General features: G+C 45.7%; 44 protein-coding genes (1 of these 44 cut by a window edge). 23 read left to right on the plus strand and 21 right to left on the minus strand.

Annotation, left to right across the window (positions count from 1 at the left end):
- Positions 1-129, plus strand: partial view of a peptide ABC transporter ATP-binding protein gene (locus L4D74_RS17220; RefSeq protein ID WP_428753529.1) — the final stretch only. 867 nt of this gene lie to the left of the window's left edge; the window shows 129 of its 996 coding nt (coding positions 868-996); the start codon falls outside the window, past its left edge; the stop codon is at positions 127-129.
- Complete coding sequence (locus L4D74_RS17225; protein WP_265675564.1) at positions 126-911, plus strand: peptide ABC transporter ATP-binding protein; 786 nt, start codon at positions 126-128, stop codon at positions 909-911. The genes L4D74_RS17220 and L4D74_RS17225 overlap by 4 nt, the downstream gene beginning before the upstream one ends.
- 172 nt (positions 912-1,083) lie before the next feature.
- Here L4D74_RS17225 and rluB read toward each other — a convergent pair whose 3' ends face one another.
- The 3 genes from rluB to rnm form a co-directional block, all read right to left on the minus strand.
- Complete coding sequence (gene rluB, locus L4D74_RS17230) at positions 1,084-2,025, minus strand: 23S rRNA pseudouridine(2605) synthase RluB (protein ID WP_428753530.1); 942 nt, start codon at positions 2,023-2,025, stop codon at positions 1,084-1,086.
- A 142-nt stretch (positions 2,026-2,167) separates the two neighbouring features.
- Positions 2,168-2,788, minus strand: a complete 621-nt coding sequence (locus L4D74_RS17235; protein WP_428753531.1) for an L-threonylcarbamoyladenylate synthase — start codon at positions 2,786-2,788, stop codon at positions 2,168-2,170.
- Positions 2,789-2,858: 70 nt separating this feature from the next.
- A complete protein-coding gene (gene rnm / locus L4D74_RS17240) occupies positions 2,859-3,731 on the minus strand; it encodes an RNase RNM (RefSeq protein WP_428753533.1) in 873 nt (290 codons plus the stop codon).
- Positions 3,732-4,108: 377 nt separating this feature from the next.
- Between rnm and L4D74_RS17245 the strand changes: the two genes are divergently transcribed.
- From L4D74_RS17245 to L4D74_RS17275, 7 genes are all read left to right on the plus strand, one after another.
- Complete coding sequence (locus L4D74_RS17245) at positions 4,109-5,674, plus strand: anthranilate synthase component 1 (RefSeq protein ID WP_428753535.1); 1,566 nt, start codon at positions 4,109-4,111, stop codon at positions 5,672-5,674.
- Between the two features lie 6 nt (positions 5,675-5,680).
- Positions 5,681-6,322: an aminodeoxychorismate/anthranilate synthase component II gene (locus L4D74_RS17250; protein WP_428753537.1), complete on the plus strand. Its 642-nt coding sequence runs from the start codon at positions 5,681-5,683 to the stop codon at positions 6,320-6,322.
- A gap of 34 nt (positions 6,323-6,356) precedes the next feature.
- Positions 6,357-7,355: an anthranilate phosphoribosyltransferase gene (gene trpD, locus L4D74_RS17255; RefSeq protein WP_428753538.1), complete on the plus strand. Its 999-nt coding sequence runs from the start codon at positions 6,357-6,359 to the stop codon at positions 7,353-7,355.
- Positions 7,356-7,370: 15 nt separating this feature from the next.
- Positions 7,371-8,735, plus strand: a complete 1,365-nt coding sequence (gene trpCF / locus L4D74_RS17260; protein WP_428753539.1) for a bifunctional indole-3-glycerol-phosphate synthase TrpC/phosphoribosylanthranilate isomerase TrpF — start codon at positions 7,371-7,373, stop codon at positions 8,733-8,735.
- Between the two features lie 46 nt (positions 8,736-8,781).
- The gene (trpB, locus tag L4D74_RS17265) at positions 8,782-9,972 is read left to right on the plus strand and encodes a tryptophan synthase subunit beta (RefSeq protein WP_428753541.1); all 1,191 of its coding nucleotides are present in this window, start codon (positions 8,782-8,784) and stop codon (positions 9,970-9,972) included.
- Positions 9,972-10,784, plus strand: coding sequence for a tryptophan synthase subunit alpha (gene trpA, locus L4D74_RS17270; RefSeq protein WP_428753542.1), 813 nt, complete (start codon positions 9,972-9,974; stop codon positions 10,782-10,784). Before trpB ends, trpA begins: the two co-directional genes overlap by 1 nt.
- A 258-nt stretch (positions 10,785-11,042) precedes the next feature.
- Positions 11,043-12,344, plus strand: a complete 1,302-nt coding sequence (locus L4D74_RS17275; protein ID WP_428753543.1) for a dicarboxylate/amino acid:cation symporter — start codon at positions 11,043-11,045, stop codon at positions 12,342-12,344.
- 154 nt (positions 12,345-12,498) lie between these two features.
- On the opposite strand, the gene L4D74_RS17280 is transcribed toward L4D74_RS17275, so the two are convergent.
- Positions 12,499-13,704, minus strand: a complete 1,206-nt coding sequence (locus L4D74_RS17280) for a methyl-accepting chemotaxis protein (RefSeq protein ID WP_428753545.1) — start codon at positions 13,702-13,704, stop codon at positions 12,499-12,501.
- Between the two features lie 424 nt (positions 13,705-14,128).
- Between L4D74_RS17280 and L4D74_RS17285 the strand changes: the two genes are divergently transcribed.
- From L4D74_RS17285 to L4D74_RS17305, 5 genes are all read left to right on the plus strand, one after another.
- A complete protein-coding gene (locus L4D74_RS17285; protein ID WP_428753547.1) occupies positions 14,129-14,797 on the plus strand; it encodes a hypothetical protein in 669 nt (222 codons plus the stop codon).
- 362 nt (positions 14,798-15,159) lie between these two features.
- Positions 15,160-15,732, plus strand: coding sequence for a septation protein A (locus tag L4D74_RS17290; RefSeq protein ID WP_265675577.1), 573 nt, complete (start codon positions 15,160-15,162; stop codon positions 15,730-15,732).
- Positions 15,733-15,820: 88 nt separating this feature from the next.
- The gene (gene yciA, locus L4D74_RS17295) at positions 15,821-16,222 is read left to right on the plus strand and encodes an acyl-CoA thioester hydrolase YciA (RefSeq protein ID WP_250618213.1); all 402 of its coding nucleotides are present in this window, start codon (positions 15,821-15,823) and stop codon (positions 16,220-16,222) included.
- Positions 16,223-16,409: 187 nt separating this feature from the next.
- Complete coding sequence (locus tag L4D74_RS17300) at positions 16,410-16,706, plus strand: YciI family protein (protein ID WP_428753549.1); 297 nt, start codon at positions 16,410-16,412, stop codon at positions 16,704-16,706.
- A 4-nt stretch (positions 16,707-16,710) separates the two neighbouring features.
- Entirely contained in the window at positions 16,711-17,151 is a 441-nt protein-coding gene (locus L4D74_RS17305; protein ID WP_428753550.1) for a GspS/AspS pilotin family protein, read from the plus strand.
- Positions 17,152-17,254: 103 nt separating this feature from the next.
- On the opposite strand, the gene metE is transcribed toward L4D74_RS17305, so the two are convergent.
- On the minus strand, positions 17,255-19,534 hold the full coding sequence (gene metE, locus L4D74_RS17310) for a 5-methyltetrahydropteroyltriglutamate--homocysteine S-methyltransferase (RefSeq protein ID WP_428753552.1): 2,280 nt from the start codon (positions 19,532-19,534) through the stop codon (positions 17,255-17,257).
- Positions 19,535-19,727: 193 nt separating this feature from the next.
- Between metE and metR the strand changes: the two genes are divergently transcribed.
- Entirely contained in the window at positions 19,728-20,639 is a 912-nt protein-coding gene (metR, locus tag L4D74_RS17315) for an HTH-type transcriptional regulator MetR (RefSeq protein WP_265675581.1), read from the plus strand.
- A gap of 175 nt (positions 20,640-20,814) precedes the next feature.
- Here metR and L4D74_RS17320 read toward each other — a convergent pair whose 3' ends face one another.
- The 4 genes from L4D74_RS17320 to L4D74_RS17335 all read right to left on the minus strand — a co-directional run bounded on the left by L4D74_RS17320 (position 20,815) and on the right by L4D74_RS17335 (position 25,518).
- Positions 20,815-22,308, minus strand: coding sequence for an ArnT family glycosyltransferase (locus tag L4D74_RS17320; protein ID WP_428753553.1), 1,494 nt, complete (start codon positions 22,306-22,308; stop codon positions 20,815-20,817).
- Positions 22,309-22,559: 251 nt separating this feature from the next.
- Positions 22,560-23,516, minus strand: coding sequence for a hypothetical protein (locus tag L4D74_RS17325; protein ID WP_428753555.1), 957 nt, complete (start codon positions 23,514-23,516; stop codon positions 22,560-22,562).
- Between the two features lie 242 nt (positions 23,517-23,758).
- The gene (locus L4D74_RS17330; RefSeq protein ID WP_428753557.1) at positions 23,759-24,328 is read right to left on the minus strand and encodes an aldolase/citrate lyase/malate synthase family protein; all 570 of its coding nucleotides are present in this window, start codon (positions 24,326-24,328) and stop codon (positions 23,759-23,761) included.
- Positions 24,329-24,633: 305 nt separating this feature from the next.
- Positions 24,634-25,518 carry a radical SAM protein gene (locus L4D74_RS17335; protein WP_428753559.1) on the minus strand — a complete coding sequence of 295 codons (885 nt, stop codon included), beginning with the start codon at positions 25,516-25,518 and terminating at the stop codon, positions 24,634-24,636.
- A 227-nt stretch (positions 25,519-25,745) separates the two neighbouring features.
- Here L4D74_RS17335 and L4D74_RS17340 point away from each other — a divergent pair, with 227 nt between their 5' ends.
- On the plus strand, positions 25,746-26,672 hold the full coding sequence (locus tag L4D74_RS17340; protein WP_428753561.1) for an SMP-30/gluconolactonase/LRE family protein: 927 nt from the start codon (positions 25,746-25,748) through the stop codon (positions 26,670-26,672).
- Positions 26,673-26,780: 108 nt separating this feature from the next.
- Positions 26,781-27,569, plus strand: coding sequence for an IclR family transcriptional regulator (locus tag L4D74_RS17345; protein WP_428753563.1), 789 nt, complete (start codon positions 26,781-26,783; stop codon positions 27,567-27,569).
- Between the two features lie 493 nt (positions 27,570-28,062).
- Here the strand turns inward: L4D74_RS17345 and L4D74_RS17350 are convergent, their stop codons facing one another.
- From L4D74_RS17350 to L4D74_RS17395, 10 genes are all read right to left on the minus strand, one after another.
- Positions 28,063-29,022, minus strand: coding sequence for a transposase (locus L4D74_RS17350; RefSeq protein ID WP_428753564.1), 960 nt, complete (start codon positions 29,020-29,022; stop codon positions 28,063-28,065).
- A 199-nt stretch (positions 29,023-29,221) separates the two neighbouring features.
- Entirely contained in the window at positions 29,222-30,082 is an 861-nt protein-coding gene (locus L4D74_RS17355) for an IclR family transcriptional regulator (protein ID WP_428753565.1), read from the minus strand.
- Between the two features lie 151 nt (positions 30,083-30,233).
- Positions 30,234-35,300 carry an NPCBM/NEW2 domain-containing protein gene (locus tag L4D74_RS17360; protein WP_428753567.1) on the minus strand — a complete coding sequence of 1,689 codons (5,067 nt, stop codon included), beginning with the start codon at positions 35,298-35,300 and terminating at the stop codon, positions 30,234-30,236.
- Positions 35,301-35,486: 186 nt separating this feature from the next.
- The gene (locus tag L4D74_RS17365; RefSeq protein ID WP_428753568.1) at positions 35,487-37,010 is read right to left on the minus strand and encodes a CoA-acylating methylmalonate-semialdehyde dehydrogenase; all 1,524 of its coding nucleotides are present in this window, start codon (positions 37,008-37,010) and stop codon (positions 35,487-35,489) included.
- A gap of 116 nt (positions 37,011-37,126) precedes the next feature.
- Complete coding sequence (locus L4D74_RS17370; protein WP_428753569.1) at positions 37,127-38,284, minus strand: iron-containing alcohol dehydrogenase; 1,158 nt, start codon at positions 38,282-38,284, stop codon at positions 37,127-37,129.
- Between the two features lie 128 nt (positions 38,285-38,412).
- The gene (locus L4D74_RS17375; protein ID WP_428753571.1) at positions 38,413-39,903 is read right to left on the minus strand and encodes an FGGY-family carbohydrate kinase; all 1,491 of its coding nucleotides are present in this window, start codon (positions 39,901-39,903) and stop codon (positions 38,413-38,415) included.
- A gap of 21 nt (positions 39,904-39,924) precedes the next feature.
- On the minus strand, positions 39,925-40,770 hold the full coding sequence (locus tag L4D74_RS17380; protein WP_428753572.1) for a class I fructose-bisphosphate aldolase: 846 nt from the start codon (positions 40,768-40,770) through the stop codon (positions 39,925-39,927).
- Positions 40,754-42,526, minus strand: a complete 1,773-nt coding sequence (locus L4D74_RS17385) for a glycerol-3-phosphate dehydrogenase/oxidase (protein ID WP_428753573.1) — start codon at positions 42,524-42,526, stop codon at positions 40,754-40,756. Before L4D74_RS17385 ends, L4D74_RS17380 begins: the two co-directional genes overlap by 17 nt.
- Before the next feature lie 85 nt (positions 42,527-42,611).
- A complete protein-coding gene (locus tag L4D74_RS17390; protein WP_428753575.1) occupies positions 42,612-43,598 on the minus strand; it encodes an aldo/keto reductase in 987 nt (328 codons plus the stop codon).
- 9 nt (positions 43,599-43,607) lie between these two features.
- A complete protein-coding gene (locus L4D74_RS17395; protein WP_428753576.1) occupies positions 43,608-44,567 on the minus strand; it encodes a sugar-binding transcriptional regulator in 960 nt (319 codons plus the stop codon).
- A gap of 453 nt (positions 44,568-45,020) precedes the next feature.
- Here L4D74_RS17395 and L4D74_RS17400 point away from each other — a divergent pair, with 453 nt between their 5' ends.
- The 4 genes from L4D74_RS17400 to L4D74_RS17415 all read left to right on the plus strand — a co-directional run bounded on the left by L4D74_RS17400 (position 45,021) and on the right by L4D74_RS17415 (position 49,784).
- Positions 45,021-46,046: a sugar ABC transporter substrate-binding protein gene (locus L4D74_RS17400; protein WP_428753578.1), complete on the plus strand. Its 1,026-nt coding sequence runs from the start codon at positions 45,021-45,023 to the stop codon at positions 46,044-46,046.
- Between the two features lie 146 nt (positions 46,047-46,192).
- A complete protein-coding gene (locus L4D74_RS17405; RefSeq protein ID WP_428753579.1) occupies positions 46,193-47,701 on the plus strand; it encodes a sugar ABC transporter ATP-binding protein in 1,509 nt (502 codons plus the stop codon).
- Positions 47,701-48,726 (plus strand): ABC transporter permease, encoded by a 1,026-nt coding sequence (locus L4D74_RS17410; RefSeq protein WP_428753580.1) that lies wholly within the window; start codon positions 47,701-47,703, stop codon positions 48,724-48,726. Before L4D74_RS17405 ends, L4D74_RS17410 begins: the two co-directional genes overlap by 1 nt.
- A 14-nt stretch (positions 48,727-48,740) precedes the next feature.
- Positions 48,741-49,784, plus strand: coding sequence for an ABC transporter permease (locus L4D74_RS17415; RefSeq protein ID WP_428753581.1), 1,044 nt, complete (start codon positions 48,741-48,743; stop codon positions 49,782-49,784).
- Between the two features lie 224 nt (positions 49,785-50,008).
- Here the strand turns inward: L4D74_RS17415 and L4D74_RS17420 are convergent, their stop codons facing one another.
- Positions 50,009-51,019: a hypothetical protein gene (locus tag L4D74_RS17420; protein WP_428753583.1), complete on the minus strand. Its 1,011-nt coding sequence runs from the start codon at positions 51,017-51,019 to the stop codon at positions 50,009-50,011.
- Positions 51,020-51,206: 187 nt separating this feature from the next.
- Positions 51,207-52,583, minus strand: a complete 1,377-nt coding sequence (locus tag L4D74_RS17425; RefSeq protein ID WP_428753584.1) for an aldehyde dehydrogenase — start codon at positions 52,581-52,583, stop codon at positions 51,207-51,209.
- A 585-nt stretch (positions 52,584-53,168) separates the two neighbouring features.
- On the opposite strand from L4D74_RS17425, the gene L4D74_RS17430 reads away from it, so the two are divergent.
- Together L4D74_RS17430 and L4D74_RS17435 are read left to right on the plus strand one after the other, a co-directional pair.
- Positions 53,169-54,791, plus strand: a complete 1,623-nt coding sequence (locus tag L4D74_RS17430; RefSeq protein ID WP_428753585.1) for a diaminopimelate decarboxylase family protein — start codon at positions 53,169-53,171, stop codon at positions 54,789-54,791.
- A 207-nt stretch (positions 54,792-54,998) separates the two neighbouring features.
- Positions 54,999-55,176 (plus strand): helix-turn-helix domain-containing protein (locus tag L4D74_RS17435; protein ID WP_428753602.1); only part of this gene is annotated, 178 nt, incomplete at its 3' end.

The following is a 55,176-nucleotide window of genomic DNA, read 5'->3' on the forward strand; positions in this document are numbered from 1 at the left end:
ATTGGCTGCCGACTCGGCCCTCGCTGTCCTTACGCGCAGAGGCAGTGTGTTGAAATTCCACCCGTCAAACGAGTGAAGAACCATAAATACAGCTGTCACTTCCCGCTGAATACGGAGAAAAAAGAATGAGTGCATTGTTAGAAGTCACGGGACTTAAAAAGGACTTTGTGACTCGTTCAAAGCTTTTTCAAAAGAAAATTCAGCATGCAGTTAAGCCCGTCAGTTTTAGTCTAGAAGCGGGTCAAACTATTGGCTTTATTGGTAAGAATGGCTCGGGGAAATCCACGCTTGCTCGAATGTTAGCAGGCGTTGTCGAACCAACAGCAGGTGAAATACGCGTCAATGGTGATTTATTAGAACATAAAGATTACTCAACGCGCTGTAAGCTTATTCGCATGATCTTCCAAGATCCCAATACCTCTTTGAATCCAAGGATACAAATTGGTCGAATTCTTGAAGGACCACTAAAGCGAAATACCAACATGCCACCGGAAGCGAGAATGCGACGTGTAAAAGACACGCTAGTACGAGTTGGCTTGCTACCAGAGCACGCTTACTTTTATCCGCAGATGCTCGCTACAGGTCAAAAGCAACGTATTTGTTTGGCGCGAGCACTCATCTTGCAGCCTTCTATCATCGTCGCTGACGAGGCACTCAATGGCTTAGATATGGCAATGCGCTCACAAATTATTAATCTATTTTTGGAGCTGCAAGAAGAAATGGGCGTGGCTTTTGTCTATGTATCACAACACTTAGGAATCGTTAAACACATCACGGATAAAGTGATGGTGATGCATGAAGGTGACGTGGTTGAATACGGTGACACGCAAGACATCCTCACTAAACCTCAACATATTGTGACGCAGCGAATGGTCGAAAGCCATTTTAATAAGAAGCCTGTTTATCGCTAATGCTGATGGAGGCGTATTTTTAGGTCATGGCTTAAAATACGCGTGTCCAAGTAAGTAGACCTAAGGTAAACACCATCAAGATATCGACAAAAAAGGCCCGTTAGTTTCACTAACGGGCCTTTTATAATTTGTTTCACTCTCTTAACTACTTAAGATGTGATAGCGTTAGCAATTAGCGACGTCCGGTTTTCGCACGAGAACCCGCTTCGCCTGCACTCTTTTTGTTGCGACGTTGTTGGTTACTGCGACCTTTTGACGGTGTACTAACACGCTCTTCGTGACGGCGTACCGCACGACGAATTTTTTGACTGCGAGAGCGTTCACGCTGACGAGAAGTGTTCGCGCTGTTCTGATCAAGAAGCGTTTCTTTCTCAGGCTTTAGCTCAACCAATTCACGCAAGTAGTTCACGTCTTTTAGCGTTAGTTCTGTCCAACCACCACGAGGCAGCTTTTTGTCTAAGTAGATATCACCGTAACGAACACGCTTCAGGCGGCTCACTGTTGTCTCTTGTGATTCCCACAAACGACGTACTTCACGGTTTCTACCTTCGTTAATCGCAACGTAGAAGGTATGGTTCATACCTTCACCACCTGCGTACACAACATCTTCAAAACGTGCCATGCCGTCTTCAAGTTTTACGCCGTGAACCAAGTTGCGAATTTTACTTTCAGTCACATCACCAAACACACGAACGAGGTATTCACGTTCAACTTGGCGACTAGGGTGCATTAGGCGGTTTGCCAGTTCACCATCGGTAGTAAACAACAAAAGACCAGATGTGTTTGCATCAAGACGACCAACTGAAATCCAGCGTGAACCGCGGATTTTTGGCAGGCGATCAAATACCGTACGACGACCTTCTGGATCGTGACGCGTACAAAGCTCACCTTCAGGTTTGTAATACGCCAATACACGACAAACCACTTCTTCTTGTGCTTTAGCCGATACAGTATGTCCGTCAATACGAATAATCGCACTGTCGTCTTCAAGGCGCTCACCCAACTTTGCAACCTGACCGTTGACACTCACTCGTCCTGACTTGATCAATGTTTCAAGTTCACGACGTGAGCCGTGGCCTGCGCGGGCAAGCACTTTTTGTAATTTTTCGCTCATCTACCTACCTATAATGTCGTCTTCACAGACGTCGAAACCAGATATTGCGATCGTCAAAATCGCGGTCGCGTATTATCGCAGAGAAACCGGCTAGAATCACCAAGTTTCTCAGGTTATTTCATCACACCATCTGGCTCGATGTTTATTCAAATGGTGCAGGATCGCCGGCACCGACACGAAGTACTTTCGGTTCCTCATCACTAAAATCAACAACCGTAGTTGGTTGCTCACCCAAGTAACCGCCGTTCAAAATAACGTCAACAGCATGTTCGAGTTTGTCACGAATGTCTTCTGGATCGGATTCGGTAATGTCATTACCCGGGAGAATCAATGACGTAGACATTAATGGCTCGCCCAAAGCTTCAAGTAGATCAAGCGCAATTCGATTATCCGGCACTCGGATACCAATCGTCTTTCGCTTAGGGTTCATCAAGCGACGCGGGACTTCTTTTGTACCTTTGAAGATAAAAGTAAATGGCCCTGGCGTATTGTTTTTTAGCAAACGAAACGCCGTGTTGTCAACGCGAGCATAAAGTGAAATTTCCGACAAATCACGGCACAAAAGTGTGAAATTATGTTTGTCATCAAGACGACGAATCTGACAAATTCGCTCAAGTGCTTGTTTATTTTCAAGCTGGCAACCCAGTGCATACCCGGAGTCGGTTGGGTAAATGATCACTCCCCCATTACGAACAATCGCAACGGCTTGACTAATCAAACGCGCTTGAGGGTTGTCTGGGTGTACGTAAAAAAATTGGCTCATTGTTATTCCTTCAGCTAAATACTCTCGGCACAACGTTCCTTGTTGTTTCACATCAAGAGCTTAAATAATACTATTTTTCGGCACTCTGGCTGTCGAGCGTTGTTGCCGTTTGTAATGATAGGCGATCCCATACAGGCTCTACGCCCGATGGCAGCCATAAGTTTCTACCAAGTTCCGTCCAAGGCGATTGATAATGAAAATCGGAACCTTGAGAAGCTAATAGATTGTATTGTATCGCATAATCTGCAAGGTTGCGTCTTTCTTGCATACTTTGTTGTGGTAACGCCACTTCCATTGCGTCTCCACCCGCTTCTGAAAATGCAGCAAGTAAGCGTTTTAACCACTTGGCCGTAAGCTGGTAGCGACCTGGATGCGCAAGGACTGCCACACCACCTGCTGCGTGGATGGCGTCGACGGCTTCACTCATTGTGCACCAATTAGGCGGCACATAACCGGTATTGTTTCGCGTGAGGTATTTCTTAAATACCTGCTGCATATTTTTTGCGTAACCGTTTTCGACAATCCACTTAGCAAAGTGAGAACGAGTGATTGGTGCACCATCAGCAATCACCTGAACTTCTTCCAGCACTCCTGGACGCGTCGCTTTTTCCAACCGTTGCGCCATCAACTCAGCTCGCTCTGCACGTCGCGCTTTCTGCGCCGCAATAAGCGACAAAAGTGACTCACTATCTAGCGCCACACCAAGGCCAACAATGTGAATGTCTTTATTTTGCCAAACGGTTGAAACTTCAATGCCATTCACCAGCTCAATCGGCCATTCACGCTCCTCAATTAAACGCTTAGCTTCTGGCAATGCATCCAACGTATCGTGATCGGTAATGGCGATAATTTTCACACTAAATTCAATCGCTCGCTCTAAAAGCTCTTCAACAGAGAGACGACCATCTGATGCCGTTGTGTGACTGTGTAGATCTATCTTCATTTTATTTTTAATATCGGTTGACTTTCACACCTCGAACTAGTTAACTAGTACGCAGGTACAGAATTAGAGTAATGCACGTATGGTACAAGAAATTGACCCAATCCAAAAACCCCAAATCGCAGTTAAACACTCTGCGGGAAATTGGTGGCGCACATGGAATGATTCCAAGTGGGCTTTTTTACGTGCGTAAAAGATAAGTAGATTTAATACTAGCCCACTCAAATGAGTGGGCTTTTTTATTTTTTAGTTTAACTGATTAACTATGCGGCAATTTGGGCAGATTCAACGTTGGGCAAACGTTTTAATTGTGCGAGTATGGAACACATAGTTTTCAGGGTAGATACTGCTAAAGCAGATTGATGAAGAGAGGAGGTTTTGTGAACAAAGCCATTACTATTCAAAAACAAGGTCGTTTAGAGGTACTTTCACTACAAGTCCCTTATTCAAAAGACCCGACAGCACTTTTTCACACGCTTTGTGAAAACAAAACCGACAGCCTACTGCTTGAGTCCGCCGAAATTGACTCAAAACAAGATCTACAAAGTTTATTGATCGTCGACTCCGCCGTTCGTATTATTTGTGAAGAACACATTGTCCGTTATGAAGCCTTAACGACAAATGGTGAAAATTTACTGGTCATTTTAGCTGGTAACTTATCCTCTGGTATTCATTACACACTGAGCAAAACAACGCTGACCGTGCATTTTGAGATGCCCGATGACCAACTTGATGAAGACTCCCGACTGCGTGAAGCGTCTTCATTCGATGCATTGAGATTAGTTCAACACAGCTTTAACGTTAGCGGATTAAACAAAAATGCGATTTTCATGGGTGGTTTATTCGCGTACGACCTCGTGGCTCAGTTTGAACCTTTAGGTGACGCCAAACAGTCCAATCGCTGCCCTGACTACGTTTTTTACGTTGCAGAGAGCCTACTTGTTGTCGATCACCAAAAAGAATCATGTGACTTACAAACCACACTCTTCAACCATGATGACAACGAGCTTGCTCGTATTCGTGAACGCATTCAAGACATCAGCCAACAATGCAACAATCTTAAAGCACTGCCTACCGCGCAAGTGGTCAAAGACAATCAAGAAGTCGCCAGTGTCTCGGATTCCGATTTTTGCCAGACAGTACGTGATCTAAAGGAATACGTCGTCCGCGGCGATATTTTCCAAGTTGTGCCTTCTAGACGCTTCACACTACCTTGCCCCTCGCCTCTTGTAGCGTATAAAGAGCTGAAACGAAGCAACCCAAGTCCTTACATGTTTTACATGCAAGATGAACTATTTACCCTGTTCGGCGCGTCACCAGAAAGTGCGTTAAAGTATTGCTCACAAAGCAATCAGATCGAGATCTACCCAATCGCAGGGACCCGTCGTCGCGGCAAAAACCCAGACGGCTCGATTAACCAAGATCTCGATAGCCGTATGGAGTTAGAACTCCGTTGCGATATGAAAGAAAACGCCGAACACATGATGCTCGTTGATTTGGCAAGAAACGACGTAGCTCGTATTTCAGAGCCGGGCACTCGCCACGTTGCAAGCTTGCTACAAACCGACCGTTATAGCCATGTGATGCATTTAGTCTCTCGTGTTGTTGGCCAGCTACGCCTCGATCTCGACGCACTTCATGGCTACCAAGCTTGCATGAACATGGGCACATTAACGGGCGCGCCAAAAATTCGTGCGATGCAACTCATTCGTCAAGTAGAAGGCCAAACCCGAGGCAGTTATGGCGGCGCTGTCGGCTACATGAATGGCATTGGTGATATGGACACCTGTATCGTTATTCGTGCTGCCTACGTTGAAGATGGCGTTGCACAAGTTCAGGCTGGGGCTGGTGTTGTATTTGACTCAGACCCGCAAGCTGAAGCTGACGAAACCCGTGGTAAAGCACAAGCCGTTATTTCCGCTATCAAAACTGCGCATCAGGGGTAGACACGTATGAGCAACCAATCTAACACTTCAAATCTGACCAATGTTTGCTCTACAGATAAAGCAAACATCGTCTTTGTCGATAACTTCGATTCGTTCACATACAACCTAGTGGATCAATTTCGCAGTTTAGGACACAAGGTTACCATTTATCGTAACCACATCGCGGCGCAAACTATTGCCGATGCAGTATTAAAGTTAACAGACGCAGTTGTCGTATTATCGCCTGGACCTGGCGCACCATCAGAAGCTGGCTGTATGCCCGCTTTAATTCAACAACTCAAAGGCAAAGTGCCAATGATCGGCATTTGCCTAGGACATCAGGCGTTGGTAGAGGCTTACGGTGGCACCGTGGCAGGCGCGGGTGAAATCATTCACGGTAAAACCTCAATGATGGCGCATGATAACCACGCTATTTACAGCGGACTGCCCTCTCCTCTCGCCATCGCACGCTATCACTCGCTCGTGGCGACTCACGTGCCTGATAGCCTTGCTATTACCGCAGAAGTGGATGGACTAGTGATGTCGATTGCCAACGAGCAAGATCGAGTTTGTGGTTTTCAATTTCACCCTGAGTCCATCATGACCACACATGGAGCGGCATTACTGGCCAGTGCTATCGATTGGGCAAGATCCGGTTCACTTCGCTAATTCAAATAACTCACAAAATTAAGGAATCGTAATTATGGAAAATATCATCAACAAACTTTACGACCAGCTCTCGCTTAGCCAGCAAGAGAGCCAAGAGTTGTTTGACACCATTATCAAAGGTGAGCTTGACCCTATTCTTATGGCGGCGGCATTAACAGCGCTCAAAATCAAAGGCGAAACACCAGACGAAATTGCTGGTGCGGCTAAAGCGTTACTTGCCAATGCCAAGTCGTTTCCTCGACCAGACTACGACTTTGCCGATATTGTCGGCACGGGCGGAGACGGCTCTAATACGATTAATATCTCCACAACCGCAGCATTTGTTGCTGCAGCATGTGGCTTAAAGGTAGCGAAACACGGTAACCGTGGCGTCTCAAGCAAGTCTGGGTCCTCTGATCTACTTGATTCGTTTGGCATTAATCTTGCCATGAGCCCAGAAGACACGCGTCAAGCCGTGGACGATTTAGGCGTGGCATTCCTATTTGCGCCGCAATATCACGGGGGCGTGAAACACGCGATGCCTGTTCGCCAAACCATGAAAACGCGCACACTGTTTAATATTTTGGGTCCACTCATCAACCCTGCCCGTCCCAACATCGAACTGATGGGGGTCTATGACGCGAAACTGGTTCGCCCTATCGCGGAGACCATGCTACAAATGGGAATGAAACGTGCTGCAGTTGTGCATGGCAGCGGCCTTGACGAGGTCGCGATTCATGGCGACACACTAGTGGCAGAAATAAAAGATGGCGTTATCACCGAGTACACATTAACGCCTGAAGATTTTGGCGTGAACCGACACCCACTCGAAGCAATCAAAGGTGGTGAGCCAGAAGAAAATCGCGCCATTATTACCAATATGCTGACAGGAAAAGGAACCGAGGCTCAACTAGGCGCGGTTGCCGTTAACGTGGCATTACTTATGAAGCTGTTTGGCTTCGAAGATTTAAAAGCAAACGCACAACAAGCCATCAACGCCATGAACTCTGGTCAGGCTTACGAGCTTGTTAAACAACTCGCAGCGCGCGGTTAAGAATAGGAACTAGCAATGGAAACGGTACTAGCAAGAATCGTCGACGACAAACGAGTTTGGGTAGAAGCCCGCAAACAGTCGCAGCCGCTTGAGAGCTTTAAGGCACAATTAACGCCTTCTGATCGGTCTTTTTATGACGCCCTTTCAACGGGAAAAACCGCGTTCATTCTAGAATGTAAAAAAGCGTCGCCTTCAAAAGGGCTGATTAGGGACGATTTTGATTTAGACTATATCGCCTCGGTTTATAACAATCACGCTAGCGCGATCTCTGTGCTAACCGACGAAAAATATTTCCAAGGCAACTTTGACTTCTTGCCACAAGTTCGTGGTCAAGTTAAGCAGCCAGTCATCTGCAAAGATTTTATGGTGGATACGTACCAAGTCTATCTTGCTCGCCATTATCAAGCCGATGCTATTCTGTTAATGCTATCGGTGCTCAATGATGACGAGTATCGTGAATTAGCCGCGGTTGCCGACTCACTCGATCTAGGTATTCTTACCGAAGTGAGTAATGAACAAGAACTCGAGCGTGCCATCAAGTTGCAAGCCAAAGTGGTTGGCATTAACAATCGCAACTTACGTGATTTATCGGTTAATTTAGATAGAACCAAAGAGCTCGCTCCCAAGCTACCCGCTGGAACCATCATTATCTCTGAATCAGGCATCTATAATAACCAGCAAGTTCGTGACCTTTCACACTACGCTACAGGCTTTTTAATTGGCAGTTCGTTAATGGCCGCAGACAACCTTGAGTTGGCTGTACGCAAAGTACTGCTTGGTGAGAATAAAGTCTGCGGGTTAACCCACGCCGATGATGCAGCAAAAGCGTATCAAGCTGGAGCGGTTAAAGGTGGCTTGATTTTTGTCGAAAAGTCACCTCGCTACGTGGATTTTGAAGCGGCTCGAATGGTCATGAGTGGCGCGCCACTAGAATATGTGGGCGTGTTCCAAAATCATGGCGTCGACAGCGTAGCTCGCACGGCTAATGATTTGGGTCTATCTGCAGTTCAGTTGCATGGTGATGAAGACCAAGCTTACATTGATGCGCTAAAACCTCAGCTGCAAGCCGGCATTGCGATTTGGAAAGCGCATGGCGTCAAAGATGTACTGCCTGATCTAACCACAATCCATGCAGACAGACACTTACTTGATGCTCAAGTCGGAGAGCAAACCGGTGGAACGGGGCAGCGTTTCGATTGGCAACTCCTTAATAATACCAACGACATTATGCTTGCCGGTGGCTTGTCTCCAGACAACATCAAGCAAGCCAGTAAATTAGGCTGTATCGGACTGGATCTAAACTCAGGCGTGGAATCCGCTCCGGGTAAAAAAGATGCCGATAAACTGAATCAAGCCTTTGCACTTTTAAGAGATTACTAATACTTGCTCACCAGCGAGTCACCAGAATTAAAGAGAGGAAACAACCATGGCGAAATTGGATGCCTATTTTGGCGAATATGGTGGGCAATTCGTACCACAAATTCTTGTACCTGCGCTTGATCAACTTGAACAAGCCTTCATTGATGCGCAAGACGATGACGAATTCCGCGCGGAATTCATGGGACTGCTGCAAGAATACGCTGGACGCCCAACGGCGTTAACGCTCACTCGTAACCTCACTAAGGGTACCAAAACAAAGCTGTACCTAAAGCGTGAAGATCTACTACACGGCGGGGCGCACAAGACCAACCAAGTACTTGGTCAAGCACTGCTTGCCAAACGCATGGGTAAAAAAGAGATCATTGCAGAAACTGGCGCAGGTCAACACGGCGTTGCAACCGCGCTTGCTTGTGCGCTACTTGGGCTAAAATGTCGTGTCTATATGGGTGCAAAAGACGTTGAACGTCAAAACCCGAATGTTTTCCGTATGCGCTTAATGGGCGCAGAAGTAATTCCTGTACACTCAGGTTCTGCAACACTGAAAGACGCTTGTAACGAAGCTCTACGTGATTGGTCCGCAAGCTACGAAGAGGCTCACTACTTACTGGGTACGGCAGCAGGCCCGCACCCTTTCCCAACCATTGTACGTGAATTCCAACGTATGATTGGGGAAGAAACCAAACATCAAATTCTAGCACGTGAAGGTCGCTTGCCAGATGCGGTGATTGCTTGTGTCGGTGGCGGTTCAAATGCTATCGGTATGTTTGCTGATTTCATCGAAGAAGAATCGGTTCGTCTTATCGGTGTCGAGCCTGCGGGTTTAGGTATTGATACCGACCAGCACGGTGCGCCACTTAAACATGGTACAACAGGTATCTTCTTCGGTATGAAAGCCCCACTAATGCAAGACCCGCATGGCCAAATTGAAGAATCTTACTCCGTCTCGGCAGGACTCGATTTTCCATCAGTGGGTCCGCAACACGCCCACCTCAACGCCATTGGTCGTGCTGAGTATGACGCGATTACTGATGACGAAGCACTAGAAGCGTTCCAAATTCTTGCTCGCCAAGAAGGCATCATCCCCGCTTTAGAATCTTCTCACGCGCTCGCACACGCGTTGAAAATGGCGCACAACGAACCAGAAAAAGAGCAACTGCTTGTGGTTAACCTTTCTGGTCGTGGAGACAAAGACATCTTTACTGTGCATGATATTTTGAAAGAAAAAGGAGCGCTATAATGGATCGTTATCAAGATATGTTTCGTCGCCTAGCCGAAAAACAACAAGGGGCTTTTGTTCCATTCGTGACCATCGGCGATCCAAACCCAGAGCTCTCTTTGCAAATCATGGAGACGCTAGTAGAAGCCGGTGCAGACGCGCTTGAACTGGGCATGCCATTTTCTGACCCTCAAGCAGATGGCCCAACCATTCAAGGGGCGAACATCCGTGCTCTGGATGCGAAAACCACACCACCAATCTGCTTTGACTTGATTGCAAAGATACGCAATAAATACCCAGAATTACCTATTGGTCTGCTGATGTATGCCAACTTGGTGTATTCAAAGGGTGTCGATACGTTCTACCAACAATGCGCAGAGGTTGGCGTCGACTCCGTGCTCATTGCGGACGTACCAACTAATGAAAGCAAAGAGTTTGTTGCAGCGGCGCATAAACATGGCGTGCACCCCATCTTTATTGCACCTCCGACCGCAACAGAAGACACGATCAAGCAAGTTGCTGAGCTTGGGGGGGGGTATACCTACTTGCTCTCTCGTGCCGGAGTAACGGGTACTGAAACTAAAGCCAACATGCCGATGACGACGCAGCTAGATAAGCTCATCAAGCACGATGCACCACCGTCTCTACTTGGTTTCGGTATTTCAGAGCCTCAACAAGTCAAAGACGCATTAAGTGCAGGGGCTGCTGGGGCTATTTCAGGTTCAGCCGTTGTGAAAATTATCGAGCGTAATCTTGATAATCCAACCACACTACTGTCGGAACTGAGCAAATTTGTGGCGTCAATGAAAGCCGCAACTCAACACTCATCGTAATTGTTATCAATTCATAAAGGTTGCACTTAAGTGCAACCTTTTTTTTACATCCCAACCTGCCAATTTATTCAAACCACCTATCCTTACCCACTCTTTTATGACCACTAAAGATAGCAAACGTTTGCTATTGATGGATAATTCACCACTCGTCACTCAATTTGTGCGTTTTCCTACATTATTCGTTTTCTAACAGTTGCTATAAGTGCTAATAAAGTGTAAAAAATCACTCGAAATAATAGTCTAACATTAACCGTTCTAATGGAAGACTATACTGGAGTATTACAATTTTACAGCACAGAGGTTAAGGAAGTGTTAAAAGACAAGTCAATGATAAAAAATATCGGTGTCCAAGTCGTCATCGCGATGATTCTCGGTACCGTGATTGGGGCGATGATGGGTCAGTCAGCTGCGATGTTTGCGCCGCTCGGTACCATTTTCATCAATTTAATTAAAATGCTCGTTATTCCACTGGTTGCGGTAGCACTTATTTCTGGTGCGGCTGGACTAGGTAACAGTAGTAACGCAGGCAAAGTTGGCGCGACGACGCTAGCATTTTTTGGCCTGACTTCAGCACTCGCTGTTGCACTGGCTCTATTCATGGGTGAAATCTTCGAACCGGGTGTCAACATCGACACAGCTGGTATCGAGGGCATGTTCTCTACTGAATACGCTTCAAAAGGTGATCTACCTTCTTTCTGGGCCACCCTAACCGGCATGATCCCAACCAACGTTTTCCAATCACTGAATGAAGCAAACATCCTGCAAATTCTCGTTTTCTGCCTGTTCTTCGGTATTGGTTTATCAAAACTTGAAGTATCAAAGCGCGATCCTCTTCTTAACGGCGTAAATTCAATTGTTGATGTCATGGTTTGGATGATCAACAAAGTGATGATCATTGCTCCAATTGGCGTATTTGGTCTAATGGCTGAAGCCGTTGGTACGTTTGGTTTTGGCGCATTGATGGTCGTGTTCAAACTGTTTGTGGTTTACACCGCCGCTATCTTGATATTTGGTTTTGTGGTTTACCCGCTACTTATTCAAGTGTTCACCAAAACGTCAGCTAAGAAATTCCTTGGCGCAATGAAAAAGCCTCAAGCGGTTGCCCTATCGACAGCATCTTCAATGGCAACACTTCCTGTAACAATGGAAACATGTGAAAAAGAGCTAGGTGTTCGTAACTCAACAGCCTCTTTCGTTCTACCGCTAGGTGCAACGATTAACATGTCTGGTAACGCAATCTATTATGGCTTGGTTGCTATTTTCTTTGCTCAGCTGTTCAACATTGATTTATCAATGGGCGCGTATGTGGCAATCATCGTGACATCAACTCTTGGCGCAGTGGGTCAAGCAGGTGTTCCAGGTCCTTCGTTCCTAGTGGTTGCCGTGTTGCTTGCAGCAGGCATTCCAATCGAAGGTCTACCGCTTCTGTTCGCTCTTGACCGTATCTTCGATATGATCCGTACCGCGCTTAACATCACAGGTGATGCGGCATGTGCAGTCATTGTTGATGCGCTTGTAGAAGAAGAAGCAGAAATAGAATTACAAAAGCAAAACGCATAATTGCTCACATGAGCCAGTGCTAGTGCTGCCTATTGTCATTTAGTGACATTTAACCGTAATCCAAAGCCGATCTTCTAAAGATCGGCTTTTTTACCGCTTATTGGAACCCTATATCGAGGATCGCTGTATCAGCCCGCCAGAGAAAGGTACCACCCTAGATTCGAGCTATGACCCTATCCATGGTCGTTGATAGCGTCAGTAACGCATTTTTGTATTCCACACTTTGCTGGATGTTATTCATACAGTCCTGCAACTTAGTTTTTGACAAGCTAAGCCGCTGTGCATTGTCGTTGGTTAACCCAGATAACTGCTCCGACTGACCTTTTACCTCTCGACCAAAATGTATCAGCTGCTCTATATCATCAGAAATACCGACAAACTTCACTTCCGATTCACGACAACTCGACATCAAGTTCGCTATCTTGTCATTACTCTTTGCTATTCGCGCTTGTAATCCTTCTGACACGTGCATCAATTCTTGATTCATATCTTTAATATCCAACACTGAATGACGGGATGTTTCTGACAACTCACGAACTTGTTCGGCAACCACAGAAAACCCTCGCCCAAACTCTCCCGCTCTCGCCGCTTCGATAGCGGCATTAAGTGCTAATAAATTGGTTTGCTCTGAAATTTTTTCAATTAACGCGACCGACTGAGTGGCCTTATTAACAGCAGCGCTCATCTGCTGGCTCGCAGTAGATACCGCTTTAGCGTCTGCCGCTAATCCTTGTACGCTATCCGCTATAGTTGAAATATTATGCCTCACCACTTGTATACTGCTTGATAACGACTCAATAGACACAAGCGCCGTAGAAGCACTACCGGTATTACATTCAGCGGTCTGCGTCATTAACCCGATTTCCCTACGAGTTCGATCGACGTGTTCATCCTGACTAATTACATTCTTCAAGGTATCAGCAGATAAAATATCCAACTGATTGGAGACGTCTCTTAGTTCATCAACCGCAAAGGACATCTCTTTTAGCAATGTCACCAGCTTGTCGAGCGTTGCATCTGTCGCTTCACCAATTTGTCCAAACTCGTCAGAACCAGAAAAGCCAATCCGTGCATCAATGCTTCCAGAATTCACGTCATGCATGACTTGTTTAACATGATCTAATAGAGGCAAAATGCTATTTTTGATTGCCCATGCTAATAGAGATATGACCAGCATCGAAAGCAGTAATGTTGCGATAAACACCTGCTCATTGAACGTCAAGTTGTCAGTGCTGACTACCACCGCTACCCCAACGCCCCCTAGAGCTAAATTCGCTAATATACTGGGTAGCAATAGCTTCCAGTCCATACTCACATTCATCAACACTCTGTCGATAATCCCTACCTTCACTACGTCCATTCTATGCCTCCTGCAAACACACCCCATCAATTGTAGATATATAGCGCAACAATTGTATACAAATTAATTTATTTTTGTGAACAACACTCGATATCATCGAAGGTAGTAATTCGAGATATCCCTTTATCGACCGAAATTTATATCAGCGCTTTGAAAATGGGTTTATTACGTGGCATGGGTCGCAGATAGCAATGAAAACCATAGAAAACCTATTACTACCCGAGGGGAGACATGTAAAAACCACTTAAAAATTAAGGGGTTATTGTAACTTTAATTCTGTTTTTTTATTCAATTAACTCGTGTAATTGCTACTCTTCAACTATGGTTAGGTCATAATACTTATGGCCTCATGATCTGGCTTACTAAGAGATCTAAAGGTACATACCGCCAACAGAGAAACTACGAAAAGGACGTCGAGGATAATATGGGAAAGATTATTTTTTACATGCCAACCCCAACAACAGATGGTAGAGCGTGGCTAGAATACGGTGACTATCAAGACGAACATGGCACCTATGCCACCAGCCCAACAAGACGTAAGAACCATCGTTGGATTCAGTATTTATGGACAGTAAAGCAAAAAGAAGCCATACAGGTTTGGTATCAGCCTGGCGTGAAAATCCCAGAGTTGATGAATATTGCTAATGACGACCAAATTTATATCCGAGGCCATGGTTTCCCAGGAAAAGAAAGTATTTCAATGGCAAAAAGCTGGGGAACCACCGTCGGACACCGATTTGTTGTCGATAGATTGAAAGAGAATGGTCTTCCAAAAACCTTCTCTGGAAAAATCAAATGCTATAACTGCAATAGCGCATCGTGGTTTGATGGCAAGCGCAGTTTTGCCCAAGCCTTAGCGGATTACATGTATGGTTGGGGCTATAAGAAATGTACCTACTATGGCTATCGTGGAAAGCTTGATTCTTATTACAAAGATGGCTTAGCTGGGCTCCACAAATACGTTAGAGCCAATGGCGGTGACACCGATGGGGTCTGTAGAGCCAGTGATGCTCGGGTACAAATCAAGCCACAAGACCTTCACCCGCCACAATACGCCACAATTTCTGGACTGAAAAAACCCATCGCAGAGTAACGTGTTTAAGCGAGTATATTCAATGCAAGGTTGTCACGAACCGCCTTGCATTGCTGTTTACTTTCATTACTATTTGCTGGCATGGCTACTCACTGTCAAATTAGCCTTTAATTTCGCGGTATCTGTTACCTAACGACGTTATTTATTACTCACCTAAATTATTACGGCACACTTTGTTACCCATCCCATTCTTTACACTTTGTCTATAAAACAAGCGTCTAGAACCCGTTTACCGCTTACCTTTCCTCTTACAATACAAGGACGGAAGGAATAGTATTGTTTCTAATTGTCTCTAATGGTTTTGTATTCTTAAAGTTTTGGTTACACTGTCGTCAATTATTACTGCAAGGTTTGCAAGAAACATGAAGCAACTTATTGATTTTATTCCCCTGATTATTTTCTTTGTGCTGTATAAAATGCAGGACATCTATGTCGCAACAGGCGCACTCATCGCTGCGACAGCAGTACAAATTGTCTTAACCTACTTCCTTTATAAAAAAGTAGAAAAGATGCAGGTCATCACCTTTCTAATGGTCGCCGTATTTGGTGGCATGACTATTTTCTTACATGATGACAATTTCATTAAATGGAAAGTCACCATCGTGTACACTATTTTTGCAATTGGTCTAGCAGTAAGCCATGCCATTGGCCGTAGCGCTATTAAAGGCATGCTGGGCAAAGAAATCACCTTACCCGATCACGTCTGGGCGAAGGTGACTTGGGCTTGGGTAGCGTTTTTCTCGTTTTGTGCTGGCCTAAACGTTTATGTCGCTTATGAGTTTCCACTCGATGTATGGGTGAACTTTAAAGTCTTTGGTCTATTAGCTGCCACGCTCGGCTTTACGGTCGTAACCGGTGTCTACATCTACAAATACATGCCAAAAGACGAAGACGGTAAACCAACCAAAAATGAGAATGAAGATCACATGTCTTGATTCGCTGTGCGGATTTTGTATACTCCGCACCATATCTGAATTGCAGCGACCTTAGGGTCGCTGTTTTGCTTTTTGGAAGCTTATCATCATGACAAATACAATTACGACCACTCCTAAAGGTCAATTAATCATCCGTACGCTGGCTATGCCGGAAAATACTAATGCAAACGGCGATATTTTCGGTGGCTGGATCATGTCTCAACTCGACTTAGCAGGCGGTATTCTTGCAAAAGAAATCTCTCACGGTCGAATCGCTACAGTTTCGGTTTCTGGTATCACATTTAAGCACCCTGTAAAAGTGGGTGACGTAGTGTGCTGCTACGGCGAATGTACTAAAATCGGTAATACGTCGATGTCTATAAACCTTGAAGTCTGGGTTAAGCCTGTGACAACAGAAGGTGTTGGTGAGCGCTATCAAGTCTGTGAAGGGACGTTTCATTACGTTGCCATTGATGGAAATGGGAGACCACGTCCAATTAATCCAAATTAAGCATCAGTGGACGATGACTTTTACGCTAAAAAGTGACATCGTATAGCCATAGGTATCGTGCGCGTTATTTTTCTCTGTACGTTAGCAATAGCCAAGTTACGTTTCCGTCGTCAAAGAGCGGAACGACCCATCGCTAACGATATAACCGCACCATTTGTCACGACTTAATGATTTGAAGGAACCAAATATGTGGTATGTCATTTTTTCTCAAGACGTAGAAAACTCACTTGAGAAACGTATGAGTGTTCGTCCTCAGCATCTCGCCAGGCTACAACAACTTCAAGATGAAGGACGCCTGTTAACCGCGGGGCCAATGCCTGCTATTGATAGCGATAACCCTGGCGATTCAGGTTTTACTGGTTCAACCGTCATTGCAGAGTTTAACTCTTTAGCAGATGCACAAGCATGGGCGGATAGCGACCCTTATATTGATGCTGGCGTTTATCATAGCGTCATCGTAAAACCTTTTAAAAAAGTATTCTAATATCATGAAATCTCTTTTGAAAAGTCGCGTTATTTGGTTATCACTTGCTGCCATTACCTCACTTGCTGGCTGTTCAAGCAAGGGGGACGATGAGCAGCGTCAGCTGGAAATGCTCGCGCAAAGCCGAGCCAGTATTTTATCTTCTGGTTTACCGATCGAGCATGGTCCTCTTTCCATCATGAAAGCGTCTGCCAGTAAAGGTACCGTTGAAATCATGATGTTATACAATACCGATGCGAGAGGGGCAAAGCCCATTGATGAAGTCTTGCATAACAGCATGAACTTTTATTGTACCGATAGAGAAGTAAAAGCGAATCTCGACTTAGGGCTGACCTATCGCATCATGATGCGCAATACTCGCGGACAGATGATGGTCGACCAAATGGTGACGAAGCAGTATTGTGACCAGCCGTCAAAATCAGCGGCTCAACCCGCAAAAAAATAATACTACGCACTCAATTACTATTAAGTTCGACACAAAAAAATGGCTTGCAGATGCAAGCCATTTTCAGTTTGATGACATGAACTTCATCGCTAGTGTATTGCTGCTACGCGAGTGTCGTTCGTAAACGTTTTGCAGCTTCAACCAAGTGCTTCAACGAGGTCTCTGTCTCCTGCCAGTTTCGAGTTTTCAAACCACAATCTGGGTTTACCCATAAGCGCTCTACCGGAATACGTGTCGCCGCTTTTTCAATCAACTGCTCAATCCATTCCACATCAGGTACGTTGGGTGAATGAATATCATAGACGCCCGGCCCAATTTCATTCGGATAGTTAAATGCTTCAAACGCATTAAGCAACTCCATGTTCGAACGAGATGTCTCTATGGTAATGACATCGGCATCCAATGCGGCTACCGAATCAATAATTTCATTGAATTCGCTATAGCACATATGAGTGTGGATTTGAGTTTCAGGCTTAGCACTGGCTGCTGAAACTTTAAACGCATTTACCGCCCAGTTTAAATATTCTGCATGATCTCTGGTTTTTAGCGGCAACCCCTCACGAATAGCAGGTTCATCAATTTGAATGATATTAATACCAGCCGATTGCAGATCGGATACTTCATCTTGCAAAGCAAACGCTAACTGATTGGTAATGGTTTCTCTTGTCACATCTTCACGCGGGAAGGTCCAACATAAGATGGTAACAGGGCCTGTCAGCATCCCTTTCATCGGTTTTTCAGTTAACGATTGAGCATAGCAGGTCCAATCTACAGTCATCGGTGCTTTACGCTCAATATCGGCAACAACAATCGCCGGTTTTACACAGCGTGAACCGTAACTTTGTACCCAACCAAATTGCGTGGTTTGAAAGCCTGACAGGTTTTCTGCAAAGTACTCCACCATATCGTTACGTTCAGCTTCGCCATGAACCAACACGTCTAAGCCAATTTCCTCTTGGCGCTTCACGGTATCTTGAATAAACCCTTGGATTGCTTCTTTGTATTGCGCTTGGGTAATATCACCACGCTTAAACGCAGCTCGAGTTTGTCTTACTTCGCTGGTTTGCGGGAATGAGCCAATCGTCGTCGTCGGCAACAATGGCAGTTTAAGCACTTCTTTTTGGTGATGAGCTCGCTCTGCGTACACAGCACTACGGTTAGCATCGTTCGCATTCAAGCCAGCGAGTCTCTGCTGTACACTTGCCTTATTGACCCAAGTAGAGAGCTCACGGTCAATAATCGGTTGACTGTACTGAGCACAATATTCAACCGCTTTTTCATCGCCTTCAAGCGCTCTAGATAACCAACTGACTTCGGAAACTTTTTGTTTAGCAAAAGCAAACCAGTTTTTCGTTTCGTCAGATAATTTAGTCTCAAGATCTAAATCTACCGGGCTGTGTAACAAAGAACACGAGGTTGCTACCCAAAGGCGCTCGCCTAGTTGCAGTTTCGCATCACGTAGAGCACTCAACTTACTATGAAGGTTAGCACGCCAAACATTACGCCCATTGATCACACCAGCAGATAGCACCCATTGACTTGGCAGTGCTTTCACGACGTCATCAAGTTGCTCAGGCGCTGCCGCTAAATCAATATGTAGGCCATCAACATCCAGCTCGGTAATGGTTGGTAATACATCAACAATAGAATCAAAATAAGTAGTGAGTAGCACCTTTACATCGCTTCTAATAACTTGATATGCCAATTTAAAGCTATCTAGCCATTTCGACTCAAGCTCAAGTGCCAATATAGGCTCATCAATTTGTACCCATTCCACACCCAACTTTTCAAATTTGGTGAAAATAGCTTGGTAAGCGGTAAGCAGTCTTGGCAGCAGAGCTAATCGGTCAAAGCCCTCTTCCACTTCTTTACCAAGGTACAAATAACTCAACGGCCCAAGCAATACTGGCTTAACATTATGGCCTTGCTGCTTCGCTTCACTAATCTCATCAAATAACTGAGTCCAGCTCAATTCAAACTTATCATCGGCAGTGAATTCCGGCACGATGTAATGATAGTTAGTATTAAACCATTTGGTCATGTCTGATGCGGCTTCACCTGAGCACCCACAACTGGCTTGTGACTGCCCTCTACCAACGCGAAATAGCGTATCAAGATCAGGGAAGCCGCGTTGATGGCGCTTAGGGACATGACCCAACAACAAGCTTGTTCCGAGTACATGGTCATACCAAGCGAAATCGCCAGCAGTAGTAAACGACAATGCATTATCTTGCTGAAGTACCCAGTTCTTTTTGCGAATACCAGACGCCACCTGTTGCAGTGCTTTTACGTCTGTCTCACCTTTCCAGTACTGTTCAAGTGCAAATTTCAGCTCGCGTTTCTCGCCAACTCGTGGGTAACCCAAAATATGTGTTGTTGTCATGGTGATATTCCTTATTAAGCAGTCCAGATGTCTAAACTATCCCGCACCATTCAATATGAAACAACTCCAATTAATTCACCTTGATTATGAATTATTTTCAACACCTTTAGTAATGAGTTATAGCCGTCTAGACGTTTACTTAAGGAAGAATTCGCGTTAAGTTAGTCCTCAGGGATAAAGATTAGGGACAGTCATGATAGAGCTTAAGCATCTAAAAACATTAGCAACATTGCGAGACACGGGGTCGCTTACTGCGACAGCAACCTCACTACACCTGACTCAGTCGGCACTCTCCCATCAACTTAAAGATCTAGAAACACGGATTAGTGCACCGCTGTTTATTCGAAAAACTCGCCCAGTAAAATTTACCTCAGAAGGCGAGATTTTGTTAAAGCTCGCCAATGAAATTTTGCCTCGATTCGCGCAAGCAGAAGGCGAGTTGGCGGGATTAAGAGAAGACATACATGGTCGTCTACACATGGCTATCGACTGCCATTCTTGCTTTCAATGGCTCATGCCTGCACTCAAAGAATATCAACTTGCTTGGCCACACGTGGAGTTGGATTTCTCTTCCGGTTTTGGCTTTGAGCCTCTACCTGCATTAGTCGCTGGCGAACTCGACCTTGTTATTACCTCCGATATCCAACCGCGATCAGAAGTGCACTACGAAGCCTTGTTCGATTTTGAAATGCGCTTAGTGACATCAATTTCACACCCTCTAGCCGAGAAAGATCGCATTGAACCCAATGACATTGCCGACCAAACGTTGCTCACTTACCCAGTGCAAAAGCAGCGTCTCGACATTGTGAAGCACTTCCTTACCCCCGCAGGAGTGGAACCACAGCGATGGAAACAAGCAGACAATACCTTAATGCTAATTCAAATGGTCTCTGCTGGTCTTGGTGTTGCAGCGCTACCGAATTGGGCGGTGAGCGAATTCTCAAGACAAGGGTTAATTACCAGTAAACCACTCGGAGAAGGACTCTGGCGAAGGCTGTATGCTGCAGTTAGGCACAGCGAAAAGGACAAGCATTACCTGCAAGCATTTTTCTCCACCGCTAGACAGCAATGTCAACAACACCTGGAAGGGATTCGCGTCGCATAAGGCGAGCACCTAAACTAACGATCTCACGCCTTAGAAACATCTGCTAATGCGCATACGTTGATTACACACGCTGAACAAAGTTAACGAGTAATAGTACATACCCACAGACATCAAAATGGCTCGTTAGTTAAACGAGCCATTTCTTATCTTCTGTAACTTTTCAATTAGCGTCTATTTATTGAGGCTTGACCACGCCGATACAGATTGGCTCTTCTGGCTCTTGTGGTGAATCTTGAAATATCACTTCTTTTTGAACATCTACGCTAAACTGGGGCCACTCATTCGTGAACCGAGAAAACGCACCATCATGGCAACCTTGCCCGGCATAGCCTAGTAGCAATACACCTTGCGCACGGATTTTGTCTGCGGTGATGTGACGGTTATAAACATTCGGCAGCGAATCGTTATTCCATTGATTCGTCATTTTTGGGTGGGGTGCGATATAAAACGTCAGCCATTCAGAAAGCTCACTGCCACCCACTAACGTAAGCTCTGAGTCGCTATTTTCATCCCAATACTGCTTCGCTTGATTGCTCAGTGTCTTAATACCAATAAAGTCTTGGCCAGCATTCTTCACGTTAAAAATCATCACCGAGGCATAACCAGTAATAATAACCAAAGCCATGACAGCGAGCACCTTAAAAGCACCACGTAACTGACCATGGATTTGCGTTGCTAGGAAGGCGACTAAGACGGCAGGCGCTGGCATGAAAAACGGATGTAACCACTCCACCAAACGTCCACCTTTATGGAAAGTGAACCAACCCATTATCACAATTAACGGCGCGAGTAGTACAAACGTGTTTAACCATACTTTCTCTGGAATAGAGGATCTAAAGCGAAACGCATTCTTGCCCAGCAACCCTGCAAGGAGAATAAACGGATAAAACACGGAAAGCAGCGCCAACCAACTACCTGGGCTTAACTGTGCCGATACTTGCCCACTCACCCACTTAAGTGAAGAGAAGTTATTAGCAAACAGCCAAAAGAAGTTTGGCAGTACCAGAGCAATAAATGCCGCAATTCCCGCGTAAAACATTGGTTGTTTCCATGCTTTGCGGACACTTGGCACTGCTAGGCTCACAATAAACACCATCGCGACCGGTGCGAAAGTGGTGTATTTCGCCATTGCAGAACAACCCGCAAGGATACCAAATGGAACCCACCACTTTGGATTCTCATACACCGCTTTGGTAAACATCAACAATAACCATGACCAAGAGCCAAACAACAAATAATTGTCGTTATATGGAATTGCCTCAAAGTTAATGACACCAGAAAGGTTCAGCGTTAATAGCCCCAACCATGCTAGAGCGACAGAATCGGTTAGTTTGTACGCCAAACGGTAACAACCGAGCATACCTAAGGCAATCACACTGAAATGACCGACATACCAAAACGCCGAGGCAAACTCTGTTGAAGGAGACACTAGAAGAACACGAGCAAAAAATCCAACAAACCAAGGGTTATTTGGGCTACCCCACTCACCGTTACTGGCCCAATTTAAGGCTTCAATCGCATCATAAGGTACGGCTGGGTCAAGTTGATAAGAGACAAATGCCCATGCAACGGCATAGATAAAGCACCAGATACCGGCCATTCGGTGTGAACGCTCTACCTCTTCGGCGCTTACGCCTTCTCGATCAAAACTTAAAATTGTTGTTAGCATTGGTTGAACTGACTCCCCGATACCTTTCATATCGCTGTTAACGTTTTTGGCTGTGAACTTTACGCAAAATAAACTCGAGACTAAACGGTGTTACGTCAATTCTCTGTAAATATCAATGCGATATATAAGTCACTAAAATATAGACGTAAATATTATAAAAAACACAAATAAAAGGCAGGTCTTTACGTGTATGGATTTGTCATGAGGTAAAGCTCAGCAATGACGTGAACACAAACGGATTGTCTATCTACTCAGCAAGCAGAGGTCTCAAGGGCCAATTGAGACCAAACTGACTGGTTGGGATCTGAATGATTAACCCAGGATTTATCCTCACGCGCTTCTAAATAACACTGAATACCATCAAATAATTGAAACGCTCTCGGCCCACCTAAGTGCTCATGTTCCTCAAAGAAGCGGTCTTCAAAGTGCGACAACTGATGAAGGGTCGCTATCGCTCGATTCATCATCCATGCGATGGCTTCAGCTTCAACCATGATGTTGTTGAGCCTCACTGTCTGAATAGTACTGACATCCACGCAATTCAGCTGCGTGTTTGGCAGTTTTTGGGCTTGGTCCGTTTCTCGACGTTGTTGCTCAACCTCACGTAACAATTGGCCTCTTAGTTTTTGTGTCGGCCTTGGATTTAATCGCGCAATTCGTAAACAGTATTCAAACTGCTCCTTACCTAGAATATCAAATAGACCAGTAAGCAGCGCTTCATCCACTCCCTCTGATTTCACATAGAAAGCCAAGGCTGACTTTACATTTAAAAACCGAGTGCCTTGAAATTCAAAAAAGAAAGTATCATCACACGACTCCACTGCAGTGCCGTCTACCGTCAGCATCCAGCCCTGAAAATCGACCCTTTCACGCGCAATTTCATACATTTTCCATGCGCTCGCTCTAAAACCTTCAAAAATCGCACCTTCTAGTTGCGACTGCTCCAGCTCTTCCTTGGTCCAATTTACACCGATACCAAGATGTTTCGCATACTTATTAAGAAGACGATCCTTTATATGCAAACGAAGCGGCCAAATCGTCATCGTTACTTTTTTATCGGTAAAAGAAGCGCACTCAGTACAAGTGGGCAACTCAATTCCGCCACTGATGGACAGAGGGCATCGTAACGTCCCACTGCTGGGCTCGCCACAAAACCAACATTGGTATCGTGATTCAAAAGGTATATCGATGGGAAAATAATCAGCCACGTTATTGGATCCTGAGCAGTAAATACGAAGTGCAAAGTACAGGGGATTACGAATAAGTGCGAGAATACAGGAAGGTGACTAGGCATGTCGATTCGGCTGGCGGATTTAGCGATATATTTAGCTATCTGGAGAAGTTATGCACGAAGCCGCGCTGGCGACGTAGCATTAAAGGTCTAAACAATGAGCCAGAGAAGACACTTCTCTGGCTCATTGTTAAATTATATTACCGATAGATTAGTGCGTTAAAAAGAAAACGCAAAACCTAGTGCATAGTCATCACCGTTTTTCGCAGTGTATTCTTTATCTTCATTACTCGTTTTTGGGCGACACTTTTCATCCCCCTTCACCAAACTTACCCAATGGCGAAGGCCCGTCCCATTGTACCCTTCTGCTTGTCCAAATGTTGTACAGCTTTCAAGCTGAATATCTTCAATAGTGACAAACTCAAGACATCCTGTACCTTTACGACGGCCCATTGTTACTTCTACATGCGTCCCACTTTCATCACGAAGTAAAATGGAGTCCGGAGCGCATTTATCACCGGTATAAGCGACAAAGCGTTTAGCATGCTTAAGGCCACAGTGCTGGCCATTTTTGAAATAAGCCTGTACATGACGGTAGTTAATTTCGTAGCTCACCACATCTTCATGAGAGCCATTATCTAGCGGGAATAAGGTATCAAGAAGTTGTTTCGCCATTTTTTGCTTTTGCGTCAGCTCATTAGATTTGACCATTTCCACGGCAAACACAGCTTCTGCGATAAAATTATGTGTGTGATGTTGTTCTGTTTTATCGAATGTCTGCATATTCATAGTCTATTCCTTCAAAGCTAATGGATAAAAACTTAAGCAAATCCCCTAAACGTTGGTGCTAATTCGTCATCGTTATTGCTTGTTAAATAGCATAGCGCTTTTTTGACAACAATTTCACAACGAAATTTTTACACTGTCAATTTTACAAAACCACTCTGTAAAAAACACACCATGAGCAACAAAAATATGAGCATTAAGAACTATTATTCAAAGAGTTATAACCTTCCCCACCCCTATCATGACAAAACCCGTTTTTATACAAGTTTGTAAAATTGTCAAAATCAACGAGTAACATTGGCCCTCGTTCATAAGCCTCGCTGCCATTCCTGACGCAGTGGAATCTGTTCTGGATGGTTAATAGCCAACTCGACTTTTTGCAACAACGCTTGCTTATCTCGGCCTAAAATGCCTTTCAATACTAGGTAATTAGACGCATGATCAGAGCGGAAAATTGTCTTTTCCAGCTGTAAGTTTTCTAACAAACAACGAATTTCAGCGAACAACTCTGGTTGCGTCAACTGACGAAACTCACCATTAAATGCCGTGGCAACACGTTCTTCGCCGAATGGAAAGGACACAACCAAGGTAGATAAGTAATCTGGTTGAGCTGCATTCATTAATTTCGCCGAGTTCAATGCATGTTGTTTGCTCAGAGCAGGACCACCAAGTCCATTCAAGATCATCACCGAACTTTTCATTCCGGCGGCTTTAATTTTATTAAGTGCCGCAAGCGAAGAGTCAAAGCTCTCGCCCTTTTGCACTCTCTTTAATACTTCGTCATCACCACTTTCACAGCCGATATACATTAAGCTAAGCCCAAGCTGGCGCAGCTCGGCCAACTGTTCTGTTGTTTTATTGGTTAGGTTGCGTGGTAAACAGTAACTGGAAATTCGCTGAACATGAGGCAAGTATTGGTTGATGAGTATACAAATCTCTTGCAGGCGACGAAAAGGTAATGTCATGGCATCACCATCAGCCAGAAATACCCGGTGAACTCGCGCGCCTGATTTTGCGATCACCTGTAACTCTTGCGCTATTTCTTCAAGTTTTTTCGGTCTGAATTTTTTCTGGGGCTGGGTGTACATATCACAAAATGTACATCGATTGTGGCTGCATCCATTCGTCACTTGAAGTATCAACGATTTCCACTCTGAAGGCGGTCTAAATACAGGTTCGATATAATTAAGCATAGGGCGATTCTCATTCCGTTAGCGCGCTGGTTGGCATCTATCGTACTTTCTATTGGCAAAATAACAAACTGCGGCTAATCACCCTAACTCTAATCGACAAAGCAAAATAACATCATTCTCGCCATTGCTCTGTTCTGCGCTGCTTCACAAACTCTCCTATCAAATTTTCACTCACAACAGAATAAATCTATATTGATACAAATAGTATCGATATATGGTAATTAAATATGCATGCGGTAGAAAATGTTGTGACAAAGATCGGAGAATCCCCGATATGGAAACCAGACACTAATAGTGTGGTATGGGTAGAAGCAGCAGGACAGGAGATCTACGAATACTCGCTAAGCACAAGGACACTGAATACGGTGACAACCCCATTTGATATCACTGCCATCGCACGTTGCGATGACAATGGATGGGTCTGCGCAAGCAAACAGGGACTATTTTATTGCTCAGTGAATTTCGATACATTCACCCCTCTCTCAGACCCTTGCTTCGATACTGCTCACCTCCATCTTAACGACGCTGTCACCTCACCAACGGGTGCCTTATGGTTTGGCTCCATGAATCACACTCATCTTGAAGCACCAGATGGCAAGCTCTATCAACTAACACAAGGCACGGCGAAAGAAATGGATTCAGGGTTTAGTGTTGCCAATGGTATTGCATTCAACCCCGTACTAAAGCGCGCCTATTGCTCCAACATGTTTCAACGGAAAGTCTATGAATACCAATTAGATGACACCATGAGCCGTATTCTCGATAAGTCCGTTTTTGTGGAGTTCGAACAAAGCAAAGGGTACCCCGATGGACTCGCCGTCGACCGTCAAGGCAACCTCTATATCTGCCACTGGGAGCGTGGCATGCTCTCTTATTATGCCCCATCACAGCAACAAATCGGCACTTCAACACTTATTAATGAAATCGACTTGCCAGTAAAGCACGCCACTCGCTGCACTTTTGGAGGTAACGATTTCAACACATTATTTGTTACCACAGCTAATTTTGAACTGAGCATTCAAGAAGCGCACCTTTACCCTCTATCAGGACAATTGCTTGTTTTAGATGCACCAACGCCAGGGCGAGAAGAGTTTTTGATTAATTCAGTCGCATTACCAAATTTGAAACACGTTATTGAACCGCTAACCAGTTGAAACTCGATGAAGACTCTGGGACTATAAAGCGGCTGTAGCCCACATCACCGCAGTTTACGTGGTATCAAAGGATGTCATTATAGGGTTCGCCATTAAAAGGAAGCAAAGGTGTCGGAAAAAGTAAATTCAGTTGATCGTCTTATCAATGTTATTGAACGTATTAGTGAAGCGAAGAGCCCTATCGCCGCCTCTGATATCATCTTTGAATCTGGCATCCCAAAACCCACTTGCCATCGTTTGCTTCAACAACTTGAAGAAGCTAACTACGTTCAACTGGATGAACGAGGGCACTTTTACCCAGGTTCTCAAATGCTGTCCATCGCCTTGGATGTAAGATGGACCAACCAACACAAGTTACAACGTCAAGCCATCCTACATGGTCTGTCCCGTAAACTTAAAGAAACCTGTGGTTTAGCGCTAGCTAATGACGACGCTAACCCGCACATGGTGTATTACGATCGAATTCAAACTAACTGGCCACTGCAAATCGTCATCCCTGTTGGTTTTCCAACGCCTTTATGGGCATCAGCCAGTGGTAAGCTGTTCTTAAGCACTCTCACCCCACCACAACTTCGTCGTGTTCTAAGTAAATTAGAGCTATCTCAATGCGCCAAAAACACCGTTATCGACAAGCAGCGTCTTAAAAAAGAGCTCAATACCATTCAACGACGCGGATACAGTGTCGATGATGAAGAGTTTATCGACGGCATGGTCGCGATAGCCCTGCCGCTTTATGATCAGCTAGGTAATTTTATGGCTGCGTTATTTTGTCACTGTCCTAAAAGCCGCAAAAGTGTCGCCGACCTTGAAAACTACCTCCCTATTTTACGAATAGCACAACAGAGTTTAGAGGCGGTTTATCAAAACATGAAGTTGTCAGCCGATAGTAAAGAGTAATTCGCCAGCATAAGTAGAATGGTCACCCAACGCTTACCCTGTTCAGAAAGACTTAACCATTGGATCTTGCTGACTGCTATCTGCCCCTTCTCTAGTAAGGACACACACTTTCGCCCTCTAGCTGGGACGCCCTCTAGCTGGGACACACACTTTAAATACTCAAAATGAAAGGGCTCAATGGACACTCATCTTGATAATGACTCCAAACAAATGTCCCCTCTAAGACTCCAACAAGGGCTCAGGCTATAACAAGGACACACACTTTAAATATTCAAAATGAAAGAGCTCAATGGGCACTCATCTTGATAATAATCCCATACAAATGCCGCCCCCTTTAAGGTACTGGGCCGATGTCTTTCATGAATTAAGAGACCATTTCCGGGCTATTTACCAGTTTGACGGTATAAACTGTTCTTAGCGCATTCCATCAGGCCTGCCAATGACCAGTGTTCCACTGAAATAACCGAAGACACGGGGAGAGTCAGCTTTTTAGCTATTCGAGTTGATAAATCTGTATTCTTTGTTTGTTCAGAGCAAGCTTAGCACTCTGGGCCTGAGCATAACTACCTATAGCAGTAGAGCGGGGTTTTTCCAATGTCCTACATACTGATAACCAACGTCTTTGATTGAAGCCCAAACGAGCCAGAATAGGCGGTTGATTATCGTCCATACGGGTCTTTCCTTTTCGAAATTGGCGTGCTGTCCAATCAACTAAATCAATGTAATCAATCAGGCGAAACGGAATACCATCTAGCATTTCATTCGTTGGGTTGCCAATAAAGGGATGTAAACACGGAGCTGTAGCCAAATTTTTACTCAGCGCAACGATTCTGGCTTTTATAGAAGTAAACTCCGATGTTTCAGGGGTGTTAGCAATGCCCGCTCGAATAGGATTCAAATCCACGTACGCCATCGCCGCGACAAGCGCTTTTTCATCAAGTAGCGCTTGGCTTTTGAAGCGGCTTTCCCAAAAGTGGCCCGTGCAGCTGTCTTCTCGGTTCGCCCTACATGCTATATCGTAATTAAGCTCTTTCATGAACCAACTTAAGCTCCATAGTCTTTCCCGCCATGTTTCTATGAGCTCAAGACACTTGTCTTTTTCTGCTTGGTTAGTGAGTTGCTTATTCCGCCAACGCTGTATGAGTACGGGCAATTGATGCTCTCGCGCCCAATGCTCAACTACATCGTGAAGCGATAACGCTAGCGCTTTGTCTTTCTTAATGTGCAACACCAAGTGGTAATGATTACTCATGATGGCGTAGGCGCAAACATCAATGCAGTATACCTGTGTCAGAGCGTGAATTTTTCTCTCAATCCACTCTCTTCGATGTTCGTAGCTAGTGTTGGTCAAAGGGTCTTCACCGCACAAAAAACTTCGCCTCACACAACGTGATACGCAGTGGTAATAAGAGGTCACATCAACAGAGATGAGCTGTTTTCTGGCTGTTGTCACAATAGGATCCGCTATGAAGGTTTTAAGTACCTTAGCAGCTCTCTTTCAACGGAAGTGTCGGTGAATAGGCGAATTAGACAAAATCAAACTAATTTCATACTTTTGTGTCTGTCCTTTGATTTTCTACAGCCACTACTTCTGCGGTGTGTGTCCCTACTAGTCCTACTAGTCCCGCTACTAGTGCTGTTAGTGTTGAGAGCTATCCGCAGTTCAACTCATCTAAGGTAAAGTCCAATATTTCCTTCGCAGCAGACTGCAATTCTGGAAGGTGCGTTTTTAGCTGCTCTAACGAAATGCGAAAGCTAGGGGCATGACAAAACAAATACCCAAAACTCAGCTCACCAGAGCTAATGGGTACAGATATGGCAACCATACCATCAACAAATTCTTCGTTATCTTCACCAAAACCTTGTTCAGATATGCGCGCCAATTCTTCGAGAAATAGACCTTCGTTGGTGATGGTTTTTGAGGTGTATTCTGTAAGCCCCATATGCTGAACTACGTTCTCACGAATCGTGGCATCAAGTGATGATAAATAGAGCTTACCCGACGCGGACGCAGCGATTGGAGCAAGACTGCCTTCTGCCAAGTTAATTTGCAGCGGCCAATTACAATTGACGCGCTCAAAATAAATCATCTCGATACCGTTCGGCACTGAAATCCCACACGTTTCTCCAATACGGTCAGAAAGTCTCTGTAATACAGAGGTACGTTGCTCAGAAAAACGCTGATTTTTCAAAATGTCATGAGATAGCGACTGAAGATTGGGCCCCGCGATTACTCGACCTATTATGTTTTCTTGAAGATGACCTAATGAAATAAGCTGATTAATCAATTTATTAGCAGAAGCAATAGGCATAGCCAAATGTTCCGCTATCAATTCTCTATTGAGTTGACCTCGACTTTTGGCAACGACCGCGACAACTTGCAACACTCGGTCTAAAGTGGAGCCTTTAGTCGCACTTGCTGAATGAGCTCTAGTTGAATCGACTTGCTCTTGATTGGCTTTTATTGCGCTGGCTTTAGTTGCACTGGCTTTAGGTGAATTCGAAGTGACCATAAAACTGAGTTCTTCCTTGAAACGATATTCAATAGACTTAGATAGCCTATTGGTTTTATTAGGTAAGTGCAACTCAACACTTAGCCTAATTCAAGAACGATCGAACTCAATAACAAAATAAGGGCTTACCTTATAGTAAGCCCTTCAGGGTTTAGTGTTGAACGAGTGCCGCGTTCCCCCAACTTGCGTGATCGTACCCGTTACCATTGCCACTATCATTCACTTTAAGCGACAGCGATATGGCGTCTACGGGGATATCAACAGACACGACTTCTGCGGTGTCTGTCCCTGTTAGTGTTGCACTCTGATAATACAGCACACCATCTAATTCTACTTGGAACACCACCGAGCCAGAGTTACCCACTTCATCATCAACGCCGATGCTCGCAGAGAAACGACTGTACTGACCCGCAGGAATAGTGTAGTTAACAGTGGAATTAGCATGAACACCAAGACCTTTCGCAAAGGTCTGTCCTCCAATCGAGAGCGTCGTTCCGTCTTGCGCAGCTTCTTCTCCATTACTCATATCTTTTTCGATTGAGCCCCAGCCGTTAGTCGACGAATCTTCCTGAAGGTCACTCAAATAGACAGTTGTTGGAACGCTTGGGCTACTGCCAGGGTCTTCGGTCATGAATAAATTACCAGTGCCGTTATCCGAAGGATGAATCCAATTGGTCCCCCCATCTGGATCATAGGCAAAAGCAAATCCTGTATGAGGACCACTCCCCCCATTACCGTTACTTAATCTGAGTTCAAACTGGTGCCAACCTGGAGAGAGGTTAAGATTGGTAGTGGACACTCTATCACTCCAAAGATCACTACTTAATACCAATTGGCCATCTATCCAAAGGCGCGTCTTGTCATCGTTGTTCTCACTAAACGAAATTTGCCCATCAGCATCGTAGATATAACCGGTATACACCTCTGTAGTATTGCCTGCAATGGCATCTTCGGTTTCACTCAAGTTGGTTGTAATGGCGGATTTAGGATTGGGATCCGTATCATTGATATTGCCAGAAAGCGTGCCATAAAACAGACCAGGAACTGCGGAGCTAGTACCATCACTAGGGGTACGCAGCTTTGCATCTCCCCAAGAACCATGATCACTGCCAACGCCATCACCCGCATCGCTTACCACCAGCTTTAACTCTTGCGCGCTACTACTTATATTCACTGCCACATACTCAGCGACATCGCTACCACGTAGAATACTACTTTGGTAGGCCATGACGCCGTCAAGCCACACTTCAAAGACCACCGAACCTGAACTGCCCGTTTCATCATCCACGCCAATAAAAGCCGTGAACTGGTCGTAATTGCCTCCGGTCAGACTATAGGTAATTTCAGAATGGGCATGAACACCAAGGCCTTTTTTAAATTCACTCCCCCCAATAGAGATTACTTGCCCATCTCCTGCGGCATTTTCCCCTACGCTGGTATCTTTCTCGATCGGCCCCCAACCATTCGTTGCCGCTGATTCATTTAAGTCACTTAAGTAGGTATAAGCTGTCGCTTGTGGCGGCTCTGGGACGACAATGTCTGGCCCTTCATATTCAATCTGCTCAAGATATGCGACAAGTGCTGCTCTTTCGGTACTATTGGACACCGTATGCTGTGTCCCGATTTGCAATACATCATCGAGTGTCGCAGCCTGTCCGTTATGGAAGTACGGCGCACTACTCCAAACCCCAATAAGACTTGGAGTATCAAAGCCAACTCCAGCTAACGGAGCATTGATACCTTGCCCTGATGACGCTTCAATGGTGCCAACATCATGTCGCTGCATGTCGGTAAAATACACGCCAGAGTGACAGCTATCGCAACTTTTCGAACTAAACAATGCTTCGCCAGTCAATGCATCAGCCGTCAATAAACCCGAAGGCTCTCGATGCGGACTTTTCGGAAATTGGTTTAAGCTGCTCACATAGAACGCCAAGTTATCTAAGTCTTCACTTTTGCCCGATTTAGATACGCCTAGAGGGTTTTCTGCCAGAGTAAACAAGGCATCCACCATAAAGCCGCGTCCACCAAACGCATAACGGATATCGTTTTCAAAATCTTGAATCTCATCGAAATTGGCAGTCCAATGCACTCGACCGTTACCAGTCCCTGTTTTACCTAGAAGTGAGATAGTATTTCTTAGCCCCTCACCTCGATCTGTGAAATCCCATACTCGATGATCACTATCGCCATCAGCGTGACAACTTGCGCAAGAAATATAGCCATCTTGCGTCATTCTGGCATCGGCGGCGTTATAGAATATTTGTTTCCCTCGCAATACTCTTGGATGTAACGCTTCATTAGCCACAACCGAAACCTGAGCGAGTGTTGAAATATCACCTCGGTCAGAAAGAAAGGTGGTGACATCGTGGACAGACACCGTTCTTGACATAAAGTTATGGACAAATAGTGTTGAGCCAGATAGCAATAATCCACGTGGTGCAAGCCCGGTATCGAAAATCTCCCCCGCTCGATTTAGATTAAAGGTATTACGAATTTCAATACTATTTTGACCTTCAACAGCAATAAAAACCAAGTCGCCAATATCACTAAATACGGCGGCTTTGGGTTGCGCTCGGTCATCGATATCAAGCGCATTCGCCATCACTGTATTGGTATTAAGATCGAGTCTATTCACGACCGCCCTTACCGTCGTCTCAAAGGTTAACGCTTTCGCGTCATCCCCCTCAAGATACGCACCGCGATCGACGTTAGCTTTGTTGGATGGTAACCAAGCACTGTAGCCATCAGGAGAAATCGCTACCGAACCTAGGTAATTCGCAATGCCTCGGCTTCTGTCTGGTCCATCAACCGTGGTGGTATCTTTGCTAATGAGGTAACTCTGGTCAACGGTCATTGTTGAGGCATCAACAGCAACCACTTCAGCGTTAGATTGCGGAGAAATAAAGCGGGTCACTAAAGCCCGAGAAGAAGCACTGTCTATCGCTAATCCACGAGCGCTATGCCCCACATCAGCCGTCGCCACGATACTTTTCAAACTTGGGTCAATTTTAACCAGTTGGCCACTCGCTTGAAGAGAAACAAAAGCGTTGCTTCCATCTGGGGAGAATGCAATACCATAGGGTTGTGAGCCTCGTGGCAGAGCAATATTTTCAACAAATAGTCCGGCGTTAGTCACGATAGAAATCGTAGCGTCTACTTGATTCACCACCCAGAGATTGCCATTAGGTGCTACCGCCAAGGTTCTTGGCTGATCACCGACTGCGGTTTCCCACAACTTAGCATAAGGCGCCACATTACTGATCGCACTTATCGTGTCATTATCTTCATTGACCACCACCACTTGGCCTGCCGACTCAACAATAGTAGAGGAGGCAGTGGGTGAGGTAGCGGTTGGCTCTCGGTACACCGTAATCGGTACCGATTGGCTACTTTCAAATACCCCGTCAACCGTGGTTTCTTTGACCGTCACAACTGCCGACCAATGATTCGGCTGACCATACACATAATCGGCATTCCCACTCGCAGAGAACGGCGTCGAATTCCCTCCATCACCAAAGTTCCACGAATACTCTACAGTGCCACCTAGCAAAGGGACGGTTGAGGCAGAAACACTCACGCTACTGCCTAACGTCACTTTATCGTTCGCCGACACCGAAACGTCATGCCCGACTTGAGAGCCTGTAGCAAATCGATACTCAGTGCGCGCCATTGGATTGCCAGCAAAGTCTTCGATTCCTTCAAGCACAACTTCATAAATGCTATCCGCCTCTAGGCTTTGCGATGGAGTGAAGTGAACAAAACCTAAGTTGGTGCTGTATTGGCCTTGAAGGGGTGTCACACTGCCAATTTTTGTTACGGTAAATGAACTACTATTGACTGATTCCATTAGCACACTGTCTGACAGTGCAACACCAATCCGGGTTGATAGTGGTTGCAAGGTCGAATCAATCGCTGGATTGGCCGCAGAAATATAAGGCGGCACCTGGTCGGCGGTACTTTGATGAGCAATCAGCCCACTTCCCGACCCATGGTCATTCCCCACCCAGACTAGGTTACCAAATGGAAACACTTGCCCATGATCGGTGTTACTGCTCGTCGCATTAAGAGAACTTCGCCCTAGCTCGCGAATGTTATTGATATCACTCACATCTAACACCGCGATGTCGTCTTGATTACCCAGAAACAATTTATTGTCTTGCACGTTGCAGTAAAGGTTTTCAAAGCCTGTAAGCTTTTCGTTAACCAAACTCATTGGGTTGGTGGTCGTATCATAAACGCGCAATGCATCATTGGTACTTCGAGCACCAAAATAGGCGTATTTGCCATCCCAACAGGACGCATAGTATTTTTCAGGAAGTCGATTCACCGTCTTCACTAATGTTGGATTGACTGGATCATCGATATTCAGCATAGAGAAACCCGCCGTCCCTTCCATGCTTGAGATAAACATACGGTTACCCAATGCAAACAGAGGCCCAATATTAAAGCCACCCAGTTCAGAGTTTGCGACCGTTTTCACTAATGTGGGATTGCTCATGTCGCTGGTGTTAACGATACTGAGCCCAGCATTACCACGAGCGATATAAAGGTAAGGTGCTTGCCAGAAAAGTTGCCACGACACATTGTTATAATCACCAAAGTTCACCCCTGATATCGCGAGCTTTGATAAGCGAATTGGGTTTGCAACATCAGACCAATCCCAGATTTCAATACCCTTACCCGTCTGAATAGCAATCGTATTGTTTTCACCTAAACCAAACGAATGTGGCTCTCTAAACTCAGCCGTTCTTAATCCATCTCCAGTGCGGTTCAAATTAGCTAAATCTGGCTCATACACCGTTTTCACTAACTGCATGGATTTTGGGTTAGAGACATCCAGCGCAATCCACCCACCGGGGCCACCGCCACTGTCGGGGGCAAATACACCAACCATATAACCATTAAGCATGGTCATAACGTTGACACCGTAATGTTTTCGTCCAGGGTAATCAGGTGGCAAAAAGTTGGTGGTATCATCGACAAGCGGACTCGATACATGAGTAAATGCTTCAGATGAACCATAACTTAGATTACCTAAGCCGGGGCCTTGTGCAGCATACGCTGCGGCAATAAACGAGGTACTGCATAACCCCGCTAATACACTGCTTACAACAGGGCGACGCCATGTCTCTTTAGACTTATCCAGACTAATAGCTGGTTTTAAGCTAAGGGACTTTATTAAGCTAAGGGACTTGATCAAGCTAATGGCTTTCATCGCCTTCTCCTTGTTTTTATGGTCATTAAACAAAGCTCACTTTTCTACGAAAAGTGAGCACTTAAAAACATGAAGAGGACAGGATCGCCAACCGATTCAATCCAAACTCAATTAGCCAATCTCGTGACCGCTAACTCAATTTAAGCAAACCTACCGCACCCCTCATCACGTCAATGCGTTATCTCGCTATTTCATAGTCGGCATGACGAATTCGGCTTGTGATTGGGTCGCCTCTTTTGAGCCAACTTTGACATCAGACTCAGGCCAGCGAGTGGTGATGGTTTTCATTCGAGTAAAGAATCGAACGCCATCTGGGCCATGCATGTGAAGAGGGCCAAATAATGAACGTTTCCAGCCGCCAAAGCTATGGAAGGCCATAGGCACAGGAATTGGGACATTAACCCCCACCATACCGATTTGAACATTGGTGCTAAAATCACGCGCGGTATCACCGTCGGCAGTGAAAATGGCCGTCCCATTGCCATACTCGTGGTCATTGATGATCTTCAACGCCTCTTGATAACTGTCGACTCGAACAATGCACAATACCGGACCAAATATCTCTTCTTGGTACACCGTCATGTCCGTGGTGACATTGTCGAATAACGTCCCACCAACGAAAAAACCGTCACTGGATTTCGCCAGCTCCAAGTCTCGACCATCCACCAATACACTCGCGCCTTGCTCGACCCCTTTTTGGATGTAACCACAGACTTTTTGTTTATGTTCTTTGGTGATAAGCGGCCCCATGTCGTTTTCAACCGACTGGCCGTAACCAGGTCCAACCTTGAGCGTGGCGAGTTTATCCTGCAGATGGCGACCTAAGGCATCCCCTGTTTCTTTGCCTACGGCAACGGCAACCGAAATCGCCATGCAACGCTCCCCCGCGGCGCCATACGCTGCCCCCATTAATGCATTGACTGCGCCATCAATATCCGCGTCAGGCATCACCACCATATGGTTTTTTGCACCACCTAAGGCTTGCACTCGCTTGCCATATTTTGCGCCTTCAGAATAGATATATTCAGCAATAGGGGTTGAGCCAACAAAGCTCACGGCTTGCACTCGTTCATCTTGAAGGAGTGTATCTACGGCTTCTTTATCACCTTGCACCACGTTAAACACACCATCAGGTAAACCCGCTTGTTTGAGTAACTCAGCAAGAAACAATGGCGCGGAAGGGTTTTTCTCTGACGGTTTAAGAATAAAGGTATTGCCCGTCGCGATGGCGATCGGAAACATCCACATCGGTACCATCACTGGAAAATTGAAAGGAGAAATACCAGCCACAACACCCAGTGGCATCATTTGAGAATGCGAGTCCACGCCAGTGCCGACATTTAAGCTGTGCTCCCCTTTTTGTAGATGGGGAATGCCGCATGCAAACTCAACGACTTCTAAACCGCGGGTGATTTCTCCTAACGCATCACTGAACACTTTGCCGTGTTCACGGCTGATGATATTGGCCAGTTCCTCGCGATTTTCTTCAAGTAACGCTTTGAATTTAAACATCACTCGAGCACGGTTGAGAGGTGTCGTTGTAGACCAAGAACGCAGTGCTACCTCTGCGTGTGAGATCGCTTGCGTCACTTCATTGCTGGTACTGAGCCCAACGTGGTCTTGCACTTGCCCTGTTGCAGGATCAAACACAGGCTGCTGCCTTTCTGACTGACTTTCAACACGTTGGTTGTTTATGAAATTGCTAATCATTTTATCTTCCTTGTCTGTATTTTTAGGCTTAATTTGTAATGGGCTCATTTGGGTATGAACTATTGGACGTAGACACAATTACCTGGACATAGACTATTACCTGGACATAGAAACAGTTACCACGCCGCTTTGTATAGCTCGATAACGGCCTCTTTATCTGGAATTCTTGGGTTGTTATTGGGCGAACCGGACGCCAATGCTTGTTCGGACATGATGTCGAGATTTGACCAAAACTCCTGTTTATCGATACCAAAGTCACGCATCGAAGGGACAGACAGGTCTTGGTTGATTTGTTTAAGCTCTTTCAATAATGCCTTCACCGCATCATCTTCATTGCTTAAGGCATCAGCCACTCCCATCGCACGAGCACACTCGGCGTATCGGGTTTTCGCAGCAGGAATGGAATATTCGGTCACCGTTGGTAATAACATGGCGTTACTCATGCCGTGAGGTACATGAAAATGCGCACCAATAGGACGACTCATACCATGCACAAGCGCGACGGAAGCGTTAGAAAAGGCCACACCCGCTAATGTCGCACCGAGCATCATCTGTTCTTTCGCGTCTTTGTTGTCTGGGTTATTTACCGCTTCACGTAAGTTTGGCGCGATGAGCTTCATCGCCAACAAAGCTTGTTGATCGGTAAACAAACCCGACTTACCACTGACATAGGCTTCAATGGCATGCGTCAGGGCGTCAATCCCAGTATCTGCAGTAATTCTCTCTGGGGCTGTCATGGTTAGAGTGAAATCGATGATGGCAGCGGAAGGAATTAGGCCGGGTCCCATACACAGCAATTTTTCATCATTAGACTCATCGGTAATAATGGTCACTTTAGTCACTTCAGAGCCGGTTCCAGCCGTAGTTGGAATAGCAATAAGCGGCATGATGGGAGACGTAACGATATTAGGTACGCAGTAATCACGAATTCGCCCTTGGTATTGGGCTAACAAAGCAATGGCTTTGGCACTGTCGATAACGCTCCCTCCACCCAACGCAATCACCCCATCATAACGACCATCGATGACCTTACTGACTGCTGGCAATATCGACGCTTCCGTCGGCTCAGGAATCGTATCGGTAAACACATCAGCCTCCACGCCAGCTTGGTTGACAATCGACTTAAGTTGCTCAACTTGTCCGAGCGTTTTCATGACGGGATCGGACACAATCATGACTCGCTGGCAACCAAGCTGAAGCGCAATCTCTCCAGCTCGCTGCGTGGCGCCCTCACCCACTTCCAAAAACTTCGGTAAAACAATAGATTGACTCATAATTCACCTCACAATTTATATCGATACAATATGTATCATTATTTGAAAATCCATATTCTGGGCGTAATAACCCCACCACCGTAATATCGTGGTTGAACTAGAATTAGCCGTTATTTATTCGCTCGTGATTAGCTTAACAAGGTCAGCGCGTTTCTTAGTAAGCCATATTTTCGGTATCGCGCAGCAAAAAATTCTCCACGCTTGTGGTTTGGTTCAAATCGTCGTTGAGTATCTTGATCTGCTTGAGCGCGCCTATCACTTTTGTCGGTATTCCCTACGCTCGCAAGTGCTAACATCGCGACCCCTTTTGCGCCCACTTCATCGCAGCCACCAGGGGTTACGGTAACACCTAGCACATCGGCAAATAGCTGACACCAATACTCACTTCTCGATGCCCCGCCACTTATTGCAATACAATCTACTTGATAACCAGTCTCTCGTAAGCGCTCGATATGCTCAAGGTGAGCGAAAACGATGCCCTCATAAAAGGCGTAAACGATGTGTATATCTTGATGCCAGCCTTTAAGTCCAAACAAATTGGCCGATGGGTTATCTTGATGGGTTGACCCATATAGATAGGGATGAAAGATTGGCAGAGAATGGGTCAGCTCAACGTCTTCGAGCTGACGATTAAACTGCTCGAAAATAGTAGTGCCTGACTCCGCTTCACGCGCTCTTTTATCCGAGAAGAAGCGTTCCACCAGCCACTCTAAATTGGATGCTGAACAGGTACTGGACTCAATGGCCAAATAACGGTCTTTGGAAAACTTACACGCCATGAAAATACTTTCTGGGGGCAGCGAGTCTGTGACTACCTGATTAATATTCCACGTTCCTGCCACCACAGAAGTCGCACCAAGTTGGCTTGCCTCAGATCCGTAGGCACAAGCCACAACATCAAATAGCCCGGCAATCACTGGAGTACCGGCTTTCAGCTTAGTTAGGCTTGCCACACTATCTGTCACCGATCCTATCACCTGATGACTTTCATAAATTGACGGCAGTTTGGCGCGAATATCAGCCAGATCGTAGCAGTTAAGCAACTCTTCTGAAATCATGTCACGTTCAAAATCAAACAAGCCAGATGCGGTAATGTCACCCCATTCTGTCGCACATTCACCCGTTAAGCAGAAGTTGACGAAGTCTTTGCAAAACAGTACCTGACCAATTTGCTGGTAAACACTAGGTTGATGCTGTTTCAGCCACAGCAACAGTGTCGCGGTCTGCGATGACCAAGCCCCCTGTCGATTTCTTGTTTTTATTTCTTGAAAACGCGCTGAGCACTGGAGTTCTTGTACCACCTTCTCCGCGCGATTATCCAATGATTTAATGGCTAGTAATGGCGACTTATCGTGGTTAAGAAGATACAGTCCATTGCCATGTCCACTGGTACCAATTGCCACTACGTGCTGACTATCAATGCCCGTTTTTTCAATAAGTTTTACAATAACGTTAGCGCAAATCTGCCAACATTCATTCATGTCTGCTTCAGTAAAATCTGGGCAGGGGATATGAGTCGGATAATTATTGGCGACCGTTGCTATTTCATGACCATTCTCATTAAATAGCGCCGCTTTAATCGCTGTATTACCACAATCGATTCCTATTGCGTATGACATCCTATCCCCCTCCTACACCGACTACTTGTCACCAATATAGATGTTCATTGCATCTGTTGTGGATGCATCGTTATGAATCATGGCCATCAACGCATCAACAACGCGGCTTGGGTTTGGGTGCTGATAAATGTTACGCCCATACACCATGCCCAGTGCGCCTTGATCGAGCAATGCTCGGGCTTTACTAAATACTGATTCGATATCTTCACGGCCTCCACCGCGAACGAGCACCGGACAACGTGCCGCTTCCACCACTTTATGGAAGTCTTCGGCCTGTGCCGTCGGATCGGCTTTAATAATATCTGCGCCTAACTCGCGAGCCATCCGAACAAGAGTCACAATTTTTACGCAATCACCGTCGACCATATAGGCCTGACCTTGTCGATTAGGTTGCATCACCAAAGGCTCAACCATAAGCGGCATCCCATACTTCTCACATTCCGCTTTAACTCGGCTAATGTTCGCCACACATTGTTTAAACAAATCCGGCTCATCTGGAAGCATAAAGAGATTAACCACAACGCACGCTGCATCCATTTGAAGCGCCTGTATCAACGGCTGCTCAGAGTTTTGTAGCAGCGCCCACATATGACGATGACGCTCGGCATTGTAAGGATTACCTAAATCAATGCGCATCACTAATGCTGGCTTATCTTTACCGTCCACGTTTTGCAGTAAATCTGCTTGGCCAGCATTCATCTGAATCGCATCAGGTCTTGCCTCAACAAGCTGATTAACCACTGAAGACATGTCTTCTAGTCCATCCAAAAATGATGGCTCATTGCAGACACCGTGATCAATCGCAACGTCTAAGCAACGTCCTTGGTTAAACAGGCGGTTCATCCTGACTTTACTGGTTAAATACATACTCTTCTCCATCTAGTAATTGTTCATTTTCCGTAACGGTAGGTGTTAATTGGCTGTTCTGAGGACGTTGTGTCACATCGAGCGACACACCGTGGAACTGTAAGAGCACTTGTTTCGTGTGGGCTCGGTCTGAATCACGCTCACTTTGCTGCCAACCAAAATAGTCAGCAACAACATCTGACACTTCATCAAAACTGTGTTGAGAAAGCTGCCCTTCAATCGCAATAGAAGTGCGACGCAGTAATACATCTAAGGTCGTCGAGACAGACTCATGCTCTAGAATGTAGCTCAACTCCCCTTTTGTGTAGGAAGGCAATGCCGCAAGAGGCACATCTTTAAAATCAACCAGCCATGTAAGTAACGTTGCGCAGTGGGTGCCATAACGCTGAAACCAAATCTTGATCTGCTGGCGAGTATAATGAGGGTGTAACGCGGCTAACTCATCGATATAGGCATGCTGAGCTTCCTGCGTGACGGGGTAACCATTACCACCACCAATGGCTTTTTGTTTCGTGCTGCATTGCCTTGGTTTCCCTAACGACACCAGCAAGTCATCGGCGACTTCTTCCCCAAACGCACGAAACGTGGTCCATTTACCGCCAATGAGAGAATAAATGTCGACCCCATCCACCTTGTCTTTTTTGATCGAGTGACTTCTAGGGATCTGCCCCGTAGTTGAAGTATTCACTGACGGCAACGGCCTGACACCGCAAAATTGATAGACAATTTGCTGTTTATGAATCGTCAGTTTGGGTAAAACACCTCGTAGAGACTCCAAAATGTAGTCTATTTCTTCATCCGTGCATCGCACCGAATCAGGATCACTGACCGGAATATCTGTTGACCCAACCAGTACCTTGTCAAAATATGGAAATAAAATGCAAACACGCCCTTCGCTGTTTTCATAAAACAGCATATTGTCATCAAGCTCTGCCAACAGTTCGGGGTTATCAACAATAATATGAGAGCCTTTTGTGCCCTGCATATACTGGCTAGGCGCTGCCAAAAGTCCGTTGGTAAAGTCCACCCAAGCCCCGGTAGCATTGACGATTCGTCCCGTTGTGAGCCTGACTGACTCTGCCAATTTCTCGTTCTCTATAGACAATTGACCGTTTTGAAATTGTGATACCTTGCAGTAATTCAACGCCGTCCCACCCGCCGCAACACCTTCTTGGATTAACTCCATGGCGAGCCGTTCCGGTGAGCTAATCCACGCATCAAAATACGTGGCACTGCTCTTCGCCCTAGCGGCCATCATCGGCCAACGTTGATGGGTTGAGTGAGCAGAGTGCATTTTGTGACTAGGCATCAGCTGATCACGTTTAGTAAACCAGTCATATAGGCTCAACCCCAACTTGATCACGACAGAACCACGCTGTGACGGCTTATCTTTAAGACCAAGAAACTTGAACAACCCATCAAACATACCCGACCATGTGGAATAGATAGGAATGGTGGTTTGTAAAGGCGCAACAAAATGCGGTGCATTATCGAGAAGTCGATTTCGCTCATACAAGGCTTCTTTGACTAACCCAAACTCGCCATTTTCGAGGTAACGCAACCCGCCGTGAATCATTCTTGAAGGAGCCGCACTCGCTTTTGAGCAAAAGTCGTCCTTCTCGACCAACAGCACTTTTACGCCCTGCAGCGCGAGTTCACGAAATACACTGATCCCATTAATCCCCCCACCAATGACAACGGCTTCAAACTCTTCATTCTCTGTTAACTGCCTAAAGGCTTCTGCGCTATTTTTCATTGTTGCTCCCTGCCAACGGTTTCTGCTGTCCTTGCATCGTGCTTCATGTCTTTAGCTCCATGAAGCCGACCGACGAAACAGACTATTAAGCCAATTCTAATTCGCCAAAAAACTCATGGGACTTGGCGTCAATGAATTTCACTTCTTCTTGGGACAAAACCACACTGCCAGCCGCTGCATTTTCAATCGCTTGCGCTGAGTTACGGGCGCCGCACAACGCATACGTGATACCAGGTTGTTGTAGCGTGGCCGCAATGACTAACTGCGCGACACTGACATTTTTTTGGCGAGCAATCGGCTCAATCGACTGACAAAATTTCTGCACCCAACGACGATTTTCAACCGTAAACATGGGGTCAGTAATTCGTTGATCGTCTCCGGTAAATACGCGCTCTGGTGTGACTTTGCCACTCAGCAAACCCATGGCGAGAGAAGAGTAACTCAGACAAGAGACGTTGCTCTGAATAGTGCTCGGCAATAGTGTTTTTTCCAACTGACGCTCAATCAAGTTGTATTTTTCCTGAACCGCATCAACCACACCACATTGTTGATATTGCTCTAAGTCGAGCTGATTGGCGTTGCTGATACCAATCGCTCGAATCTTACCGGCTTTCTTTAACGCCAATAACGCATCCATTGTTTCTTCAACGGGTGTGGTTGGGTCTTGCCAATGGGTTATGTACAAATCAAGATAGTCGGTTTGAAGACGTCTAAGGCTTTGCTCTACTTCATGTTGAATCGCGTCAGCACCTAGGTAACGATGCACTGGCTTACCATTTTCATCAAAGAAATGATTGCCCTTATTGGTATGCCAGACTAGGCCGCACTTAGTCGCTAACACCACTTGGTCACGACGCCCTTTAATAGCTTTACCCACCAGCTCTTCAGATACCCCTAAACCGTAAGCGGGCGCGGTATCAATAAGGGAAATGCCGTTATCTAACGACGCGTGAATGGCATCGATAGACGCTTTTTCATCCGTTCCACCCCACATCCAACCGCCCATTGCCCATGTTCCTAACCCGATGACAGAGGCTTCAATTCCTGAGTTACCAATTTCTCTTGTTTGCATGTTCATTCCCTATTCTGCTTGTTCTAAAACACTGGCGACGGTGTCTTCATCTGAGACTAATCCATTAATCAGTCCACCTCTCAGTGCGGCCAACACAGCCGACACTTTTGAACGCGTTGCCGCCACTCCAAAACTGTGCTCAATATTGCTAAGCTCTTGTAAGCTAAGACCAATCAGTTTTTTATTAATATGCTCTGCACATTTATCTCCGTGCGCGTCATAAAGATGAGCTAACACCTCTCCTTTACACTGCGCACTGATCATTAATTCCGTGTCATGACCACTAAGCGATCGTAAATCATAGTAACTGTCACTTTCGCTGGCCACCGACCCTATGCCGACCAAAGCAATATCAGCGCTACGTGCCAAATCAAGTACCGCTTTTACGCTGCGCATCTCCATTAAGATGGTGCGTTGCTCGTCGGTATCGACGAATAACGGCGCATGTAGCTGAGTGCTCGTGCCGCCCAGTTTCTCGGCTAATTTACTCGCAAGATAATTCACATCAGTAAAGTGATGTCCCTGAATCCCCCCGGTAGCTGGCACAACACGAACGTTGGGAAAGCTCATCGGTTTTATTTGATCAACAATCTGCGCCATGGTTTTACCCGCACTAATGCAAATAACACTATCGGGTTTGATGGTTTCAATCAGTAGTTCACCGGCGGTCTGCGCGACTTGGCGCGTGACCACTTCATCATCTTGACTGAGGCTGGGTTGAATCACCGCTGTCTTAATTCTGAAATGTTCGATCAGTCGTTGCTCTAAAGTGTGCGTCCTTTCTTGCGGGAGCTTTAAGGTAATTTCAACCAAGCCATCATCGTGGGCTTGTTTTATGACTCGATTCACTTTTGCCGTGGACAGACCAAGCTGCTTTGCAATATCTGATTGACTGCGATTTTCCATATAACGCAGTGTCAGAACCTTTGCAGTTTGTCTTAATATGTCGTCACGTTCGTTCATCGTCATATCCCTACCTTTGTTTACTTCCTACCGTCTTTATTAAGACCTCACACCTTATCTTTTTACGACGCTATACATCATCAGACTCGTTAACAGGATGTGAAATTTATTTCATCTGAGTAAAAAGTAATCATAGAAAACAACTTTTACAAGTTAAAATGATACCAAACGTATCGTTTTGGTTATTTAAGTGCGACAGATCACAAATAACAACCAAACTGATACGTATTGTATCGATATGGGATTGACCGGTTACATTTTGTTCACTACCTTTTAACACGTGAAATATATTTCAACAGTCTGAAAGATAATTCACATCATCAAGAACAACGTGTTGTGCTGCTTACTGCTGATAAAAGACAAAACATAGCTTGCTAAAGACAAAGGTGTTTTTCTAAAGCAAAGCAGCAGTTGCTCCTAAGACGACGAGTGAATACCCAATAAAAAATGGAGAAAATTATGAAGTCAGTGACTTTGAAAAAGATATTTACTAAGGGACTTATTACTACGAGTATTATTGTCGCTTCAAGCCTAGCTGCCACAACACAAGCAAATGAACGAATCGCGTTTTTCGTTTCCGACTTGTCGAATGTTTTTCATCAATCTCAAGCAACTGAAGCAAAGCGCTATGCAAAAGAGAAATACGGCGCAGAAGTGGTGATCTTCGATGGTAAAGCAGACTCTGCCGTCATGACACAAAACGTCGACCAAGTTGCGGCGGGTGCGTTTGATGGCGCTTCTTTACATATTTGGGATGGTGAAGCGGCAACACCTGGTGTTGAAGAAGCATTAGAAGAAAATATTGCCATGACCTCTTTCTTTAGCCCTATTACCGCCACCGGTATTCCTACGGCACGTAGTGATGAAGCAACGGTGTCGTTTGATATGGGTGCGCAAATGGCAAAAGCGTGGAAGCAAGCCAACCCAGACAAGCCAATTGTCATGGTGCAACTAGGTTGGCCAAACCACACCGAGGTCAGCTCTGGTCGAACTAACCCGTTTGCTAAGGGCGTGTTATCGGTGGACCCTACCGCGAAAAACTTAGGAGCTCTTGATGCCAGTGGCGGTCAAGAAGCGGCCAAACAAATCGTTGTTGACCTTCTTACTCAACAACCAGAAGTTAACCTCATTTACTCCGAAGCGTCTAACTTAACGGTAGGCACAATGGCTGGCCTGTCGCAACTCGGTCGCGGTAAGTTCAAAGATGGTAAGCCGGTTACTGAGATTGTGGCGAGTGTGGATTTTGATTCGGTTGAATTTGGTCAAATCTACGATCCAGAGTCAAGCTTAAAAGTCTCTATGGGCCTACCACCAATTGAAACTGCTCGCGGTCGTATCGATTTAGTGATGGATGTGATCAATAAGAAAGTTGAACCAACCAAAGATGAAGCAGAAGAGTTCTTCTATAAAGCTTATACCATCTCATATTGGTCAATGCCAAAGCCAGATGCTGAACAATGGCTAGACGCACAATTTAGCAACTAACCCTCGCTCAAGGTCGGCCACAACTCGGCTGACCTTGATTCTCTTAATATATTCAAAATCTCAGTGTTAAGGAAAGACCGACTTCAACTGTATTGCTTTTCATAGCAACGCAGTGCGAACGGGAAGCAACTGAAGGAGAGATCATCTTGAATAGTCACAATTCAACACCCGCTCTGTCAATCGAAGGGCTTATTAAAGACTACCCCGGTGTGAGGGCGGTGAATGATGTTAGCTTTTCAATTGAGCGAAGTACCGTTCATTGTTTAATTGGCGAAAACGGAGCCGGTAAATCAACGTTAGTAAAAATGATTACGGGGGCAATACAGCCCACCCAAGGTGTGATGAAAGTTAATGGCCATGATTACCAACCCACTGGTACTCAATCGGCACGAGAATCTGGCATTGCTACCCTATTTCAAGAACTGCATGTTGTTGACGAACTGACGGTACTTGAAAACCTCACATTAGGTATGGAGCAAAGCCGATTTGGCTTTCTCATCAAATCCGATCTTGAGCACCGAGTCATAGACACGCTTGCCACTATCGAGCCGTCAATTGACCCATACGCGCGTGTATCAACCTTAGGGGTTGCACAAAAACAGATCATAGAAATAGCACGCGCCGCCTCTTCAGGTGCCAACGTCATTATTATGGACGAGCCGACCGCTGCACTGTCTGAGCGAGAAGTTGAAAGACTGTTTACCGTCATTCGAAGGCTACAAGAACAAAGCGTAACGGTGATTTATATCTCGCACAAGCTAGATGAAATTCTCGCTTTGGGTGATCGAGTCACCATCATGCGTGATGGTAAGCACATTGCCACAAAACCGATGTCAGAAGTTAACGGACGAGCAGAGTTGATTGATATGATGATTGGTCGCAGCATCATGCACGATTACTCCCCCCGTGACGCCATCACCGATGAAGTCTTTTTAGCCGCGCAACGTCTCAACAATCACCGACTTAAAAATGTCTCATTTGATATTAAAAAAGGCGAAATCGTTGGTTTTTATGGGCTAGTGGGTGCCGGTAAAACCGAAATCGCCCGCGCAATTTTTGGTGCCGATAAAGTCTCTGGCACTATTCGCCTAAACGGGAAAGACGTCGGCAACTCACCGAAAGAGGCCATCGCCGCCGGTATTGCCTTAGTCCCTGAAGAACGTCGCACGCAAGGTCTATTCACCAATTTAACCATTCGCGAAAACATTCCAGTAATGAACCTACCGCGAATGTCGGATTTTGGCGTATTTCGAGAAAATGACGAGCTCAACGCTGCCATGGATTATGTCGACAAACTGTCCATCGCCACCAGCTCAATCGAAAAGCACACCGAAAAGCTGTCCGGCGGTAACCAACAAAAAGTGGTCATTGCCAAATGTCTTTTTTCCCAAGCAAAGCTGCTGCTGCTTGACGAACCCACTCGTGGCGTGGACGTAGGCGCAAAAAAAGAAATTTATGACTTAGTGAAAAGCTTAGCGAACGAAGGAAATTCCGTCGCCGTCTTCTCTACTGAACTTGAGGAGATCCTTGGCGTGTGTGACCGGATTTTCTTGCTCTACGATGGCTCACTGGTTTCAGAGATTCAAAACGGACCCAATGTCGACACTAACTATATTTTGAATGCCGCCACGGGTGGCCTTGAGGAGGCAGTATAATGAACACGTCGGTAAAGCCTAATCACTCTCCCGTCGAGTATCGACGGATAAGCGACCAAATGTACATTACCTTACTGGTTGCATTTGTTGCCATTGGCCTCTTTTTAGTGGCGTCCGCTTTCGTTCCTAACTTTTTTCAAGTTCAAAACATGTTGAACTTAATCACCAACAACTGGGCCGTCATATCACTCGGTATTGGGGTTTCTTTTCTTCTTGTATCTGGCAATTTCGATCTTTCTGTCGGCGGTATTGTTGCGCTTTCAGGGGTACTATCGGTGTGGTTCGCCCAAGCCATTGGTGGCGGTTCCGCGCTTTCAACAGGGCTTGGATTACCCTATTGGCTGGCAGTTGTCGGTGCTTTAATGGGGGCGCTTGCAATCGGCGGACTCAATGCGCTGTTTGTGGTCAAATTTCGTATTCCATCGATTATTGTGACCTTAGGGACAATGATGGTCGCGCGGGGGATCGCTCAGGTCATTACCCAAGGCTCGCAACGCAATACCAACCTGCCTGAAGAATTTGGCGTACTAGGCAATCTAAAAGTCTTCGACACCTCTATGCAATTCCCGGTGTTATTCATGTTGATACTGTTCTTTGTCGCGATCTTTATTGAACGTAAGACCGTCTTTGGGCGCATCACCTACTGGATTGGCGCCAACCCAGAAGCCGCCAAGCTGTCGGGTATCGATAACGCTAAGCACATCACTTACTTGTATCTGTTTAGTGCGTTAGTTGCCGGTATTGTTGGGGTCCTGCTGTCTTCAGAGTTCAAATCTGGCTTTTCTAATCGTGGCCTTTTAATGGAATTCGATGCATTGGTTATCGCGCTGCTTGGCGGTATTGCGATTGCTGGCGGATTTGGCTCGGTGATTGGCATGTTCTTCGGCGCCATTATTTTAGCCGTCGTGACCTCGGCCGCGACCGGACTTACCCTATCGCCCGATTGGCAATTCATTCTTAAAGCGGTCGCGGTATTTCTAGCGATCACCGCGCAAACGTGGGCACTGTCCCTCAGAAATAAATAAGGAAGGTGAGGGTTATGTCTGATTCAACCAAATCACTTAGCATGGCACCCACGTTTGGTGGACAAATTACAAAGTTTATTGCCAATTACTACATCTATTTTGTACTGGCGGCGATCGTTATTTTCTTAAGTAGCATCAACCTTGAGCAATATGCGCTGTTTGAACGAGGCAACTTTCTTTATAAGAAAAATGTCATCAATATTTTGCGTGTGTCGGCGCCAATTTTAGTCTTGGCTGGCGCGTTCACATTACTCATGGTTTCGGGTTACATCGATTTATCGGTGGGCAGTACCATGGGGCTGACCGCAGTCATCTACGCGCTACTTGCCATTAATGGCGTCCCCTTCTGGGCGGCATTTTCCATTACCGTCTTTTGCGGCGTGTTATTGGGGGCATTTAATGGCTTATTGGTGGTGAAGTTTAATATCACCCCAGTGATTGCCACGCTCATTACGCTTAGTCTGTACAAAGGCATTGCGTTACTGTTGGTACAAGACGGCGTGTCGGCGATCAAATCCATGGGCGACTTAAAAATGCCAGCATGGTTCAACGACTATGGTCGCGATGGTGTGCTACTCGGCCTGCCAATGGCCTTTTGGGTCGCGGTGGGCGTCACCGCGCTCTTGATCATCTTGCAAAACCGTTCATTACTTGGCAAATACGCGGCGGCGACAGGCGGCAACCCAACCGCAGCCAAACTTTCTGGTATCAAAACCGGGCTCGTGGTATTCAGCTTATACGCCATTGTGGGTGCGACTGCCGCGCTTGCTGGGATCGCGCGCTCTAGTTTCATGTCATTAGGCGACCCACTGTCTGGTGATGGCATGGAACTGACGGCTATTTTGGTGGTGTTAATTGGCGGCACCGCATTTAGCGGCGGTGAAGGTAAGGTTTTGCGCTCGTTTGTCGGCGCCTTGATCATCATGACACTGACAGTAGGCATGCTAACGCTGGTTCCCGCCTACTACCAAACTTTGGTTATTGGTGGCGCTTTACTTGCTGCAGCGGCTTCTAACCACTTGGTGAGCCGGAAGCGAAATGAAACAAAATCCGCCTAAATAAACACGTATTATTGATTCACTGATAATACGTCGCCAGAGTAACGAGCTTCCCACTGAATAGGTTTCAGTAATTGTCATGGAAGCACTCATCATTTCGAATGAATGAACATACGAAAAACACAAAGGTTAGCCTACTAATAAGCTAACCTTTTTCGTTATCCCGTCTAAATCTATATAGCTATGCGCCATCACCCATTACCGCTAGCAGTGGCCGACTGTGGTTAGTCTTCTCTCACCAGCGCAGCGTGGCTACAACGCATTCCACCACCAGTCGCGTGGTTGGTTTCTGTCATATTAGAGTAAAGCACTTCAATACCTTTGGCTTCTAACTGCTTACCAATATGCGCAAACTCTGGTGACATCGCGTAAACACCTTCGCCAAGTGGTAGGCCATTACAGGCATCTATGCGTGCTTCTTCTAACGTGCAGTTCACAATATCCCAGCCTTCAATGAGCGCAGGTAGACCATTTGGAAAAGCATCACGACACACCAACGCTAACCCTTCTCTAGGTAAAGAGAGACAGCAATCTAAGTGCATCACTTCCGGGCTGTATTCAACAAAATGTACCGTCCAACCTTCTGAACTCAATAGATCGGCCGCCCATTGCAGCCCTAGCATATTCGAGTCGACACCATTATAACCAAGCAACACGTTGTTGTTCCCCATGACAAACACATCGCCACCTGTCAAAAATGGCCCTTTGCCACCTTCTACACAATGGGTGTCCGTTTGAGGGGTTGGTATGGTTACCCATTTGGCGTCAGTGCCGCTAATACGCTCGTTAAGAATATGACGATAAGTAAACACATCTTTATGGCGCATAGGAAAACGATTAGCCCCTTCTATCACCATCTTGCCGACAACAGAGAGAGGATCTTTGACAAACAGCGACCCAACACCGGGCTCTTTATATTGTAATTCTTCTGCTGTTAGTAGCCTTGGTCGATGCACCTTAATACCACGACCTTCAAGCAGATTAACCCAGTCTTCGACTTCTTTTCGAATTTTCTTAAAACGCACGGGATCGGCTTCAGCGTACGGCTTTCCTGCGTTAGCCAGAATCTTATCGCGATCTGGCTTATTGAAAATCCCCATACGAGCAGCCAACGCTTTACTGATTGTCGGATATGCAAGTTGGTCTACTCGACCAATGAGCACTTCTTTAAGCACACCCCATTCTGATCCAACCCAAATGTCAGTCTGCGTTGTTTTTTTAAGCTTGTTTTGCATCACATTCACCTCACATTGATGTCTTAAGCCAGCATGTCATTGTATTGGCATCATGAGTAATCAGACTCTGACGTGACAAGCGATATTAGCGCTAAAAGATATCGATACGATGATTACTGTTAAGCGTTATTTCAGGTACAAAAAAAGACGCCCTAAGGCGTCTTTTCTAACAAAGTAACTACGTCGATTAAACGATGCGCAGACCGCCTTGAGCGATAGCGAATCGGCGTGCACGTGTGTAAGACAGCGCATTAGTAATGCCTTCACCCGTAGGGCCTGCAATCGTGAACGTTGACGTGCCTTCTGCGTTGTAGCCAACACCTGAAAGCGTTGGGCCATTGTGAGCAAAGATAGTGGTGTTAACCGCGCGACCAAACTTAGTCACGTTGTCAATGTTACCTGAGTAAATGCAAGAAGAGTGTTTGTTACCACGCTCTGCTGCAACAGCGCGCTCAACCGCTTCATCGATATCTTTACAGATAACCACTGGCAGTACTGGCATCATTTGTTCAACGTGCACAAGTGGGTGATCATTTTCAACAAGCATAACCGCAAGACGAGTATCAGATTCAACACCAATAGACTTCAGGATGTCGCCAGCGTCTTGACCAACATGCTGCTTCACCGGGTGCCACACGCGTGCGATTTCATGCGCAGTACAAGGCTTAGCGCCTTCAAATTCATCAAGCGTTAGGATTTGCTCGGTTAGCTTCTCTGCTTCTTCTGCTGATAGAACGTAAGCGCCGACTTCTTCTAGCTTGTCTAGGAACGCATCGGCTACCGCTTCTTCAACAAAGACTTCTTTCTCACCGATACAAAGCAAGTTGTTATCGAAAGATGCGCCGCCGTATACGCCAGCAGCAGCAAGGTCGAGGTTAGCAGAAGCGTCGACGATGACAGGTGGGTTACCTGCGCCAGCGCCAATACCTTTCTTACCAGACTGTAGAATCGCCTTAACAAGACCTGGACCACCCGTACCAACAAGCATGTTAATAAGCGGTGATTTCGCGATTTCGTTCAGTGTTTCTAGCGTTGGCTCTTTCACCATAGTGATAAGGTTTTCTGGGCCGCCCGCTTCAACAATGCTAGTGTTTAGCATATCAATCATGACAGCAGACACGACTTTAGAAGAAGGGTGAACGTTAAACGTCACCGCGTTGCCACCCGCAAGCATAGAGATTGCATTGTTAACAATGGTTTCTGTTGGGTTGGTCACTGGCGTTACTGCGCCAATCACACCGTATGGTGCGCGCTCACCCAAAGAGATGCCGTTATCGCCCGACCATACTTCTGTATCTAGAATTTCAGTACCTGGCGTCTTAGCTGCTGTTAGTTGGTGCTTGGCAATTTTATCTTCAACACGGCCTAGCTTTGTCTCTTCACGAACCATTTTAGCGAAGTCTTCTGCACGCGCTAATACTGCTCCACGGATAGCAGCAATGATGGCTTCGCGATCTTCTTTAGTGGCGTTCACATAAAACTCTTGTTGCGCTTTATGAGTTGCTTCAATCGCAGCGTCCACTGTCGCGAATACACCTTTAGCGTTGTTGATATCAAAAGACATGATAATTACCTCGTAAAATTGGGTACTGTGAAGAGCCAGACATCGTCTTCTCTCTTCGAGTTATTTGGCGACACTCTATGTACTAAGACTCAAAAGTTCTAATTCTCAAAAAGTACTAAAACTCAAAAAGTGCTATGACTCGAAAGTGATAAGACTCAGAGACCCGCCTTAAATTGACTACAATCTAACCTAAGTTTGCCGCTCAGCACCGTCACTGGGCGTCAGATTAATTGACCAAGCACCTTAATTTTCTCGAGCATGTTACTTGACGACTCCTCACCCGATTCATGATTGGACTAAAGATCAGCAAGTTACCTTCCCTCCCCCCTATGAACGGCTATTTTTAACGCAATGAAAGTTACGTAAATAACCCCCATACGCAGGACTTGCTCATCGTCACAAAAAATATCTTCTCATCACCTCTCATAAATAAAGACCAGACAATTCATAACGTTAACATTAAGCGTAAGATTAATTGACCCTGAGTGACATGTTGAATTTTTAGCCGCCAGATAGACTAGTATTCATCGAGCAATGCTAACCAAAAGCATGCCACAAACTGAAACGATCTCGTGAGGAACGAATATGAAAAATCATGCGCTTTTAGAAGAATCTGTAAAGCAACTGAGCACTATTTTAGAGACTCAGCAACAACTGTTGGACGAGCATAAAGCGAACCAAAACTATGCTGAACGCCTCGAAAATATTCTTACTCCTACTGACGAGCTAAGCACTCAAGGCGACGACTTATACATCGGCGGTTGCAAAGCCTCTGATCTTATCGAGCAATACGGTAGCCCGCTATTCGTACTAAGCGAAGACACACTGCGTAACAACCTACGTCGTGTTAAGAACGCTTTCGGTAACTACTGGCCAAAGCCGGTAAACGTTATGTTTGCTATCAAATCAAACACTAACTTCGCGGTTCGTGCTATTTGTAACGAAGAAGGCGTAGGCGGTGACTGTTTCGGTCCTGGTGAAGTGGAAGCAACTCACTACGCAGGTGCCGATCCAAAAACTATCGCACTTAACGGTACAGTTAAGCCTGAGCTTGCTATCCGTAAAGCGATTGAATACGGCTACGCGGTTCACCTAGACTCTTATGAAGAGATCGAAATCGTTGAGCGTATCGCTCGCGAAGTGAAGCCAACTGAAAAAGTTCGCATCGCCGTTCGTCTAAAAGTTATCCCAGAAGATTTCTTCAACGACTTCGAACCAGACGCATACCCGTTCCCTAACTTCATCGGCGCGATGAAGTGGATCAAATTCGGTCTTCTTAAAGAAGAAGCAAAGAAAATTGTTAACCGCGTGAAAGAAATCGACGTTTTCGAATTCTACGGTTTCCACACTCACCTAGGTCGCTTCTCTAAGCAACCTGAAGGTTGGGATGCGCTTTACCGTGAATACGCGCGTAACATCATTGAGATCTCTCGCGAGTGTGGCGTGCAACCTTTCCAATGTGACCTAGGCGGCGGTTGGCCACGTGAGCGTGAGCCAGAGTGTCGTAGCAAAGAGCACATGATGAACTCAAACACTATCGAAGACTACGCGAAAATCGTTTGTGCCGGTATGCTTGAAGAGTTCAACAAAGAAGGCTTTGAAGTGCCACAACTGTGGCTAGAACCTGGCCGTTACATCGCTGGTAACATCGGTACACTGCTAACGTCAGTATACGTGGTTAAAGACGACCAAGAGATGGACTACACGTACACCATGGTGGACGCGTCTACTTACCTAGCAACGCTAGTGGAGTCTCAAGAGTCTAAGAACCCAGTACTTCCTGCTAACAAGATGACACAACCACTTGTTGATAGAACGACTGAAATCGCGGGCCCTATCTGCATCCCATCAATCTGGGAAAGCGGCGCACGCATGCCTAAGCTGGTACCAAATGACGTACTTGCTATCATGGATGTGGGTCATTACGCAGAGTCTCAAGCAAGCCAGTTCAACTCACTACCACGCCCTGCAACGGTACTGGTTAAAGACGGCGAAGCTGAGCTAATCAAGCGCGCAGAAACAGTAGAAGACGTATTTGCCACGCAAATCCTTCCAGAGCGTTTTGTAAAAGCAAAAGCTGAGATTGAAAAGAAAATGGCTAAGCCAGCAGCGAAAAAAGCGCCATCTAAGCGCAAAGTAGCAAAAACGCCTAGCTATGCAAAAGCGGCAAAGTCTACGAAAGCTAAATCGGCAAAGTCTGCTAAGTAAGCCACTTAGCGAGCAGTATTATCACGACGTACTGAGCTTATGATAAAAAGCGCCCATTGGGCGCTTTTTGCGTTTAGTGATTAGTACTACTGCGAGTTAACTTCACGCTAATGTCAGCGCCGATGTAAAAATGACCCACTAACGCCGATTTAAAATTGACCCACCTGAGGCAAACTATCCGTTCGTAAATGGACAAAGCGGCGGATTATGATCAATCAGGAGCAACTAGTGGAAATACACGTTTTACATCAGCAAGGGCAAAGCATCCGCCGCATCGCGAGAGATTTAGGTATCTCAAGGAATACCGTTCGCACTTATCTTCGAGACAGAAGTAAAGAGTCTGTGTATCCCGAGCGGCAATCTCGACCAACCAAATTACAGCCTT

It is taken from the genome of Vibrio cionasavignyae (assembly GCF_050337155.1).
GTDB lineage: Bacteria > Pseudomonadota > Gammaproteobacteria > Enterobacterales > Vibrionaceae > Vibrio > Vibrio nomapromontoriensis.

What these genes read in the sequence shown, in the direction of transcription:
- L4D74_RS17225 (WP_265675564.1), top strand. Translation starts at nt 126, where the DNA reads ATGAGTGCATTGTTAGAAGTCACGGGACTTAAAAAGGACTTTGTGACT.
- rluB (WP_428753530.1), bottom strand. Translation starts at nt 2,025, where the DNA reads ATGAGCGAAAAATTACAAAAAGTGCTTGCCCGCGCAGGCCACGGCTCA.
- L4D74_RS17235 (WP_428753531.1), bottom strand. Translation starts at nt 2,788, where the DNA reads ATGAGCCAATTTTTTTACGTACACCCAGACAACCCTCAAGCGCGTTTG.
- rnm (WP_428753533.1), bottom strand. Translation starts at nt 3,731, where the DNA reads ATGAAGATAGATCTACACAGTCACACAACGGCATCAGATGGTCGTCTC.
- L4D74_RS17250 (WP_428753537.1), top strand. Translation starts at nt 5,681, where the DNA reads ATGAGCAACCAATCTAACACTTCAAATCTGACCAATGTTTGCTCTACA.
- trpD (WP_428753538.1), top strand. Translation starts at nt 6,357, where the DNA reads ATGGAAAATATCATCAACAAACTTTACGACCAGCTCTCGCTTAGCCAG.
- trpCF (WP_428753539.1), top strand. Translation starts at nt 7,371, where the DNA reads ATGGAAACGGTACTAGCAAGAATCGTCGACGACAAACGAGTTTGGGTA.
- trpB (WP_428753541.1), top strand. Translation starts at nt 8,782, where the DNA reads ATGGCGAAATTGGATGCCTATTTTGGCGAATATGGTGGGCAATTCGTA.
- trpA (WP_428753542.1), top strand. Translation starts at nt 9,972, where the DNA reads ATGGATCGTTATCAAGATATGTTTCGTCGCCTAGCCGAAAAACAACAA.
- L4D74_RS17275 (WP_428753543.1), top strand. Translation starts at nt 11,043, where the DNA reads ATGGAAGACTATACTGGAGTATTACAATTTTACAGCACAGAGGTTAAG.
- L4D74_RS17280 (WP_428753545.1), bottom strand. Translation starts at nt 13,704, where the DNA reads ATGGACGTAGTGAAGGTAGGGATTATCGACAGAGTGTTGATGAATGTG.
- L4D74_RS17285 (WP_428753547.1), top strand. Translation starts at nt 14,129, where the DNA reads ATGGGAAAGATTATTTTTTACATGCCAACCCCAACAACAGATGGTAGA.
- L4D74_RS17290 (WP_265675577.1), top strand. Translation starts at nt 15,160, where the DNA reads ATGAAGCAACTTATTGATTTTATTCCCCTGATTATTTTCTTTGTGCTG.
- yciA (WP_250618213.1), top strand. Translation starts at nt 15,821, where the DNA reads ATGACAAATACAATTACGACCACTCCTAAAGGTCAATTAATCATCCGT.
- L4D74_RS17300 (WP_428753549.1), top strand. Translation starts at nt 16,410, where the DNA reads ATGTGGTATGTCATTTTTTCTCAAGACGTAGAAAACTCACTTGAGAAA.
- L4D74_RS17305 (WP_428753550.1), top strand. Translation starts at nt 16,711, where the DNA reads ATGAAATCTCTTTTGAAAAGTCGCGTTATTTGGTTATCACTTGCTGCC.
- metE (WP_428753552.1), bottom strand. Translation starts at nt 19,534, where the DNA reads ATGACAACAACACATATTTTGGGTTACCCACGAGTTGGCGAGAAACGC.
- metR (WP_265675581.1), top strand. Translation starts at nt 19,728, where the DNA reads ATGATAGAGCTTAAGCATCTAAAAACATTAGCAACATTGCGAGACACG.
- L4D74_RS17320 (WP_428753553.1), bottom strand. Translation starts at nt 22,308, where the DNA reads ATGCTAACAACAATTTTAAGTTTTGATCGAGAAGGCGTAAGCGCCGAA.
- L4D74_RS17330 (WP_428753557.1), bottom strand. Translation starts at nt 24,328, where the DNA reads ATGAATATGCAGACATTCGATAAAACAGAACAACATCACACACATAAT.
- L4D74_RS17335 (WP_428753559.1), bottom strand. Translation starts at nt 25,518, where the DNA reads ATGCTTAATTATATCGAACCTGTATTTAGACCGCCTTCAGAGTGGAAA.
- L4D74_RS17340 (WP_428753561.1), top strand. Translation starts at nt 25,746, where the DNA reads ATGCATGCGGTAGAAAATGTTGTGACAAAGATCGGAGAATCCCCGATA.
- L4D74_RS17355 (WP_428753565.1), bottom strand. Translation starts at nt 30,082, where the DNA reads ATGGTCACTTCGAATTCACCTAAAGCCAGTGCAACTAAAGCCAGCGCA.
- L4D74_RS17360 (WP_428753567.1), bottom strand. Translation starts at nt 35,300, where the DNA reads ATGAAAGCCATTAGCTTGATCAAGTCCCTTAGCTTAATAAAGTCCCTT.
- L4D74_RS17365 (WP_428753568.1), bottom strand. Translation starts at nt 37,010, where the DNA reads ATGATTAGCAATTTCATAAACAACCAACGTGTTGAAAGTCAGTCAGAA.
- L4D74_RS17370 (WP_428753569.1), bottom strand. Translation starts at nt 38,284, where the DNA reads ATGAGTCAATCTATTGTTTTACCGAAGTTTTTGGAAGTGGGTGAGGGC.
- L4D74_RS17375 (WP_428753571.1), bottom strand. Translation starts at nt 39,903, where the DNA reads ATGTCATACGCAATAGGAATCGATTGTGGTAATACAGCGATTAAAGCG.
- L4D74_RS17380 (WP_428753572.1), bottom strand. Translation starts at nt 40,770, where the DNA reads ATGTATTTAACCAGTAAAGTCAGGATGAACCGCCTGTTTAACCAAGGA.
- L4D74_RS17385 (WP_428753573.1), bottom strand. Translation starts at nt 42,526, where the DNA reads ATGAAAAATAGCGCAGAAGCCTTTAGGCAGTTAACAGAGAATGAAGAG.
- L4D74_RS17390 (WP_428753575.1), bottom strand. Translation starts at nt 43,598, where the DNA reads ATGCAAACAAGAGAAATTGGTAACTCAGGAATTGAAGCCTCTGTCATC.
- L4D74_RS17395 (WP_428753576.1), bottom strand. Translation starts at nt 44,567, where the DNA reads ATGACGATGAACGAACGTGACGACATATTAAGACAAACTGCAAAGGTT.
- L4D74_RS17400 (WP_428753578.1), top strand. Translation starts at nt 45,021, where the DNA reads ATGAAGTCAGTGACTTTGAAAAAGATATTTACTAAGGGACTTATTACT.
- L4D74_RS17410 (WP_428753580.1), top strand. Translation starts at nt 47,701, where the DNA reads ATGAACACGTCGGTAAAGCCTAATCACTCTCCCGTCGAGTATCGACGG.
- L4D74_RS17415 (WP_428753581.1), top strand. Translation starts at nt 48,741, where the DNA reads ATGTCTGATTCAACCAAATCACTTAGCATGGCACCCACGTTTGGTGGA.
- L4D74_RS17420 (WP_428753583.1), bottom strand. Translation starts at nt 51,019, where the DNA reads ATGCAAAACAAGCTTAAAAAAACAACGCAGACTGACATTTGGGTTGGA.
- L4D74_RS17425 (WP_428753584.1), bottom strand. Translation starts at nt 52,583, where the DNA reads ATGTCTTTTGATATCAACAACGCTAAAGGTGTATTCGCGACAGTGGAC.
- L4D74_RS17430 (WP_428753585.1), top strand. Translation starts at nt 53,169, where the DNA reads ATGAAAAATCATGCGCTTTTAGAAGAATCTGTAAAGCAACTGAGCACT.